General features: G+C 55.7%; 56 protein-coding genes and 1 pseudogene (1 of these 57 running past the window's edge). 22 read left to right on the top strand and 35 right to left on the bottom strand.

All coding sequences use genetic code 11. The features are described 5' to 3' along the window. Positions 1 to 45: 45 nt before the first annotated feature. From ftsI to mgrB, 5 genes and pseudogenes are all read right to left on the bottom strand, one after another. On the bottom strand, positions 46 to 1,749 hold the full coding sequence (gene ftsI, locus ACSVHP_RS05470) for a peptidoglycan glycosyltransferase FtsI (protein ID WP_447551259.1): 1,704 nt from the start codon (positions 1,747 to 1,749) through the stop codon (positions 46 to 48). A gap of 232 nt (positions 1,750 to 1,981) precedes the next feature. Next, a complete protein-coding gene (gene cspE, locus ACSVHP_RS05475) occupies positions 1,982 to 2,191 on the bottom strand; it encodes a transcription antiterminator/RNA stability regulator CspE (RefSeq protein WP_001062678.1) in 210 nt (69 codons plus the stop codon). A 12-nt stretch (positions 2,192 to 2,203) separates the two neighbouring features. Next, a pseudogene (locus tag ACSVHP_RS05480) lies at positions 2,204 to 2,348 on the bottom strand (DUF2627 domain-containing protein). A gap of 721 nt (positions 2,349 to 3,069) precedes the next feature. Beyond that, positions 3,070 to 3,357: a YebO family protein gene (locus ACSVHP_RS05485; protein WP_234674482.1), complete on the bottom strand. Its 288-nt coding sequence runs from the start codon at positions 3,355 to 3,357 to the stop codon at positions 3,070 to 3,072. Positions 3,358 to 3,431: 74 nt separating this feature from the next. Next, positions 3,432 to 3,575, bottom strand: coding sequence for a PhoP/PhoQ regulator MgrB (gene mgrB / locus ACSVHP_RS05490; RefSeq protein ID WP_006175995.1), 144 nt, complete (start codon positions 3,573 to 3,575; stop codon positions 3,432 to 3,434). Positions 3,576 to 3,735: 160 nt separating this feature from the next. On the opposite strand from mgrB, the gene ACSVHP_RS05495 reads away from it, so the two are divergent. After that, complete coding sequence (locus tag ACSVHP_RS05495) at positions 3,736 to 3,975, top strand: YobH family protein (RefSeq protein WP_417315222.1); 240 nt, start codon at positions 3,736 to 3,738, stop codon at positions 3,973 to 3,975. Between the two features lie 58 nt (positions 3,976 to 4,033). Here the strand turns inward: ACSVHP_RS05495 and kdgR are convergent, their stop codons facing one another. After that, the gene (gene kdgR / locus ACSVHP_RS05500; protein ID WP_234674481.1) at positions 4,034 to 4,825 is read right to left on the bottom strand and encodes a DNA-binding transcriptional regulator KdgR; all 792 of its coding nucleotides are present in this window, start codon (positions 4,823 to 4,825) and stop codon (positions 4,034 to 4,036) included. Between the two features lie 177 nt (positions 4,826 to 5,002). On the opposite strand from kdgR, the gene ACSVHP_RS05505 reads away from it, so the two are divergent. Then, the gene (locus ACSVHP_RS05505; protein WP_447551216.1) at positions 5,003 to 6,376 is read left to right on the top strand and encodes an MFS transporter; all 1,374 of its coding nucleotides are present in this window, start codon (positions 5,003 to 5,005) and stop codon (positions 6,374 to 6,376) included. Positions 6,377 to 6,427: 51 nt separating this feature from the next. Here the strand turns inward: ACSVHP_RS05505 and htpX are convergent, their stop codons facing one another. The 4 genes from htpX to ACSVHP_RS05525 form a co-directional block, all read right to left on the bottom strand. After that, on the bottom strand, positions 6,428 to 7,309 hold the full coding sequence (gene htpX / locus ACSVHP_RS05510) for a protease HtpX (RefSeq protein ID WP_234674479.1): 882 nt from the start codon (positions 7,307 to 7,309) through the stop codon (positions 6,428 to 6,430). Between the two features lie 192 nt (positions 7,310 to 7,501). After that, positions 7,502 to 9,550, bottom strand: a complete 2,049-nt coding sequence (prc, locus tag ACSVHP_RS05515) for a carboxy terminal-processing peptidase (protein ID WP_417313113.1) — start codon at positions 9,548 to 9,550, stop codon at positions 7,502 to 7,504. Positions 9,551 to 9,569: 19 nt separating this feature from the next. After that, positions 9,570 to 10,256: an RNA chaperone ProQ gene (proQ, locus tag ACSVHP_RS05520; protein ID WP_447551217.1), complete on the bottom strand. Its 687-nt coding sequence runs from the start codon at positions 10,254 to 10,256 to the stop codon at positions 9,570 to 9,572. A gap of 96 nt (positions 10,257 to 10,352) precedes the next feature. After that, on the bottom strand, positions 10,353 to 10,850 hold the full coding sequence (locus ACSVHP_RS05525) for a GAF domain-containing protein (protein ID WP_447551218.1): 498 nt from the start codon (positions 10,848 to 10,850) through the stop codon (positions 10,353 to 10,355). 133 nt (positions 10,851 to 10,983) lie between these two features. On the opposite strand from ACSVHP_RS05525, the gene yebS reads away from it, so the two are divergent. From yebS to ACSVHP_RS05545, 4 genes are all read left to right on the top strand, one after another. Continuing rightward, the gene (gene yebS / locus ACSVHP_RS05530) at positions 10,984 to 12,267 is read left to right on the top strand and encodes a membrane integrity lipid transport subunit YebS (RefSeq protein ID WP_447551219.1); all 1,284 of its coding nucleotides are present in this window, start codon (positions 10,984 to 10,986) and stop codon (positions 12,265 to 12,267) included. Beyond that, a complete protein-coding gene (locus tag ACSVHP_RS05535) occupies positions 12,236 to 14,869 on the top strand; it encodes an MlaD family protein (protein WP_447551220.1) in 2,634 nt (877 codons plus the stop codon). Before yebS ends, ACSVHP_RS05535 begins: the two co-directional genes overlap by 32 nt. 76 nt (positions 14,870 to 14,945) lie before the next feature. After that, complete coding sequence (gene rsmF / locus ACSVHP_RS05540) at positions 14,946 to 16,388, top strand: 16S rRNA (cytosine(1407)-C(5))-methyltransferase RsmF (protein WP_447551221.1); 1,443 nt, start codon at positions 14,946 to 14,948, stop codon at positions 16,386 to 16,388. Between the two features lie 104 nt (positions 16,389 to 16,492). After that, positions 16,493 to 16,732 carry a YebV family protein gene (locus ACSVHP_RS05545; protein WP_234674472.1) on the top strand — a complete coding sequence of 80 codons (240 nt, stop codon included), beginning with the start codon at positions 16,493 to 16,495 and terminating at the stop codon, positions 16,730 to 16,732. Between the two features lie 36 nt (positions 16,733 to 16,768). Here the strand turns inward: ACSVHP_RS05545 and pphA are convergent, their stop codons facing one another. Further along, entirely contained in the window at positions 16,769 to 17,413 is a 645-nt protein-coding gene (gene pphA / locus ACSVHP_RS05550; protein WP_447551222.1) for a protein-serine/threonine phosphatase, read from the bottom strand. Positions 17,414 to 17,590: 177 nt separating this feature from the next. Here pphA and ACSVHP_RS05555 point away from each other — a divergent pair, with 177 nt between their 5' ends. Together ACSVHP_RS05555 and ACSVHP_RS05560 are read left to right on the top strand one after the other, a co-directional pair. Beyond that, positions 17,591 to 18,532, top strand: coding sequence for a VirK/YbjX family protein (locus tag ACSVHP_RS05555; protein WP_447551223.1), 942 nt, complete (start codon positions 17,591 to 17,593; stop codon positions 18,530 to 18,532). Positions 18,533 to 19,090: 558 nt separating this feature from the next. Further along, entirely contained in the window at positions 19,091 to 20,119 is a 1,029-nt protein-coding gene (locus ACSVHP_RS05560) for a fimbrial protein (protein WP_447551224.1), read from the top strand. Between the two features lie 133 nt (positions 20,120 to 20,252). Here ACSVHP_RS05560 and ACSVHP_RS05565 read toward each other — a convergent pair whose 3' ends face one another. The 4 genes from ACSVHP_RS05565 to yobA all read right to left on the bottom strand — a co-directional run bounded on the left by ACSVHP_RS05565 (position 20,253) and on the right by yobA (position 22,411). Next, positions 20,253 to 20,402, bottom strand: coding sequence for a hypothetical protein (locus tag ACSVHP_RS05565; RefSeq protein WP_447551225.1), 150 nt, complete (start codon positions 20,400 to 20,402; stop codon positions 20,253 to 20,255). 407 nt (positions 20,403 to 20,809) lie between these two features. Continuing rightward, positions 20,810 to 21,148 (bottom strand): YebY family protein, encoded by a 339-nt coding sequence (locus ACSVHP_RS05570; RefSeq protein ID WP_234674463.1) that lies wholly within the window; start codon positions 21,146 to 21,148, stop codon positions 20,810 to 20,812. A 14-nt stretch (positions 21,149 to 21,162) separates the two neighbouring features. Further along, positions 21,163 to 22,035 (bottom strand): copper homeostasis membrane protein CopD, encoded by an 873-nt coding sequence (copD, locus tag ACSVHP_RS05575; RefSeq protein WP_447551226.1) that lies wholly within the window; start codon positions 22,033 to 22,035, stop codon positions 21,163 to 21,165. A 1-nt stretch (position 22,036) separates the two neighbouring features. Next, positions 22,037 to 22,411, bottom strand: coding sequence for a CopC domain-containing protein YobA (gene yobA / locus ACSVHP_RS05580; RefSeq protein WP_447551227.1), 375 nt, complete (start codon positions 22,409 to 22,411; stop codon positions 22,037 to 22,039). 137 nt (positions 22,412 to 22,548) lie between these two features. Between yobA and ACSVHP_RS05585 the strand changes: the two genes are divergently transcribed. From ACSVHP_RS05585 to exoX, 3 genes are all read left to right on the top strand, one after another. Next, positions 22,549 to 22,779, top strand: a complete 231-nt coding sequence (locus ACSVHP_RS05585; protein WP_234674460.1) for a DNA polymerase III subunit theta — start codon at positions 22,549 to 22,551, stop codon at positions 22,777 to 22,779. Between the two features lie 110 nt (positions 22,780 to 22,889). Then, positions 22,890 to 23,540, top strand: coding sequence for a nitrilase-related carbon-nitrogen hydrolase (locus ACSVHP_RS05590; RefSeq protein ID WP_447551228.1), 651 nt, complete (start codon positions 22,890 to 22,892; stop codon positions 23,538 to 23,540). A gap of 24 nt (positions 23,541 to 23,564) precedes the next feature. Next, positions 23,565 to 24,227 (top strand): exodeoxyribonuclease X, encoded by a 663-nt coding sequence (exoX, locus tag ACSVHP_RS05595; RefSeq protein WP_234674458.1) that lies wholly within the window; start codon positions 23,565 to 23,567, stop codon positions 24,225 to 24,227. Here exoX and ptrB read toward each other — a convergent pair. Further along, on the bottom strand, positions 24,213 to 26,279 hold the full coding sequence (ptrB, locus tag ACSVHP_RS05600) for an oligopeptidase B (RefSeq protein ID WP_447551229.1): 2,067 nt from the start codon (positions 26,277 to 26,279) through the stop codon (positions 24,213 to 24,215). The two genes, exoX and ptrB, sit on opposite strands and share 15 nt — an antisense overlap. An 87-nt stretch (positions 26,280 to 26,366) precedes the next feature. After that, positions 26,367 to 27,017, bottom strand: a complete 651-nt coding sequence (locus tag ACSVHP_RS05605) for a tellurite resistance TerB family protein (RefSeq protein ID WP_447551230.1) — start codon at positions 27,015 to 27,017, stop codon at positions 26,367 to 26,369. A gap of 170 nt (positions 27,018 to 27,187) precedes the next feature. Here ACSVHP_RS05605 and purT point away from each other — a divergent pair, with 170 nt between their 5' ends. After that, positions 27,188 to 28,366 (top strand): formate-dependent phosphoribosylglycinamide formyltransferase, encoded by a 1,179-nt coding sequence (gene purT / locus ACSVHP_RS05610; RefSeq protein ID WP_447551231.1) that lies wholly within the window; start codon positions 27,188 to 27,190, stop codon positions 28,364 to 28,366. Between the two features lie 41 nt (positions 28,367 to 28,407). On the opposite strand, the gene kdgA is transcribed toward purT, so the two are convergent. The 3 genes from kdgA to zwf all read right to left on the bottom strand — a co-directional run bounded on the left by kdgA (position 28,408) and on the right by zwf (position 32,607). After that, complete coding sequence (kdgA, locus tag ACSVHP_RS05615) at positions 28,408 to 29,049, bottom strand: bifunctional 4-hydroxy-2-oxoglutarate aldolase/2-dehydro-3-deoxy-phosphogluconate aldolase (RefSeq protein WP_014070680.1); 642 nt, start codon at positions 29,047 to 29,049, stop codon at positions 28,408 to 28,410. A 37-nt stretch (positions 29,050 to 29,086) separates the two neighbouring features. Beyond that, a complete protein-coding gene (gene edd, locus ACSVHP_RS05620) occupies positions 29,087 to 30,898 on the bottom strand; it encodes a phosphogluconate dehydratase (protein WP_234674454.1) in 1,812 nt (603 codons plus the stop codon). Positions 30,899 to 31,131: 233 nt separating this feature from the next. Continuing rightward, a complete protein-coding gene (gene zwf, locus ACSVHP_RS05625; protein WP_234674453.1) occupies positions 31,132 to 32,607 on the bottom strand; it encodes a glucose-6-phosphate dehydrogenase in 1,476 nt (491 codons plus the stop codon). A gap of 355 nt (positions 32,608 to 32,962) precedes the next feature. On the opposite strand from zwf, the gene ACSVHP_RS05630 reads away from it, so the two are divergent. Further along, positions 32,963 to 33,832 carry a MurR/RpiR family transcriptional regulator gene (locus ACSVHP_RS05630; RefSeq protein ID WP_234674452.1) on the top strand — a complete coding sequence of 290 codons (870 nt, stop codon included), beginning with the start codon at positions 32,963 to 32,965 and terminating at the stop codon, positions 33,830 to 33,832. A gap of 120 nt (positions 33,833 to 33,952) precedes the next feature. Beyond that, a complete protein-coding gene (gene pyk / locus ACSVHP_RS05635; RefSeq protein ID WP_234674451.1) occupies positions 33,953 to 35,395 on the top strand; it encodes a pyruvate kinase in 1,443 nt (480 codons plus the stop codon). A gap of 45 nt (positions 35,396 to 35,440) precedes the next feature. Here the strand turns inward: pyk and lpxM are convergent, their stop codons facing one another. From lpxM to znuA, 3 genes are all read right to left on the bottom strand, one after another. After that, positions 35,441 to 36,412: a lauroyl-Kdo(2)-lipid IV(A) myristoyltransferase gene (lpxM, locus tag ACSVHP_RS05640; RefSeq protein ID WP_417314292.1), complete on the bottom strand. Its 972-nt coding sequence runs from the start codon at positions 36,410 to 36,412 to the stop codon at positions 35,441 to 35,443. Positions 36,413 to 36,532: 120 nt separating this feature from the next. Beyond that, positions 36,533 to 37,852, bottom strand: a complete 1,320-nt coding sequence (gene mepM, locus ACSVHP_RS05645) for a murein DD-endopeptidase MepM (protein ID WP_234674449.1) — start codon at positions 37,850 to 37,852, stop codon at positions 36,533 to 36,535. A 15-nt stretch (positions 37,853 to 37,867) separates the two neighbouring features. Next, positions 37,868 to 38,812 carry a zinc ABC transporter substrate-binding protein ZnuA gene (gene znuA / locus ACSVHP_RS05650; RefSeq protein WP_447551260.1) on the bottom strand — a complete coding sequence of 315 codons (945 nt, stop codon included), beginning with the start codon at positions 38,810 to 38,812 and terminating at the stop codon, positions 37,868 to 37,870. A gap of 77 nt (positions 38,813 to 38,889) precedes the next feature. Here znuA and znuC point away from each other — a divergent pair, with 77 nt between their 5' ends. Together znuC and znuB are read left to right on the top strand one after the other, a co-directional pair. Continuing rightward, positions 38,890 to 39,645, top strand: a complete 756-nt coding sequence (znuC, locus tag ACSVHP_RS05655) for a zinc ABC transporter ATP-binding protein ZnuC (protein ID WP_417314294.1) — start codon at positions 38,890 to 38,892, stop codon at positions 39,643 to 39,645. Further along, positions 39,642 to 40,427: a zinc ABC transporter permease subunit ZnuB gene (znuB, locus tag ACSVHP_RS05660; protein WP_417314296.1), complete on the top strand. Its 786-nt coding sequence runs from the start codon at positions 39,642 to 39,644 to the stop codon at positions 40,425 to 40,427. Before znuC ends, znuB begins: the two co-directional genes overlap by 4 nt. A gap of 59 nt (positions 40,428 to 40,486) precedes the next feature. Here the strand turns inward: znuB and ruvB are convergent, their stop codons facing one another. The 6 genes from ruvB to aspS all read right to left on the bottom strand — a co-directional run bounded on the left by ruvB (position 40,487) and on the right by aspS (position 45,740). Beyond that, complete coding sequence (gene ruvB, locus ACSVHP_RS05665) at positions 40,487 to 41,497, bottom strand: Holliday junction branch migration DNA helicase RuvB (RefSeq protein ID WP_234674446.1); 1,011 nt, start codon at positions 41,495 to 41,497, stop codon at positions 40,487 to 40,489. 8 nt (positions 41,498 to 41,505) lie between these two features. Beyond that, a complete protein-coding gene (gene ruvA, locus ACSVHP_RS05670; RefSeq protein ID WP_234674445.1) occupies positions 41,506 to 42,117 on the bottom strand; it encodes a Holliday junction branch migration protein RuvA in 612 nt (203 codons plus the stop codon). Between the two features lie 81 nt (positions 42,118 to 42,198). Then, a complete protein-coding gene (gene ruvC, locus ACSVHP_RS05675) occupies positions 42,199 to 42,720 on the bottom strand; it encodes a crossover junction endodeoxyribonuclease RuvC (protein ID WP_006176048.1) in 522 nt (173 codons plus the stop codon). A 34-nt stretch (positions 42,721 to 42,754) separates the two neighbouring features. Then, positions 42,755 to 43,495 carry a YebC/PmpR family DNA-binding transcriptional regulator gene (locus tag ACSVHP_RS05680; protein WP_234674444.1) on the bottom strand — a complete coding sequence of 247 codons (741 nt, stop codon included), beginning with the start codon at positions 43,493 to 43,495 and terminating at the stop codon, positions 42,755 to 42,757. A 27-nt stretch (positions 43,496 to 43,522) separates the two neighbouring features. Beyond that, entirely contained in the window at positions 43,523 to 43,966 is a 444-nt protein-coding gene (gene nudB / locus ACSVHP_RS05685) for a dihydroneopterin triphosphate diphosphatase (protein WP_234674443.1), read from the bottom strand. Between the two features lies 1 nt (position 43,967). Then, positions 43,968 to 45,740, bottom strand: a complete 1,773-nt coding sequence (gene aspS / locus ACSVHP_RS05690) for an aspartate--tRNA ligase (protein WP_417314299.1) — start codon at positions 45,738 to 45,740, stop codon at positions 43,968 to 43,970. Positions 45,741 to 46,006: 266 nt separating this feature from the next. On the opposite strand from aspS, the gene ACSVHP_RS05695 reads away from it, so the two are divergent. The 5 genes from ACSVHP_RS05695 to cmoB are packed head-to-tail and all read left to right on the top strand — an operon-like array spanning position 46,007 to position 49,587. Then, a complete protein-coding gene (locus ACSVHP_RS05695; RefSeq protein WP_447551232.1) occupies positions 46,007 to 46,573 on the top strand; it encodes a hydrolase in 567 nt (188 codons plus the stop codon). Further along, the gene (locus ACSVHP_RS05700; protein WP_447551233.1) at positions 46,570 to 47,388 is read left to right on the top strand and encodes a DUF72 domain-containing protein; all 819 of its coding nucleotides are present in this window, start codon (positions 46,570 to 46,572) and stop codon (positions 47,386 to 47,388) included. Before ACSVHP_RS05695 ends, ACSVHP_RS05700 begins: the two co-directional genes overlap by 4 nt. 51 nt (positions 47,389 to 47,439) lie before the next feature. Then, entirely contained in the window at positions 47,440 to 47,835 is a 396-nt protein-coding gene (locus ACSVHP_RS05705; RefSeq protein ID WP_234674439.1) for an MAPEG family protein, read from the top strand. Positions 47,836 to 47,875: 40 nt separating this feature from the next. Then, positions 47,876 to 48,619: a carboxy-S-adenosyl-L-methionine synthase CmoA gene (gene cmoA / locus ACSVHP_RS05710; RefSeq protein ID WP_234674438.1), complete on the top strand. Its 744-nt coding sequence runs from the start codon at positions 47,876 to 47,878 to the stop codon at positions 48,617 to 48,619. Further along, positions 48,616 to 49,587, top strand: a complete 972-nt coding sequence (cmoB, locus tag ACSVHP_RS05715) for a tRNA 5-methoxyuridine(34)/uridine 5-oxyacetic acid(34) synthase CmoB (RefSeq protein WP_234674437.1) — start codon at positions 48,616 to 48,618, stop codon at positions 49,585 to 49,587. Before cmoA ends, cmoB begins: the two co-directional genes overlap by 4 nt. A gap of 261 nt (positions 49,588 to 49,848) precedes the next feature. Here the strand turns inward: cmoB and cutC are convergent, their stop codons facing one another. Together cutC and ACSVHP_RS05725 are read right to left on the bottom strand one after the other, a co-directional pair. Beyond that, complete coding sequence (gene cutC, locus ACSVHP_RS05720) at positions 49,849 to 50,592, bottom strand: copper homeostasis protein CutC (protein ID WP_447551234.1); 744 nt, start codon at positions 50,590 to 50,592, stop codon at positions 49,849 to 49,851. Positions 50,593 to 50,660: 68 nt separating this feature from the next. Continuing rightward, positions 50,661 to 51,230, bottom strand: a complete 570-nt coding sequence (locus ACSVHP_RS05725) for a VOC family protein (protein WP_447551235.1) — start codon at positions 51,228 to 51,230, stop codon at positions 50,661 to 50,663. A 239-nt stretch (positions 51,231 to 51,469) separates the two neighbouring features. On the opposite strand from ACSVHP_RS05725, the gene argS reads away from it, so the two are divergent. Continuing rightward, positions 51,470 to 53,203, top strand: coding sequence for an arginine--tRNA ligase (gene argS, locus ACSVHP_RS05730; protein WP_234674434.1), 1,734 nt, complete (start codon positions 51,470 to 51,472; stop codon positions 53,201 to 53,203). Between the two features lie 45 nt (positions 53,204 to 53,248). Here argS and ACSVHP_RS05735 read toward each other — a convergent pair whose 3' ends face one another. The 4 genes from ACSVHP_RS05735 to ACSVHP_RS05750 all read right to left on the bottom strand — a co-directional run. Beyond that, positions 53,249 to 53,686 carry a DUF3421 domain-containing protein gene (locus ACSVHP_RS05735; RefSeq protein WP_447551236.1) on the bottom strand — a complete coding sequence of 146 codons (438 nt, stop codon included), beginning with the start codon at positions 53,684 to 53,686 and terminating at the stop codon, positions 53,249 to 53,251. A 46-nt stretch (positions 53,687 to 53,732) separates the two neighbouring features. After that, the gene (locus ACSVHP_RS05740; RefSeq protein WP_447551237.1) at positions 53,733 to 54,020 is read right to left on the bottom strand and encodes a hypothetical protein; all 288 of its coding nucleotides are present in this window, start codon (positions 54,018 to 54,020) and stop codon (positions 53,733 to 53,735) included. Positions 54,021 to 54,245: 225 nt separating this feature from the next. After that, complete coding sequence (bglB, locus tag ACSVHP_RS05745) at positions 54,246 to 55,385, bottom strand: beta-galactosidase BglB (RefSeq protein WP_234674432.1); 1,140 nt, start codon at positions 55,383 to 55,385, stop codon at positions 54,246 to 54,248. 4 nt (positions 55,386 to 55,389) lie between these two features. Further along, on the bottom strand, positions 55,390 to 56,116 hold the 3' end of the coding sequence (locus ACSVHP_RS05750) for an MFS transporter (protein ID WP_447551238.1). It continues 857 nt past the right edge of the window; 727 of the gene's 1,584 nt are visible here — the last part of the coding sequence; its start codon lies off the right edge, out of view; it ends in the stop codon at positions 55,390 to 55,392.

The raw sequence follows: 56,116 nt of genomic DNA on the forward strand, positions 1-56,116 counted from the left end.
AGGGCGAAAGTGTACCGCTAATCGCCGGGGTTATAAACGCCTGGCTTACCGCATGACGATAAGGTGGTCAGAATCCGCCGCCAGGCCATCGGGTTTAACGTTTTCAAGGCGCAGTACGTTGCCCATGATCTCGCTGAATACCGGGGCTGAAACGGCACCGCCGTAGTAGTCCCCGTTTTGCGGATCGTTGATGACCACCACCAGCGCAAAGCGGGGATTGCTGGCGGGCGCGACCCCCGCGGTGTAGGCCACGTATTTGTCGACATACTTACCGTCGTCGCCGATTTTCTTCGCCGTCCCGGTCTTCACCGCCACCCGGTAATCGCGCACCGCCGCTTTAATCCCGCCGCCCCCCGGCAGCGCAACGCTCTCCATCATATGTTCAACTTCGTGCGCAATGTCTTCGGACATGACTCTGTGCCCCACCACAGGCGGGTCGATGCGCGTGATCGACAGCGGGCGCTCCAGCCCAAAGCTGCCGATGGTGGCGTAAACGTGGGCCAGCTGCAAAGGGGTGACCATCAGCCCGTAACCAAAGGCGAAGGTAGCGCGATCGAGCTGGCTCCAGAACCTACGCTGCGGCAACAGGCCTGCGCTTTCCCCGGTTAAGCCCAGCCCGGTGTTGGTGCCAAAACCGAAGTTTTTGTAGGTGTCGAGCAGGCGCTGGATGGGCATTGCCAGAGAAAGGCGGGAGACCCCCGTATCGCTCGATTTTTGCAATATCCCTGTCATCGTCAGCTCAGGGTAATAGCCCACGTCCCGGATGCGGTGGCCGTCGAGGGTGTAGGGATGGGTGTCGATCACGCTGTCGGGCTGGACGATCCCCTGCTGAAGCGCGGTCATCAGCACCAGCGGCTTGACCGTTGAGCCCGGCTCGAAGGTATCGCTGATGGCGCGATTGCGAAAATCATTCAGCGTGGCGCCTTCACGGTTGTTGGGGTTGAAGTCCGGGAAGCTGGCCATCGAGAGGATCTCCCCCGTCTGCACGTCGATCAGCACCGACGCGCCCGACTCGGCCTTGTTCCAGGCCACGGCATTGTCCAGCGCATCTTCGGTGATGGTTTGCAGCCGTTCATCGATGCTTAACTGGATGTTATGCGCTGGCACCGCGGCTACCTCGGTCAGATTCTCAACCACGCGCCCGTAGCGATCTTCCCTCACCTGCCGCACGCCCGGTTTACCCTGAAGCTGGGTGTTAAAGCTTTTCTCCACCCCTTCAATACCCTGCCCGTCGATATTGGTGAACCCAATCAGATTGGCGGCAACGTGTCCGGCAGGATAAAAGCGCCGCGATTCGTCGCGCAAATTGATGCCCGGAAGGTTCAGCTTGTCGATCCACTGCGCCTGGGAAGGATCGACCTGGCGCGCAAGATAGATAAACCGCCCTTTCGGGTTCGCGTTGATGCGGGCAGCCAGCGTGCCCAGAGAAAGGTGCAATGCGCTGGCGAGAGCCTGCCAGCGATCGTCAAAACCGACGCCGCCCTTCGCCAGCACCGTTTTCGGATCGGCCCAGACGGCTCTGACGGGGACGCTTACCGCAAGCGGACGATTTTCTCTGTCGACAATCATCCCGCGCGGCGCGTCGATCGCCACCTCGCGCAGGGATCGCATATCTTCCTGTTTAACGAGATTGTCAGGTTTGATGATTTGTAGCCAGGCAACGCGCCCCAGCAGGAAGGCAAGACTGCAAAAAATAGCGAGACAAAGCAGAGCAAAACGCGCCGGGGTAAAGTTTCCGGCAGTGGTCATTGTTTTCTTTTTCACCTGAACCCCAGGACCGTTGAACAACGCCCTGATTTAACGAGAAAAGACGGAATGAAGGGGGCAAAACAATGCTAATAACCTCGCAGGTTTGCAACAAGGTGCTAACAAGGCAGGTATTGGTAATATTTTGAAAGATAAGGCAATAAAAAAGCCCCGCGGACGCGAGGCTTTATGTCTGAGATTGAAGCGTATCGCGCTTCAGTCAGCAGTGGTTCGATCAGATAGCAGTAACGTTAACCGCAGCTGGGCCTTTCTGGCCGTCCTGAATTTCGAACTCAACGTTCTGGCCTTCAGCCAGAGTTTTGAAGCCGTTACCCTGGATTGCAGAGAAGTGTACGAACACGTCTTTGCTGCCGTCAGCAGGAGTAATGAAACCAAAACCTTTAGACTCGTTGAACCACTTAACTTGACCTTTAATCTTTGCCATTTGCAAAATTCCTTAGAGTGTTTTCTTAGCCCGCAGGCATTGACTTAGATAAAACTGAGACATTACTGCTTGAGGCACTAATATAAGGTTCGGCAGAGAAGCGGTATTCAACGACAACGTGTTTACTCAGGACTTCTTTACTGAAAATGCCACACATAAACAGAACTGTACCTCGTTTGACCCAAAACGTGTTATCACATACAACGTTAATTATGGCAAGCCATTTTTAAACGTGTCTCGATCCGCCGCACAAATTCTGGCGCAGCCCTGTTACTCTTTGCACAATTATGCTCCGTGATAACAAAACGCTATGCCAGACTATACTGCCCAGGGCAACGTCCGCAGCCCCTGTAATCTAAGACTTTTTTAAGATAGTTCATTCATCTGAATGCGTCCAGAAACGCGCAAAATTTTCCTTTGCGCAATGATTGATATAGAACAATTTGTGAAAAGTTATGCTCAAATCATTGCAACGCGTTGAGCCGTTAACATTGAAAGAAAACATGTTAATAAGTTTCTTCTTACTGTATTAAAATTCGCCATTTAATAAGAACGCCATGCACCAAAATAATGAAATTTTTATGAACCTGCTTCAAAAAGAGGCAAGCAAAACGTTTCGATAGAAATAAAACTCCCGGCACGGCGGTGCCATGCAGAATATATGCAGCGAAGCGACGAGATAGCTAAGCATAAATATTCGCCAGTTTTCAGTACGCTGAATCGATCGTTAACTGGCGCTACATTATTAAGGGTGATGTTTCAAAGGGGCTACAGGATTTTTTGATAATGACTAGGGGGGATGGCAGTACGGGGGATACTTCAGGGAGGGGTCATATTCAGGATAAATCCAGACCACACCACCTCCCGTGAATGACGGTTTAACGTTCTGCCACCAGGCGGATGAAATCGTCGTCTTCTTTCTCTTGTGCAACGGCCTCTTTTGGCGCGTCTTTTACTTCTGGTTCGTTTGCTTCACACAGACGGCGCAGCAGAGCAGTCTGACGTTTCTGCTGATCGAGCAGCGCTTCAAGCAGCTCAATCTGTTCGTTAGTGCGTGAACTGGCGCGGTTGATGAAGAACCACAGGATCAGCCCCACAACCAGTACCACCAACGAAACCACCAGGGACGCCATACTCAGCAGCCCTGAATTCAGTAATTCACCCATTTCACCACCTCAATAAAAACGGCCATTTTACCACTGGCGTGAAGGAAGGAAATCACCTGAAGAAAAAATGCCTCTTACCACGGAATAAACTTGTTTATTGCACAAACGCCACTAAAGAACTGTACATCCTGATCGCACATCACATTGATCGTCTGCGTCCACAACACCACACAGGCAATCAGTACGATTATCAGAATTACCCAGCGTATTTTTTTCACTCCATACTCCGTCTTATGATCCGATGTCCCCAGGTTATCATGACTATCTTAAACAGGGGCTAACTGTAGCGTCATCAACTGGTTTTAGGAATTCTGCACTTGTTTCATATCGTAATCTCATTAGGCTTAATGGTATGACAACTAAGAAAAAGAGGCGATGATGCGAATAATCATCCGGGTAGTTATTGCGCTGGCCATCCTGTGGATTGGTCTTTTATTAACAGGTTATGGCGTGCTTGTGGGAAGCACCGAAAATGCAGCCGGTCTGGGCATCCAGTGTAAGTACCTCACTGCCCAGGGCGTGAGCACCGCTCAGTACATTCACTCGGATAGTGGATTAATCGGGTTAACAAACTGCCCGGTACTGCGTAAGTCCGCCGTCGTCATCGATAATGGCTAACGGGTTCATGTTTCAAAAAAAACGCCGCACTGATGCGGCGTTTTTGCGTTAACGGGCCTTAAAACGGATAGTCGTTATAGCCCATCTGTTCAGAGATTTTACGCGCCGCCGTGTGCAGCATCGCGACGTACTCGTGCAGACGTTCTTCAGAGAAACGCAGGGTCGGGAAGGAGATACTCAGCCCGGCAATGACAACGCCGAAACGGTCAAATACCGGAACGCCGATGCAGCGCAGCCCTTCTTCCTGTTCTTCGTTATCTTCGCCGTAGCCCTGCTCACGCACTTTATCGAGCACCGTTAACAGTTCCTCGGTAGTGGTGATCGTGCGCTCGGTGCTGCGCTTATATTCCACGCCTTCCAGGATCTGCTTCACCTCTTCGCGATCGCGCCACGCCAGCAGCACTTTACCAATCGCGGTACTGTACAGCGGGTTACGACGACCGATGCGCGAATACATGCGCAGGTTGTACATGGAATCGATTTTGTGGATGTACACAATGCTGTCTTCATCCAGCGCGCCCAGGTGGACGGTCTCTTTCGTCAGACGAGACAGTTCGCGCATCTGGATGTCCGCGCTGCGAATAAGATCGACGTTCTGAAGCGCACGCGCGCCCAGCTCAAACAGCTTCAGCGTCAGAGAATATTTCTCTGATTCGCCTTCCTGCGCGACGTAGCCTAAGGACTTCATGGTTTGCAAAAAGCGATAAACGGTGCTTTTCGACATCATCACACGCTGCGATAACTCTGTAATACCAATTTCACGCTCTTCTCCGAGCGCCTGCAAGATGCCAAACACCTTCAGCACGGAAGAAACAGAATCTGGCTGCTTATCCAAATCTGCAATTGCCATTTATCACCTCATGGAGAGTGTTTTATAAAAATCAGAACCGGTTTTTATTATAAATTCCCGCCCTGCTGCCTGCAATCAATCCGCGGTTACTTCGTTACAAATCTGCGACATAAAACGGAATTAACGATGCTAAAATAGTTACTCTGAGAATAATTTCACCCTGAGCTTTTCATTTCCATGGAAAAAAATCCTTCTGATGGGCTGCTCCTGCCACAACGGTACGGGGCGATTGCCACCATTATTATTGGTATTTCAATGGCCGTGCTTGACGGCGCTATTGCAAACGTTGCGCTACCTACCATCGCCAGCGACCTCCACGCGTCCCCCGCCAGCTCTATCTGGATCGTAAACGCGTATCAGATAGCGATTGTCGTTTCTCTGCTTTCGCTCTCGTTTCTGGGCGATATGTTTGGCTACCGCCGGGTCTACCAGTGTGGTCTGGCCGTCTTTACGCTGACCTCGCTTTTTTGCGCCCTCTCCGACTCGCTGCATATGCTGACGATCGCGCGTATCGCCCAGGGCTTCGGGGGTGCGGCGCTGATGAGCGTGAATACCGCGCTGATACGCCTTATCTATCCGCAGCGCCATCTGGGGCGCGGGATGGGGATTAACTCGTTTATCGTCGCGGTCTCTTCCGCCGCCGGGCCAACCATCGCCGCCGCCATACTTTCCGTGGCTTCATGGCAGTGGCTGTTTGCGATTAACGTTCCGCTGGGCATTATTGCCATCGTCTTTGCCCTGCGCTATCTGCCCGCCAACGGCCCGAAAAGCGCCATGCCGAAGTTTGACCTGCCGAGCGCGGTCATGAACGCGCTGACCTTTGGTCTGCTGATCACTGCCCTTAGCGGCTTCGCGCAGGGACAGTCGTTGACTCTGGTCATTGCAGAGGTGGTGGCGATGCTGTTTATCGGCTTCTTCTTCGTGCGCCGTCAGCTGTCGTTACCCGTGCCGTTGCTGCCTGTCGATCTGCTGCGTATCCCGCTGTTTTCGCTCTCTATCTGCACTTCAATTTGTTCCTTCTGCGCCCAGATGCTGGCGCTGGTCGCCCTGCCCTTCTTTTTGCAAAGCGTGATAGGTCGAAGCGAAGTAGAAACGGGCCTGCTGTTAACGCCGTGGCCGCTGGCAACCATGGTGATGGCGCCGCTGGCAGGCTATTTAATTGAGCGGGTTCATGCCGGACTGCTTGGGGCGCTCGGCCTGGTGGTGATGGCAGCCGGTCTTTTCGCCCTGGCGATGCTGCCTTCCTCGCCGTCGGATCTGGATATTATCTGGCGTATGATCCTCTGCGGTGCCGGGTTTGGTCTGTTCCAGTCGCCGAATAACCACACTATTATCACCTCCGCGCCGCGCCACCGCAGCGGCGGTGCCAGCGGCATGCTGGGAACCGCGCGTCTGCTTGGGCAAAGCACCGGGGCCGCACTGGTCGCCCTGATGTTTAACCTTGCCGGGCAAAACGCAACGCACGTCGCGCTGTTTACCGCAGGCACGCTGGCGACCATCGCCGCGATTGTGAGCGGGCTCCGCGTCACCCAGCCCCGCGCGCAGGCATAAAAAAAGCCGGGCGGAGTCTCCTCCAGCCCGGCTCTTTCTGCACCATTCGAATTACTTCAGGTATTCCCCACTGCGCAGCGCTTCGATACGCTTATCCAGCGGCGGGTGAGACATAAACAGCTCGCTCAACGATTTGGATTTACCGTTGATGCAGAACGCCATCATGCTGTTGGCTTCCTGCGGCTCGTAGCTGGTTTTCAGACGCTGCAACGCGGCAATCATCTTCTCACGGCCGACCAGTTTCGCAGAGCCCGCATCCGCGTGGAATTCGCGGTGGCGCGAGAACCACATGGTAATGATGCTTGCCAGAATACCGAACACTAGCTCCAGCACCATCGACACGGCGAAATAGATCAGCGGGTTACCGTTGCTCTCTTCACCTTCATCACGGTTGCCGCCCATAAAGCCAGCGGCGATCTGCGCCAGAATACGGGAAATAAAGATCACGAAGGTGTTCACCACGCCCTGGATCAGGGTCATGGTCACCATGTCACCGTTGGCGATATGGCTGATTTCGTGAGCGATGACCGCTTCGGCTTCGTCACGGCTCATGTTCTGCAACAGGCCGGTGCTCACCGCAACCAGAGAAGCATCACGACGCGCGCCGGTGGCGAACGCGTTGATGTCTGGCGCATGGTAAATAGCCACCTGCGGCATGGCGATGCCCGCCTGCTGAGACTGCTGTGCAACGGTGTTCATCAACCAGCGTTCCATATCGTTACGCGGTTGTTCAATGACTTCACCACCCACGGATTTCAGCGCCATCCACTTCGACATCAGCAGGGACACGAAGGAACCACCGAAACCAAACAGCAGCGCCATAATCAACAGACCCTGAACGCTGCTCGACTGAATTCCTGTCAGGCTTAGCACCAGCCCGAATACCACCATAACCGCCAGGTTGGTGACCAGGAAGAGCGCGATTCGCATCATAATTTTCTTTTAACCTCAGTTTAACAAAACGCACTATGCGATTACCCACATCGTATGGGTATTGCGGCTATTTTCAAGGATTCAGAGGGCGTAAGTCACCAGAAAGACACAACTTTACACAATTAAAATGCTGATTGACGGGAGGATGCAGAACTAAAAAGAACAGGCACAATCTCTTGTGCCTGTTGGGGATTATTTTGCCGGTGCAGGTTGCACGGCAGGCTTGTCTTTTTCCAGATTCGCCAGGTCGAGCGCGATGTGTACGGTCTCGTCGAGATACGGATCCGGCTCCTGGTAATCTTTTGGCAGATCGTCCAGTTTCTTGAGCAGAGGCTTGCCTTCTCGCTTGAAGCGATCGTTGATACGCGCCAGACGCGTTGCATCATCCTCGTTGTTCTCTTTCTCACGCTGGGCGTAGTTCAGAGAAACGATGTTCCGCTTCGCTTTCAGGGCATTGAAACGGGCAATATCCTTCATGATGTACTGGAACTCAGGATCTTTTGCGATGCGCTCGTTATGGTCTTTTAACAGCTCAGGACCAAACTGGGTCATATCACCGGATTTCACGAACGTCGCGGCGTTGATGCTATCCCACGGCAGTGCGTTATCTTCAAACTTCTCGCCGGTTTCAGTCTCTTCCGTGCCGGTTGGCATCATGATGTCTGGCGTTACGCCTTTACGCTGCGTACTGCCGCCGTTCACACGGTAGAACTTCTGAATGGTGTACTGAACGGAACCCAGCGCAGGCCATTCCGGACGCAGCATCTGATCGTAAATACGGTTCAAAGAACGGTATTGCTGAACGGTGCCTTTACCAAACGTAGGTTCACCGACAATCAGCGCACGGCCATAATCCTGCATCGCCGCAGCGAAGATTTCAGAAGCAGAGGCGCTAAAGCGATCGACTAAAACAACCAGCGGGCCTTTGTAGTAGACCACGCCATCGGTATCGGCGTCTTCACGCACTTTACCGTTGTTATCACGCACCTGCACAACCGGACCAGACGGGATAAACAGGCCAGAGAGCGAAACCGCTTCGGTCAATGCCCCGCCGCCGTTGCTGCGCAGATCGATGATGATGCTGCTGACGTTTTGCTTGTCGAGCTTCTGCAACTGCACTTTCACATCGTCGGTCAGACCCACGTAGAAGCCCGGGATATCCAGCACGCCTACCTTCTGTTTACCGACGGTCTTCACCGACATTTTCACCGCGCGATCTTCCAGACGGATACGCTCACGGGTCAGGGTAACGATGCGGGTTTTGGTACCTTTACCGGCAGGGAGAATTTCCAGGCGGACTTTGCTGCCCTTAGGCCCTTTGATCAGCGCGACCACATCATCAAGACGCCAGCCGATCACATCCACCATGTTCTGCCCGGTCTGGCCGACGCCGACAATGCGATCGCCAACGCTGATGGCTTTGCTTTTGGACGCCGGACCACCGGCCACCATGGAGTTGATGACCGTATAGTCATCGTCCATTTGCAGTACCGCACCGATACCCTCCAGAGAAAGGCTCATTTCGGTGTTGAACTGTTCGGTATTGCGCGGGGAGAGATAGTTGGTGTGCGGGTCAATTTCGTGGGCAAACGCGGTCATAGCCAGTGAGAAGACATCTTCACTGTTGGTTTGCGCCAGACGACGAATAGCGAACTTATAACGACGCGTCAGCGTGTCACGGATCTCTTTTTCGTCTTTGCCGGCCAGCTTAAGGCTCAGCTCGTCATATTTGACTTTTCCGTCCCACAGCGCGTTCAGCTCGGCTTCGTCTTTCGGCCAGGGCGCTTTGCTGCGATCCAGATTGAAGGTGTCAGTACCGGTGAAGTCCATTGGACGTTCCAGCACTTTCAGAGCGTATTGATAACGCTCAAAGCGACGCTTCTGCGCCTGGTTATACAGGTCGTAGAACAGATCCAGCTTGCCGGAGCGCAGTTCATCACCCACCTGGGCTTTACGTTTCGCAAACTGCTCTACGTCGCTGGCCAACAGCACGTTATGGCTGTAGTCCAGCAGGTTCAGATAGCGGTCGAAGATTTTGGCCGAAAAGGCCTGATCAAGATCGAACTGACGATAATGCGAACGCGTAAAGCGCGACGTCACGCGCTCGCTCACCGTCGCGTGCTGAGTCTCTTCCTTTAACACCGGAATTTGATCGACACGCGTAATATCGTCCACAGCGAAGGCGTGACCTGTTATGGCAAACAGGCCAGCCAGCGCGGTGAGCTTAAAAAAAGTGTTCATGCCAGGCTTGGCCTCCGTTTCAGAACAACAAGTGTTCTGCGCGTACAATCATTGACATACCAGAAGTCAGCTGTACACGAACGCCATCTTTGGTGATTTCCAGTACGGTGGCGTCCATCGCATTGTTACCCGCTTTGACCTTCAGCGCCTGACCTACGCTCAGCGCGTTGATGTCAGAAACTGGGGTATGGCGCTCTTCACGAGGCGCGCGCGGGGCTTTTGCGGCGGCTGGTTTGTCAGTACGCGGTTTGCGATCGTTGTTCTCGTTACGACGCGGTGCAGGGTGTGGTTTGCGCTCGCGACGCGGCGCATCTTCCTGACCGTTTGCCGCTGCGGCTTCGCGTTTTTTCGCCTGCTGTTCAGCACGCTGTGCCTGAACGCGCGCTTTGGCTTCTTCCAGCTGCTTGCGAGCGTGCTCTACGTGCTGCTCGTCCAGCTCACCACACGGGTTGCCGTCGAGATCGACGCGCGTCGCGCCCGGCTTGATACCGTACAGGTAGCGCCAGCTCGAAGTATAAAGACGTAAGGCAGAACGCAGCTGGGTTTTGCTGAGATTCATCTCGCCTTCAACGCGTGCTACCAAATCCTGAAAAATACCGACTTTCAGGGGACGAGCTTCGCCTTCAGCGCTGAAGCACTGTGGGAAACGCTCGGCCAGAAATGCGATAACTTCTTTACTGCTATTCAACTTAGGTTGATTTTCCATGAAATTTCCTGATTACAACGGACGTTGCCAACAAGCGCAGGCATGAACAGGCGTCATTATAATGACGCTATCAGTAAATGCTACGTTATCCGTTGATTATCCTGCGACGCTCGCAAAGAATTTTTGATAATCGGTGCCTGCCAGCACCATTTCCAGATGAGCAACGAGCTCGCGCAGCCCCTGCTCATCCTCCGCCGTAAAGCGGCTGAAGACCGTACTGTCGATGTCCAGTACGCCAATAATCTGATTTTTCACCACCAGCGGCAGTACGATTTCAGAATTGCTGGCCGCATCGCAGGCAATGTGGCCGTCAAAGGCGTGGACATCTTCAACGCGCTGAACCTCGTTTTGCGCCACGGCAGTGCCGCACACGCCACGACCGACAGGAATACGCACGCAGGCAATTTTGCCCTGAAACGGACCGAGCACCAGCGTGTCGTCTTCAAGAAGATAGAAGCCCGCCCAGTTCACGTCAGAAAGGCGCTCAAACAGTAACGCACTTGTATTTGCCAGAGTGGCTAAGAAGCTGGTTTCACCCGCCATCAACGCCTGAAAGTCGCGGTTCAAATCCGCGTAGAATTCTGTTTTGTTCATTATTCAATCACTTGGTTATCTTACACAATGACCGCAAAGCCTATTAAAATAAGCATTAAATGCGCTCATGCTCAAGGTGAATCCATTCATGAGTTAATATAAGCTTCAACAATACTTATTCTGTGCGCGACTGATGGCCTTAAAAACACACAACCTAACACCGGCAAAGAAGATAACGGTCCATGCGGTCAGCGATGCGCTGCCTCGTGCACATTATCAGCGTTGCCCTCAGTGCGATACGCTTTTTATGTTGCCGAAGATGAAATCGCACCAAAGTGCATTTTGTCCTCGCTGCGACGCAAAAATCCGTAGTGGACGCGACTGGTCGTTAACCCGGCTGGCCGCAATGGCGGTAACAATGTTGCTGCTGATGCCCTTCGCCTGGAGCGAGCCGCTGCTCAAACTGTATCTGCTTGGGACGCGTATCGATGCGAACGTGCTCCAGGGCATCTGGCAGATGACCCGCCAGGGCGACCCGCTCACCGCCGCGATGGTGCTGTTCTGCACCATTGGCGCGCCGCTGATTCTGGTTGCCGCCATCGCCTATCTCTGGTTTGGCAACATACTGGGCATGAATCTTCGCCCGGTGCTGCTGATGCTGGAGAAGCTCAAAGAGTGGGTGATGCTGGATATCTATCTTGTCGGCATCGGCGTGGCGTCTATCAAGGTTAAGGACTACGCTTTTTTGCAGCCGGGTATTGGCCTGGTGGCCTTTATCGCGCTGGTAATACTCAGTATTTTGACCCTTATCCATCTGAACGTGGAGCAGCTCTGGGAGCGATTTTATCCCCAGCGCCCCGCCACGCGACCGGATAACAACCTACGGGTTTGTCTCGGCTGCCACTACACGGGGCTGCCGGACGCGCGTGGACGGTGCAAGCGCTGCCACATCCCGTTACGGTATCGGCGCAACAACAGCCTGCAAAAATGCTGGGCGGCGCTGATTGCCTCGGTCATGTTCCTCTTACCTGCGAACATGCTTCCAATTTCAGTGATCTACGTTAACGGGGGCAGGCAAGAAGATACTATTCTGTCGGGCATTATTTCGCTCGCGGACAGCAACGTTGGCGTGGCGGCTATCGTTTTCATCGCCAGTATTCTGGTGCCGTTCACCAAAGTGGTGGTGATGTTTACGCTGCTTATCAGTATTCACTTTAAATGCGAGCAAGGGCTGCGCACGCGTATTCTCCTCCTGCGGTTCGTCACCTGGATTGGCCGCTGGTCGATGTTGGATCTGTTCGTGATTTCGTTGACGATGTCGCTCATCAATCGCGATCAGTTGCTTGCTTTTACAATGGGACCCGCGGCTTTTTATTTCGGCTCTGCGGTGATATTGACTATTCTTGCAGTGGAATGGCTGGACAGCCGCTTACTTTGGGACGCACATGAGTCAGGAAACGCCCGCTTCGCCGACTGAAGCGAGAATTAAAACGAAACGCCGCATTTCTCCCTTCTGGTTGCTGCCGGTCATCGCGCTGATGATTGCCGGCTGGCTCGTCTGGACGAGCTATCAGGATCGCGGTAACACCATCACTATCGACTTCCAGTCCGCCGACGGTATCGTCGCCGGGCGTACCCCCGTTCGCTTCCAGGGGGTCGAAGTGGGTACGGTTCAGGACGTCACGCTGGGCAAAGGGCTGAATAAAATTCAGGTCCGCGCCAGCATTAAATCCGACATGAAAGATGCCTTGCGCAATGAAACGCAGTTCTGGCTGGTCACGCCTAAAGCCTCTCTGGCGGGCGTGTCGGGGCTGGACGCGCTGGTCGGCGGCAACTATATCGGCATGATGCCGGGCAAAGGCGAGCCGCAGGACCATTTCGTCGCGCTGGATACCCAGCCCAAATATCGTCTTAACAACGGCGATCTGATGATCCATCTTCAGGCGCCAGATCTCGGCTCCCTGAACAGCGGCTCGCTGGTCTATTTCCGCAAGATCCCCGTCGGGCGCGTCTACGATTACGCCATCAACCCGAACAAACAGGGTGTGACGATTGACGTGCTGATCGAGCGACGCTTCACCAACCTGGTCAAAAAAGGCAGCCGCTTCTGGAATGTCTCCGGGGTGGATGCCGACGTGAGCCTGAGCGGTGCCAAAGTGAAGCTCGAAAGCCTGGCGGCGCTGGTCAACGGCGCCATCGCCTTCGATTCCCCGGAGGGCTCTAACCCGGCGGACGCGGATGACACCTTCGGGCTGTATGCCGACCTGGCCCACAGCCAGCGCGGCGTGATCGTTAAACTCGCCCTGCCCGGCGCGCAGGGTCTCAAGGCCGGTTCAACCCCGCTGATGTATCAGGGACTTGAAGTTGGGCAGCTCACTAAAATGACGCTCAATCCGGGCGGCTCCGTCACCGGGGAGATGACCGTCGACCCGAGCGTGGTGGATCTGCTGCGCGAGAAAACGCGCATTGAGATGCGCAGCCCTAAACTCTCTCTTAGCGACGCCAACATCAGCAGCCTGCTGACCGGCAACACCTTCGAGCTGATACCGGGCGAAGGACAGCCGAGCAATAATTTTGTTATCGCTCCGGCGGACAAGGCGCTGCTGCAAAAACCGGGGGTGCTGACGGTCACCCTCACGGCTCCGGAAAGCTACGGGATTGACGCCGGACAGCCGCTGATCCTGCACGGCGTGCAGGTCGGACAGGTGCTCGAACGCAAGCTCACGGAGAAAGGGGTCACCTTCTCTGCCGCTATCGACCCGCAATACAGCGATCTGGTTCGCGGCGACAGCAAATTCGTGGTGAACAGCCGCGTGGACGTGAAGGTTGGGCTGGACGGCGTCGAGTTTCTGGGCGCCAGCGCCAGCGAGTGGATCAACGGCGGCGTGCGCATTTTGCCGGGCAACAAAGGACAGCTTCGCGAAAGCTATCCGCTGTATGCCAACCTGGATAAGGCTATTGAAAACAGCCTGAGCGATCTGCCGACCACCACGCTCACGTTAAGCGCCGAGACCCTGCCGGACGTTCAGGCCGGTTCCGTAGTGCTGTACCGCAAGTTTGAGGTGGGTGAAGTGATCACCGTGCGTCCGCGTGCGGATGCCTTTGATATTGAACTGCATATCAAACCCGAGTACCGCAAGCTGCTCACGCCAAACAGCGTCTTCTGGGCGGAGGGCGGTGCGAAGGTACAGCTTAACGGCAGCGGATTGACCGTTCAGGCGTCACCGCTTTCCCGCGCCCTGCGCGGTGCCATCAGCTTCGACAACCTGAACGGCGCGGGCGGGAACATGCGCAAAGGCGACAAGCGTATTCTGTTCCCGTCAGAAACCGCCGCGCGCGCCGTGGGTGGTCAGATTACCCTGCACGCCTTCGATGCGGGCAAGCTGGCAGAGGGTATGCCGATTCGCTATCTGGGCATTGATATCGGGCAGATCCAGAAGCTGACCCTCATCACCGCGCGTAACGAAGTGCAGGCCACCGCCGTGCTGTATCCGGAGTACGTGCAGACGTTCGCCCGCTCCGGCAGCCGTTTCTCCGTGGTCACGCCGCAGATCTCCGCCGCAGGGGTTGAGCATCTGGATACCATCCTCCAGCCTTACATCAACGTCGAACCGGGTCGCGGCAACGCGCGCCGTGAGTTCGAGCTTCAGGAGGCGACGATCACCGACTCGCGCTATCTCGATGGCCTGAGCATCGTGGTTGAAGTCCCGGAAGCGGGCTCGCTGGCTATCGGCACCCCGGTGCTGTTCCGCGGCATCGAAGTGGGCACCGTCACCGGGCTGACGCTTGGGACCCTGTCCGACCGCGTGATGGTAGGACTGCGGATCAGCGAGCGTTATCAGCATCTGGTGCGCAACAACTCGGTGTTCTGGCTGGCGTCAGGCTATTCGCTTGACTTTGGCCTGACCGGTGGCGTGGTGAAAACCGGGACATTCAACCAGTTCATTCGCGGAGGTATCGCCTTCGCCACGCCGCCAGGCACGCCGCTGGCGCCGAAAGCGCAGCCGGGTAAACATTTCCTGCTGCTGGAGAGTGAACCGAAAGAGTGGCGTGAATGGGGCACCGCCCTGCCGCGTTAATCTCACGGCTCCGGTGTCAACGCACCGGAGCCTTTATGTTACACTGCGCGCCTGAATGATTCCCTGTGGTGTGCCCGTGGCTCAAAACTCCGTTTTTCTTCCTGAACAATTCCTGGCGCAGATGCGCGAGGCTCTCCCTTCTCACCTGTCGATGGATGATTTTATCGCCGCCTGCCAGCGTCCTTTGCGCCGCAGCATTCGCGTGAACACCCTGAAAATCAGCGTGGCCGATTTTCTGACGCTGGTGTCGCCCTATCGCTGGCAGCTGACGCCCGTTCCCTGGTGCGAAGAGGGGTTCTGGATCGAACGTGACGATGAAGAGGCCCTGCCGCTGGGCAGCACCGCCGAGCACCTGAGCGGGCTGTTCTATATTCAGGAAGCCAGCTCAATGCTGCCGGTTGCCGCGCTGTTTGCCGACGGCAACGCCCCAGACCGCGTGATGGACGTGGCCGCGGCCCCCGGTTCAAAAACCACACAAATCGCTGCCCGCATGGGCAACCAGGGCGCCATTCTCGCCAACGAGTTCTCCGCCAGCCGGGTAAAAGTGTTACATGCCAACATCAGCCGCTGCGGTATTCATAACGTTGCCCTGACCCACTTTGATGGCCGGGTGTTTGGCGCGGCGCTGCCGGAAGCCTTCGACGCCATCCTGCTGGATGCCCCCTGCTCCGGCGAGGGCGTGGTGCGTAAAGATCCGGACGCGCTGAAAAACTGGTCGGTTGAAAGCAATCTGGACATTGCCGCTACCCAGCGCGAGCTTATCGACAGCGCCTTTCACGCCCTGCGTCCCGGCGGCACGCTCGTCTACTCCACCTGCACCTTAAACCGCGACGAAAACGAAGACGTTTGCCTGTGGCTTAAGGCGCAGTACCCCGACGCCGTTGAGTTTCTGCCCCTCGACGCGCTGTTTGATTCAGCAAAAGAGGCGCTGACGCCGGAAGGCTTCCTGCACGTCTTCCCGCAAATTTTCGACTGTGAAGGCTTCTTCGTGGCCCGTCTGCGCAAAACCGCCGCCGTCGAACCGCTCCCGGCCCCCAAATTTAAAGTGGGCAATTTTCCCTTCACGCCGGTTAAAGGTCGCGAAGCAGCACAGTTGGAAGAAGCCGCCCGTAAGGTGGGGCTGTGCTGGGGTGAAAACCAGCGTCTGTGGGTGCGTGACAAAGAGATCTGGCTGTTTCCGACGGAGATAGAGCCGCTAATCGGCAAAGTACGTTTCTCCCGCATTGGGATCCGCCTTGCCGAAGTGCATAACAAAGGCTATCGCTGGCAGCACGAGGCGGTGATTGCGCTGGCAGGCGATAACAACACTTTTGCCCTGACGCATCAGGAAGCGGAAGAGTGGTATCGCGGTCGCGACGTTTATCCGCAGGAAACCCCATCGAACGATGAGGTGGTGGTGACCTATCAGGGCTACCCGCTGGGGCTGGCGAAGAAGGTCGGCTCGCGGCTGAAAAACAGCTACCCGCGCGAGCTGGTCCGCGACGGTCGTCTTTTTACCGGTAACGATCTCAGCGCCTGAAAAAAACGCACTTTTTTACTGGCGATTTCGCTCTCCTTGACTAGGCTAAAAATTGGGTGACTTTACTGGTCATACCAGATTCTTAGCGCAAACCGGAGAGCTCTATGACGAAAACCAGCGTGCGTATTGGCGCTTTTGAAATCGACGACGCAGAGTTGCGCGGCGAAACACAAGGCGATCGAACGTTAATTATTCCCTGCAAATCCGACCCGGATTTATGTATGCAACTCGATGCCTGGGACGCCGACACCAGCGTCCCGGCACTCCTTGATGGAGAACATTCCGTCCTTTACCGCGAACATTACGATAGCAAAACCGATGCCTGGGTCATGCGCCTTGCCTGATCTAAAAAGAACCCGCCCGAAGGCGGGTTATTTATTTCACTGTAGCTGCGCCAGCGTGAAATAGCCGTCAAACACCGCCCCGGTATCGATATAGTGCAGATTGTCAAAATCATAGCGCTTATCCAGCGGCGTATGGCCAAACCAGAAATGATCCGCGCCCGCAATCCCCTGCCCTTTCCCCACCATAAACCCCATCAGCCTGTTGCGATCCCACAGCACCCGGTGCGCATTGACGGGTTTGTTCCAGCAATATTCCTCAGCGGGATAATCCGCATGGGCGATAACGTTGACGCCGTTTTGACAGGTTATGTCGATAATAAGCGGCAGGTCGCGGCACGCGTTTAATAAGCGTTCTGCTTCTTTCTGTTTCGCACTCTCAAGCCTGGCAAACCAGCTGCCGCCGTTCATTGTCCAGATCGCAAAATCATTGCTGTCCAGGCTATCTAGCGCCATTTGTTCGTGATTTCCCCGTACCGCACGAAACCATTTTTCGTGGATCAGCGCGAGGCACTTCTGGCTGTCAGGGCCACGATCGATAAGATCTCCAACGGAGATCAGTAAATCCTCACGGGGATCAAAATGACGACGTTTGAGCTCATCCAATAGCCACTGATAACAGCCATGAATATCGCTCACAACCCAGACGTGACGCCAATGCGAGCCATCGATTCGTTGATACATAGCCCCTCCTTTCTGGAGTATAGCGTTCACCGCGGAGTGAGGGACAAATAGTCGCGTAAGAGTGCTGTTAACAAATCTAAACAAACAGTAAACTAATGACGAATAAACATTTCATCCGTATTCATCGCTTTTGCATGCCCCCTAAAATATGCAATGCATAAAATCTGAGGTTATTACGTGTCAAATTCGCGCCTGCAAAACGATGCCGCTCATTCGCATCGCACAACCATTATTTCCGATCTGGTGAAAGGTAAACTCGTCCCCGGCCCTATCTGGCAAAAGCGCGAGTATCGACTGAAGTTTCTGTTACGCTCTCTGCTCTTCTGGTCTTCGACCCACCGGATGCTGGAAACGCTCTCCCGCCGACGCGATTTTGATCAACTGCTGGCCTCACAGATTACCCTGCCCAGCAAAACGCACCGCCAGTATCTCATGCGTGGGATGAATGCTAACGATCGCGCCGAGGCCATCGTCAGCCATTACGAGTGGATTGATTCGCTGAAGGACGCCGGACTGGTAAGCGCGCTAACCAGCCCGCAGGAGCAATCCATCGTGCAGTTTCATGCCAAAGACGGCGTCTGTTACTCGGTCAACGCCACCAACGCCAGCAAGGCAGAGCGTGAGGGCGAAAGCACCCTATGGCTGCGCGATAACGAAAACACCCTGCTCGCCAGCCTGACCTTCAGCGTGACCCGCGAGAACGGCCAGTTCGCGCTGGTGATTGGCGGTCTGCAAGGCCCGCGCCGCAGCGTGTCGCGCGACGTCATCAAGCAGGCCACCCGCGCCTGCCACGGGCTGTTCCCCAAACGCGTACTAATGGAAGTGCTGTTCAAGCTCGCGACACTGTCGGGCGTTAAGGCCATTTATGCGGTGAGCGATGAGGGCCACGTGTTCCGCGCGCTACGCTATCGCCTGAGCAAAGGCCGTCACTTCCACGCCAGCTACGATGAGTTCTGGGAGTCTATCGACGGCAAAAAGCTGTCGTCGTTCCGCTGGCAGCTGCCGCTGCACATGGAGCGTAAATCGCTGGAAGAGATCGCCAGTAAAAAGCGCGCGGAGTATCGCCGCCGGTTTGAACTGCTTGATGAGATTGAAGCAGCCATGAAATCGCGCTTTTAATCTTTATCGGGAAAAAGATAGTTGATAAACCACTCAACATATCGTTAAAAAATGACCGAAAAGTGCTTGGATGTCAGGGCGAAAGTGTTTACATTGTTGTAACAGGCACGCACAACCTGATATGAAATTTCGAGGGTTTTTCGTGTCGAGCCTTGTAAGCCCCTGAATTATAAGGCAGATAAAAAGAGACCGAATACGATTCCTGTTTCTGCCAGCCCTTATCTGTTTTTATTAAATATCAAGTAGTTAAGGGCAAATGCGAGCAAAAATCCATCTAAAATAGTTGCAAATACGTACACTAAATTACAAACACTTATCACTTTTTTCGTGTGCATTCGTGGTTTTATCGTGGATGCGCACGCAAGATTCTTGTGTTATCAAATTATTAAATCATATAGAATAATATTCTGCACTATACCACACACCTACCTTTTCAACCTGCTAACTCATTGTTTTTGTTATATAAAAACAATAGGATTCTTCGCTGGTGATTAATTACCATAAAAATGACAAAATAATATTAGTCTTACGGACACGCCAAAATATACGAAGCAAGCAATGAAAGCCGGATTGGAAATGAAAATAATGAAAAGCATATTTTTTATTTTGTTAGCAATACCTTTTTATGCATCAGCAATTGCCACAGGCACATGCGGTACAACTACAGGTGGCGCAGGGAGTGGAATACTAACGAGTAATATAGTGCTGTCGCCCCTTGCTCCTATTGGGTCAATAATTGGAACCGAATTTACTTCAGCAACATATACTAATTCTAATCCCGGAGCAACATTGCAACCATCCAGCACTAATAAACCCCCGTACTATGTTATATTCACTATTACTAAACCAATTGTCAGCGGCGTTACATATAATGGTGCGACTGTTTATTCAACTAACACGTCAGGTGTAGGTTTCGCTATGTGGGGAGATACATACACAAGCGGCCCAAAATTTTTATTATCAAACACTACAACTGCTGGAACTTACAGCGCCGTAATACATTATGCGTATATTAAAACCGGAAATATTGACTCGATAACCGCGGCTGGCCTTTCTGTACATCCTTTTTCTACCAGAAGTCTTCAATGTCTAAATGGTTCTGGCGCAGTAATTACCTCCCCTGTTGAGGATGCTACAGGTACAGGAGTATTATTAATAGGCTCAGTAACTATACCCGCATGTGCTGTCACCAGCACTAATATTTCAGTCCCAATGGGTGATGTTAAGCGTACTACTTTTACAGGGATAGGTAGTACTTCAACAGCCCAAGGCTTCTCAATCCCCCTGTCTTGTTCTAAATCCGCCAAAGTCAGTATTTCTGTAGCCCCGGGAGCAAGCGGTGCTTTTAATGCCAGCACGGGTATTATAAACGTTGACCCTGCAACCAGTGGCGTGAAATCCACGGGGATTGGTATTCAATTGCTATATAACAATGCAGCATTGCCTCTGAATGTAGCAACAAGTGTCGGATCGGCAACTGCAGGTACATTTAATGTGCCATTATCAGCACGGTATTATCAGACTTCAAATACCGTAACCGCTGGGAGCGCAAATGGTACAGCTACTTTCGTCATGACTTATAACTAATACTTTATTCAAGGTAAAATATTTTTTCCAACTACCATCAAGGCTTAAACACAGTTAATAATGTCTGTATTCTGCATGGAATGAACATCATCAGACACCGTAACTGCCCTTTCGTGTAGTTACGGTCACCAAATTACATCACCGGATTATCGTCAAACTCCATTGTTCGCATGTCATTCATCGCGTGCAAAATCACGCCGAAAATCCCGTCGTCATCATCTGTATTTACCCGGTCCTCACGACCGTCACCGCCGAGGCTCTCCATATGTTTATGCGGGGACATCCTGAACCGCCGAAGTTCGCTCATCTATCCAAAAAATGACCGAAAAGTGCTTGGCTGTGAGGGCGAAAGTGTTTACATTGTTGTAACAGGCACGCAGAACTGATTCTGACATTTCGGGTGTTTTTCGTGTCGAGCCTTGTAAGCCCCTGAATTATAAGGCAGATAAAAAGAGACCGAATACGATTCCTGTATTCGGTCCAGGGAAATGGCTCTTGGGAGAGAGCCGTGCGCTAAAAGTTGGCATTAATGCAGGCTAAAATCGCCTGGCACTTTAAGAATAGATGACCGCGCCAGGTTTTCCAGTCCACAGCAAAAGTGGGCTGAAAAAAAGCGTAAGAGCATCATATAAACTGAAAAACCGCAGTGCTTTCACAAGCAACTGCGGTTTTTTATTGGAAACCCGATAGCTAGCAGAGCTTCCCGGCGCGCTCAATAAAGGGTGCCAGACTCATCTTATGGCCTGGGTTTGCCGGATCGTCAATCTGGATCACGCTAATGGACGTGCCGCTGCTTTTACCGCTGTCGACCTGCTGCTGCGCGGCATCGTTGAGCGGATACTGCACCAGCGTGCTCGGGTTAATGGCATACAGCGCGTGGCCAGGACGGCAGGTCAGCATCACCTCTTCACGATTAAACGCCCATTTCTCTTTACCCACCTCAAACCGACTAACCGTAATCACCTGTGGCGCAGCCAGCGCGCTTCCCGTACAGGTCAGCAGTAAAAGCGAAAGCAGTGTCTTTTTCATATGTTTTAACCTTGTCAGAAGGGTTCCCAGGTCGCGAACAGACTGACCGTTGCCAGTACCAGCGCGCCCAGCACAACCTCTGCCTGTGTCATCCTGATAAATATGTGTTGTTCTCGCCCGGCGTTTGCGCCAAAGCGTGGCACCAGAAAATACCGATTCGTCAGCGCAATTGCTACCATCATCGCCACCAGCGCACATTTGAACAACAGTAGCTGGCCGTATCCGGTCCGCCAGGGGGCGTTTAGCCCAACGATAAAGAGCCCGTTGATAATACCGGTGAGGATCACGCCCGCCACCGCATAGTGCCCCACGCGGGAGAAACGCATCATGGTGTAGATAGCCGCCGCCTGCCAGCGCCCTTTTGCGAGCGTCATGCAGTAGAGCAGTGGCAACAGCCCGCCGATCCAGGTCGCCGCACACAGCAGATGAACCGCATGGCTGGTGCGCTGCAACGCGCCCGCTACACCTTCGTTCATCGCCGCGTGACCAACGCCTGCCAGCAGCAGAAATTGCCCCATCGCCAGCAGCAGGAGCCGACGTGCGCCTCTTTGCGGGGCGATCCACGCGGCGGCGGCGGTGATAAAGGCCAGGATTATCTGCCACAGCCATACGCTACCAAACTGCGTGCCCGCGACAATCTTCCAGATATCCGGGCGCACAGCATCGCCCCAGCCGTTTCCCATTAATCCGCCCTGAAGCGCAAACATCATCAGCGCCGAAAACAGGCTGACCAGCGCGGCTATTTTTTGCTGCTGCTGAAAGCGCCGCGTCATAAGCCGTTGCAGCGCGGTGGGCGCAAGCCAGGCGCTGTAAAACGCGTTGCCGAAGATCAGCATCAGCGCGGCAAAATGCACAAATCGCAGGGCGACGTAGCTTAACGCCAGCATGTTATTTCACGCTGAAACGGTAGCTGCCCTTGGTTTTGTGGCCGTCAACAGACACCACGAGCCACTCCACGAGATACGTGCCCGCGCTAAGCGGCTGGGCCAGCGGAACGGTGACCCGCGTTTTGTCCTGCTCATCGAGCGCGATGGCGCCCGTTTTCACGGTCTGCTGCTGCCCGTCGGTCACGGTGACGCCGCTGAACGCCGGTTCGATGCCTTCGGAGAATTTCAGCGTTAACGTCTTAGGCGCCGCGGCGACCTGCGAATCAGCGGCGGGCGTTTGCTGTTTAAGATGCGCATGGGCCAGTACGGAAGGTGCCACTAGCGTTGAAACGACAAAAGCCAGCGCGCAGGCGGTACGAGTTGAGGAAAAAGCCATCACAATCATTCCTTTTTGTTATGTCTATAGGACAGAGGATAACCTTGTATAATATCCGAGTCGAGGATCATCCTGCGTCTGCTTGTCAGCGTCGTATAATCGCGGTAACGTTGCCGCCGCAAAAAAAGGAGAAGGAAATGAAGACAAATCTGGCCGCCCTTCCTCAGGACGAGATGGACAAAGTGAATGTCGATCTTGCCGCTGCGGGCGTGGCGTTTAAAGAGCGCTACAACATGCCTGTAATTGCCGAAGTGGTAGAGCGCGAACAGCCTGCCCATCTGCGCGACTGGTTTCGCGAGCGGTTAATCGCCCACCGCCTGGCCTCGGTGAATCTGTCGCGTTTACCCTGGGAACCGAAAGTTAAGTAACCTTAATCGAGTGTTACATTTCCTTACGTGCAGTGTGGCAATATAGGAATACCCTTATAAAATTAGGTGTATTCTTAACTCCCTGCGACTCTGTGTATAAGGATGTCACAATGTCTCGATGGAATATTGCTGCTGCCCAGTACGTCCGCCAGGATAGCTGTGTGGACGCGCACGTTGCGCACCATTTGCGGTTTATCGTTGAGGCCGCCCGACAGCGGTGCGATCTCCTGGTCTTTCCTGAACTCTCCCTGACCGGCCCCGGCGAGGCGAATTTGCCCGAACCGCCGAGCGATCGGCAACTCGACCCCATTCTCAACGCTACCCATCTGCACAAAATTACGGTCATTGCCGGCATCACCCTCGACGATGGCGGCGTACGGCAGAAGGGGTTAGCGCTTTTCAGCCCCTGCTCCGACACGGTGCTGCGCTATCCGCAGGGAGGTGGCGCCAGCCTTATTCCCGGCGATAAACAGCTCACCATCGTGGATACCCACGCCGACACGCCGATCCTCGACCCGATGGCTGCGCTGTTCACCAGCAGCCAGGACGTGGGCGAGCATCGCTGGCGGCAGTCTATCGGCGCGCTCCAGCGCTTTGCCCATAAATATGCCATTGCGGTGCTGATGGCGAACGCGCGCAGCGGAAGCGCGCTGTGGGATGAGAAAGGTCAGCTTATCGTTCGCGCCGATAAGGGCGAGCTGCTGCTGACCGGCTCGCGGGACCGACGGGGTTGGCAAGGCGATATCATTCCATTAGGCTAAGCGTTTTATGGTCAGGAGCGATTAATGCTGCGCGTCATCGATACCGAAACTTGCGATCTTCAGGGCGGAATAGTGGAAGTGGCCTCTGTGGACGTGGTTGACGGAAAAATAGTCAACCCCATGAGCCATCTCGTGCGCCCGGATCGCCCTATCAGCCCGCAGGCGATGGCGATCCACCGCATTACGGAATCAATGGTGGCGGATAAGCCGTGGATTGAAGAGGTGATCCCGCACTATTACGGCAGCACCTGGTACGTGGCCCATAACGCCAGCTTTGACCGCCGCGTGTTGCCTGAAATGCCCGGCGAGTGGATCTGCACCATGAAGCTGGCCCGCCGCCTGTGGCCGGGGATTAAATACAGCAACATGGCGCTGTACAAATCCCGCAAGCTCAGCGTTAAAACCCCGGAAGGGCTGCATCATCACCGCGCCCTGTACGACTGCTACATCACAGCGGCGCTGCTGATCGATATCATGAATACGTCGGGCTGGACGCCGGATGACATGGCGACGATTACCGGCCGCCCTGCGCTGATGACGACCTTCACCTTCGGCAAATATCGCGGCAAGGCGGTGTCAGAAATTGCGGATAAAGATCCGGGCTATCTGCGCTGGCTGTATAACAACCTTGACAGAATGAGCCCGGAGCTGCGGCTAACGCTTAAGCACTATTTAGGCGACGCCTGAGGATGTGCCTGGCAGCGTACCCTGCGCCAGGCCAATCAAAAAGGCATACTCCAGCGCCACCCCTTCGTAGGATTTAAAACGCCCGGATTTCCCGCCGTGCCCGGAATCCATATCAGTGCAAAGCAGCAGCAGATTATCGTCGGTTTTCAGCTCGCGCAGTTTGGCCACCCATTTAGCCGGCTCCCAGTACTGCACCTGGGAATCATGCAGCCCGGTCGTCACCAGCAGGTGCGGATAGGCTTTCGCTTCGACGTTATCGTACGGGCTGTACTCCTTCATATAGCGATAATAAGTTTCGTCCTGCGGATTCCCCCACTCTTCAAACTCACCCGTGGTGAGCGGAATGGACTCATCGAGCATGGTGGTCAGCACGTCAACAAAGGGCACCTGCGCGACGATCCCTTTAAAGAGCTCAGGACGCTGGTTGATGACCGTACCCATCAGCATCCCCCCCGCGCTGCCGCCCATGCCGAAGCAGAGCTGCGGGTCGCCGTAGCCCTGGGCAATCAGCGCATCGCAGACGTCGATGTAGTCATTAAAGGTGTTTTTCTTCTTGAGGAATTTCCCCTCTTCGTACCAGTGATGGCCTAGTTCGCCGCCGCCGCGAATATGGGCGATCGCAAAGACGAAACCGCGATCGAGAAGGCTCAGCCTGCTGCTGCTGAAGTCCGCATCCATGCTGGAGCCGTACGAGCCATAGCCGTACACCAGCAGCGGATTTTTGCCCTTGCGGAAATGCTCCTTACGGTAAACCAGCGATACCGGCACCTCCACACCGTCGCGCGCCTTAATCCACAGATGCTCGCTGCGGTAATTCTCCGAATCAAAACCGCTCACCTCCGCCTGTTTGATCACCTGCCGCTGTCCGGTGTCCATATCCAGTTCAAACAGCGTGTCCGGGGTGGTCATAGAGGAGTAGCCGTAGCGCAGGCGCGACGACTCCGGCTCAGGGTTGAAGCCTATCCACGTCACGTAGGCCGGATCGTCAAAGGCGATTCCCGTGACTTCGCGGGTTTTACGGTTGATTTGCCGCAGGCTGGTCAGCCCGCGCTGGCGCTCCTCCACCACCAGCCAGTCGGTGAAGAGGGTAAAGCCTTCGAGCATCACCTGGTCGCGGGCGGGAATGAGCACTTCCCATTTCCGCTCGTCGCGCACCTTGGTTTTATACAGCCCGAAGTTTTTCCCCTCGCGGTTAGAGCGCAGGTAAAAGCTGTGCTGGAAGTGGTCCAGGCTGTATTCGTGATCTTTTCGGCGCGGCAGGAAGCAGAGCGGCTGCGCGTCGGGAAGCTCCGCGTCCAGCAGCAGCACTTCAGAGGTGGTCGCGCTGGCGAGAAAGATAATCACGTAGTGGCGCGAGGTGGTTTTATGCAGGCTGACGTAGAAGGTTTCGTCTTTCTCTTCGTACACCAGCTCGTCCTGTTCGGACGAAGTGCCGACGGTATGTCGCCAGACCTGATAGGGCAGCAGCGTCGAGGCGTGCTTTTTGACGTAATAGACCGTTTCGGAATCATTTCCCCAGACGAAGTCCGGGGAGACGTTTACCAGGGTTTCCGGATACCAGTTGCCGCTTTCCAGATTACGGAACCGCAGGCCGTACTGACGGCGTGAGAGATAATCTTCCGCCAGCGCCATAATCGCGTTATCCGGGGAGATCGACATGCCGCCAAGCGTGTAGAACTCGCTGTGGGCCGCGCGCTGGTTCGCATCCAGCAGAATGTCCCAGTCGTCCCATTCGGCGCTCAGAACGGACTGGCGCTGATAAACGGGGTATTCGTTTCCCGGCTCGTAAATATGCCGGTAGCGATAGCCGTTTTTAGTCCACGGGGCAGAGATATCGCGCTGGGGGATGCGGCTCACCATCTCCGATAACAGGCGATCCTGAAGCGCCTGCTGGCTGGCCATGACCTTTCGGCCATAGTCATTTTCCTGATGGAGATAATCCAGCACCTCTGGCCGGGAACGCGAGTCGTCCCGCAGCCAGTAGTAGTTGTCTATGCGCGTATCGCCATGGGTAGTAATGGCGTACGGTTTTCGTTCCGCTTTTGGTGACATGTTCGTTATTCGTTTTGGTTTTACACCTTATAAGGTTGGCAAAACACGCGCATGATGCAAGCGAAACATCGTCACTCTCTGTGCAATCTACCCTTTTAATGCCTGTTTTTGCTGCTTAATGTCCTGTTCGATACCCTCGCGCACCTCTTGCGGAATTTTCAGCGCATCGCCTAAGGCATTCAGATAGCTACGCTCCATAAAGTGATCGATATCGACCGCCGCACAGCTCAGGAAGTACAGCTCCAGCGCCTCCTCCTCGTTTTTTACGCTCTCGGCCAGACGCTGTGGATCGAGCGGCTGCTCGATGGCCTGCGCCACCAGCGCTCTGCCCTGCTCCTCTACGCCTGCCTCACTAAGCTGCTGCTCGATGGCGGAACGTTCTTTATCGTCGATATGACCATCGCTTTTCGCGGCAAAGACCAGGGCAAGGATCAGCCGCTCCGTACGCAGATCCATCGGGGAAACCTGCTGTCCGTACTGCGGCTCATCCTGATGGGCGGAGCGGATCTTGTCCTTGTATTTGTTCCACAGCACCGTTCCGGCAACGGCCCCGCCGCCCGCCAGCAGCGCGCCGGTGCCATATTTCGCGAGCAGCTTGCGCGAGGATTTATTCGCCACCAGCAGGCCCGCCAGCCCGCCTAACGCCCCCGGCACCAGCAGTTTGCTCAGCCCCTGCTCGCCGGATGATGCGCTTTTTTGGCTCAACATGGATTGCAATTGATTTAACCAGCCTGACATGATTTTCCTCACTTAACGGTGGACACTTTCCCAAGCCTAAGCGAGCGGGCGTCAGGAAACGTCTGGCTGCGCTAAAGAAGCGCAAATTCCGCCTCGCCTCTTTCAGCCTGAGTGAAGACAGACGCAAACGTTTTCGTTTATACTGCGCGCAACTTTTTCAGGGGGATGTTATGACTCGTTTAGGAACCGCGCTGCGTCCGGCAGCCACTCGCGTAATGCTGCTTGGCTCGGGGGAGCTGGGCAAAGAGGTAGCCATTGAATGTCAGCGTTTAGGCGTTGAGGTGATCGCTGTGGATCGTTATCCCGACGCGCCCGCCATGCATGTAGCCCATCGCGCGCACGTCATTAATATGCTGGACGGCGATGCCCTGCGCGCGCTGATTGCCGAGGAAAAGCCCGATTTCGTGGTCCCCGAGATCGAAGCCATCGCTACCGACACCCTGATTGCCCTTGAGCAGGAAGGCCAGCGCGTGGTGCCGTGCGCCAACGCCGCGAAGCTCACCATGAACCGCGAAGGCATTCGTCGCCTGGCAGCGGAAGAGCTCTCCCTTCCAACCTCCAGCTACCGGTTTGCCGACAGCAAAGCGACGTTTCTTCAGGCCGTGGAAGAGATTGGCTACCCGTGCATCATTAAGCCGGTTATGAGCTCTTCCGGTAAGGGTCAGAGCTTTATCCGCGACGGCGCCACCCTCGACAGGGCCTGGGATTACGCCCAACAGGGCGGTCGTGCAGGCGCGGGTCGCGTGATTGTAGAAGGCGTGGTGAAGTTTGATTTCGAAATTACCCTGCTGACGGTCAGCGCCGTCGACGGCGTGCATTTCTGCGACGCCATCGGCCATCGACAGGAAGACGGCGACTACCGTGAATCCTGGCAGCCGCAGCAGATGAGCGCGCTGGCGCTGGAACGCGCGCAGGCGATCGCCCGTAAGGTGGTGCTGGCGCTGGGCGGTTATGGCCTGTTCGGCGTGGAGCTGTTTGTGTGCGGTGACGAGGTGATTTTCAGCGAAGTCTCCCCTCGCCCGCACGATACCGGCATGGTGACGCTGATTTCTCAGGATCTCTCCGAGTTCGCCCTGCACGTGCGCGCCTTCCTCGGCCTGCCGGTTGGCGGCATTCGCCAGCATGGCCCGGCGGCATCGGCGGTGATCCTGCCGCAGCTAACTAGCCAGAACGTCACTTTCGATAATGTCGAAGGGGCGGTGGGCGCAGGGTTACAGGTGCGTCTGTTCGGTAAACCGGAGATCGACGGCACGCGTCGTCTGGGCGTGGCGTTAGCCACCGGGGATAACGTGGATGATGCGGTAGCGAGAGCGAAAGCCGCCGCCGCGAACGTGAAGGTTTCAGGATAAAAAAAGCGGGCCAGATGGCCCGCTTCTCATTCTGCTAAGACTTACTGCTTCGCGCCTTCAACCGCTTCGCGAGCCAGTTTAGTGATGCGATCCCAGTCGCCCGCTTCCAGCGCATCCGCCGGAACCAGCCAGGAGCCGCCGATGCACAGCACGCTTTTCAGCGCCAGGTAATCGCGGTAGTTCGCTGGAGAGATGCCGCCGGTCGGGCAGAAACGAACCTGAGAGAATGGACCCGCAATCGCCTGCAACGCTTTGGTACCGCCGTTCGCTTCAGCCGGGAAGAATTTGAACTCTTTCAGGCCGTAGTCCATACCCAGCATCAGTTCAGACACGGTGCTGATGCCCGGGATCAGAGGAATAGTCCCTTCGGTTGCCGCTTTCAGCAGAGGCTCGGTCAGGCCCGGGCTGATGGCGAACTGCGCGCCCGCTTCGGTCACGTCGGCCAGCTGCTGAGGATTCAGAACCGTACCCGCACCGATAATCGCTTCCGGCACTTCTTTGGCGATGGCGCGGATCGCGTCCATTGCACACGCGGTACGCAGGGTCACTTCCAGAACGCGAACGCCGCCGGCAACCAGCGCTTTTGCCATCGGCACAGCGTGTTCCAGTTTGTTCACTACGATAACCGGCACGACAGGGCCAGTTTTCAGGATTGCTTCTGCACTTGTTTTCCAGTTTTTCATCAGAGTTTCTCTCGCCAGATCGATAATTCAAGTCGTCTTAAAACGTAATACAGGTCGCGCCCTGTTCCGCACCGGAAAGATTCTCGCGCAGCGCGCTGAACATTTCACGCCCCGTACCGACCCGCGACGCGCGCAGGTCAGGAATATGTGGCTGACGGGCAGCCAGTTCGGCCTCATCCACCAGCAGGGTCAGTTCACCTGTCTGGCCGTTGACGCGGATCGTATCGCCATCGCGTACTTTTGCCAGCAGTCCGCCGTCGTAGGCTTCCGGGGTGACGTGGATTGCTGATGGCACTTTACCTGATGCACCGGAGAGTCGTCCATCGGTCACCAGCGCAATTTTGAAACGGCGGTCCAATAATACACCAAGCGGTGGCATAAGTTTATGTAATTCTGGCATGCCGTTCGCTTTTGGCCCCTGATGACGGACCACGACCACGCAATCTTTGTCGAGAAGACCCGCGTCGAAGGCGGGCAGAACGTCGTGCTGGCTCTCGAAGACCACGGCTGGCGCTTCAATCACCTGGTTCTCTTCCGGCACGGCGGAGGTCTTCATCACCGCGCGTCCCAGGTTGCCGCTCAGCACCTTGGTGCCGCCGTGCGGGGAGAACGGCTTATCGATCGTGGCGATAACCTGCGCATCCAGAGACTCGCTCGCCCCTTCACGCCAGTCCAGCTCGCCGTTGTTCAGCCACGGCTCCAGGGTGTAACGCTTCAGGCCGAAGCCCGCCACGGTGTTGACATCTTCATGCAGCAGACCGCCCTTCAGCAGCTCGCGCATCAGCACCGGCACGCCGCCCGCCGCCTGGAAGTGGTTGATATCTGCCGGGCCGTTCGGGTACAGACGCGCCATCAGCGGCACCACGGAGGAGATATCGGAGAAGTCATCCCAGTTAATCAGAATGCCCGCCGCGCGCGCCATCGCCACCATATGCATGGTGTGGTTGGTCGAGCCGCCGGTCGCCAGCAGCGCGACGATACCGTTGACGATCACCTTCTCGTCAACCATCTTGCCCATCGGCATCCACTCGTTGCCGTTGCCGGTGAGGCGCGTCACCTGACGAGCCGCCGCTTCGGTCAGCGCCTGACGCAGCGGGGCATCCGGCTGAATAAAGGACGAGCCAGGAAGCTGCATCCCCATAAATTCCACCACCATCTGGTTGGTGTTCGCCGTCCCGTAGAAGGTACAGGTGCCCGGCGCATGGTAAGAGGCCGCTTCCGCTTCCAGCAGCGCCTGGCGATCGGCCTTGCCTTCCGCATACAGCTGGCGAATACGCACTTTCTCTTTGTTCGGCAGACCGCTTGCCATCGGGCCTGACGGCACGAAGATGGCAGGAAGATGGCCAAACGAGAGCGCCGCCATCACCAGGCCCGGGACAATTTTGTCGCACACGCCGAGATAGAGCGCGCCGTCGAACATGTTATGTGAGAGGCCCACCGCCGCAGACATGGCAATCACTTCGCGGCTCAGCAGGGAGAGCTCCATGCCGTCCTGGCCCTGAGTCACCCCGTCGCACATTGCCGGCACGCCGCCCGCAACCTGCCCGACGGCATTCACGCTGTGCAGCGCGTTACGGATGATATTTGGGTAGACCTCATACGGCTGGTGCGCGGAAAGCATGTCGTTATAGGCGGTAATGATGGCGATATTGTTACGCAGCATGCTTTTCAGCGCGTCTTTATCACCCGGCTGGCAGGCGGCAAAGCCGTGCGCCAGGTTACCGCAGGCCAGCTGGGAGCGGTGAACGGTTTCAGTTTTGGCCTGTTCGATGCGGGCGAGGTAGGCAGAACGGGTCTCTTTTGAGCGCTCAGCAATGCGCTGTGTTACGCGTAACAATGTCGGATTCATAAAAGCTCCTCAAATTTATCTGTCCGTGCTCGGGAGTTTACAAAGTGTATTGCAGTCGTTAACAACGCTGAAACGCTTGCTGTCCGGAGCTCAGGGGCAAAATCACTTCCGGCAGTGTAATAAAAAAAGCTCCGTGGGTGAATCCACACGGAGCTTAAAAGAAGAAAAAAGTGTCGCTGGCTGTGCCAGATCATGTTACCGGTAAAATAACACCTCCGGATTAGAGGGAAATCTTACTCAAACTCGTTCCAGGAGCGGCCATCGCGGGTGATCATCGCCACAGACGCGACAGGTCCCCACGTTCCCGCCTGATACGGTTTCGGTGCATCCTGATCCGCAGCCCAGGCTTCGGTAATGGAGTCAACCCATTTCCACGCCTCTTCCACTTCATCACGACGCACGAACAGCGCCTGAATGCCACGCATTGTTTCAAGCAGCAGACGCTCGTAAGCATCGGCCAGGTGCGTTTCGTTGAAGGTTTCGGAGTAGCTCAGATCGAGCTTGGTGGTTTGCAGGTTGTGCTTATGATCAAGCCCTGGCACCTTGTTGAGGATCTGGATATCCACGCCTTCGTCCGGTTGCAGACGAATGGTCAGCTTGTTCTGCGGCAGCTCCTGCCAGGACTCTTTGAACAGGTTCAGTTCCGGGTTTTTGAAGTACACCACCACTTCAGAACACTTGGTTGGCAGACGTTTACCGGTACGCAGGTAAAACGGCACGCCGGACCAGCGCCAGTTATCGATATCCACGCGGATAGCGACAAAGGTTTCGGTGCTGCTGGTTTTGTTCGCGCCCTCTTCTTCCAGATAGCCAGGCACTTTTTTGCCCTGAGCAAAGCCGGAGGTGTACTGACCGCGCACGGTTTTTTCGCGCACGTTTGAGCGATCGATGCGGCGCAGGGATTTCAGCACCTTCACTTTTTCGTCGCGGATGCTGTCAGCAGAGAGATCGGACGGCGGAGACATGGCGATCATGCAGAGAATTTGCAGCAGGTGGTTCTGGATCATGTCGCGCATCTGACCAGCCTGGTCGAAGTAACCCCAGCGGCCCTCAATGCCCACCTCTTCGGCCACGGTAATTTCCACGTGATCGATAGTGCGGTTGTCCCAGTTGTTTACGAACAGGGAGTTAGCAAAGCGCAGCGCCAGCAGGTTCAGTACGGTCTCTTTACCGAGGTAGTGGTCGATACGGTACACCTGGCACTCTTCGAAATACTCGCCCACCTGGTCGTTGATTTCGCGGGAGGTAGCAAGAGAGGTGCCCAATGGTTTTTCCATCACCACGCGCGCCGGTTTGGCGTTCAGCTTCGCTTCACCGAGCCCTTTGCAGATGGCGCCGAAGGTGCTTGGCGGCATGGCGAAATAGTTGATGGTGACGCGTTTTTCCTGGTCCAGCATTGCGCTCAGACGGCTAAATGCGCTCACGTCGTTCACGTCCAGGTTGCAGAAATCGAGGCGTCCGCTCAGCGTGTCCCACAACGCTTCATCGATTTTCTCTTTCATGAAGGTTTCGAGCGCTTCACGCACGACTTTGGTATATGCGTCCTTGTCCCAGTCAGCGCGGCCGACGCCCAGGATACGGGTGTCCGGATGAAGCTGGCCCGCTTTTTCCAGTTGATACAGGGAAGGCAGCAATTTACGGCGTGCAAGATCGCCTTTCGCGCCGAAAATGACCAGGTCACATGCCTGGGCTGTTTGCGTTACCGCCATGTCATTCTCCTCAGTTAGATAACCTGGTACTTCTGCCAGGCATCGTTGTAATTTTATTACAATGCACTGTACTGCTTTTACGTCATTCCCGAAACCATTAGCGCTTAACGTCACGTGCGATACCGTGATTTTTCACACCTTTAGGGCGTAATAATCGGAAACGTCGTGGGATCCGTTGAATCTTTGTACTCGCGAGCCATTGCAAAACCCGACAGCGATCAAGTTATGAAAAAAAACAACAACATTTCTTGTCGTACATTACCCTTTATAGAGATCGCAGGGGTAATATCGGCTAAATCGAATCAGGATTTCATCGATTAATAAAATCGTTTTCACCCATGAGCGCTTGTTACTAATGAACATGCTGGAAAAAATCCAGTTTCAACTGGAACACCTTAGCAAATCCGAGCGAAAAGTGGCTGAAGTTATTCTCGCCTCGCCCGCTCAGGCCATTCATTCAAGCATCGCCGCTCTGGCGCAGGAGTCGGGCGTCAGCGAGCCGACGGTTAACCGATTCTGCCGCAGCCTCGAAACCCGAGGCTTCCCCGATTTTAAACTGCATCTGGCGCAAAGTCTGGCAAACGGTACGCCCTATGTTAATCGCAATGTCGATGAAGACGACAGCGTTGATGCCTACACTGCCAAAATTTTCGAATCCGCGATGGCCACGCTCGACCATGTGCGCCAGTCGCTGGATATGGCCTCGGTAAACCGGGCGGTGGATCTGCTGACGCAGGCCAAAAAAATCGCCTTCTTCGGCCTGGGTTCGTCGGCGGCGGTGGCGCACGACGCCATGAATAAATTCTTCCGCTTCAATGTCCCGGTGATTTATTCCGATGACATTGTCCTGCAACGCATGAGCTGTATGAACTGTAGCGAAGATGACGTTGTGGTGCTTATCTCACATACCGGGCGCACCAAGAGCCAGGTCGAGCTGGCGCAGCTGGCGCGGGAAAACGACGCGATGGTCATTGCGCTCACCACGGCAGGCACGCCGCTGGCGCGAGAAGCCACGCTCGCCATTACTCTTGATGTGCCGGAAGACACGGATATGTATATGCCGATGGTGTCGCGTCTGGCGCAGCTGACGGTGATTGACGTGCTGGCGACCGGCTTTACCCTGCGTCGCGGGGCAAAATTCAGAGATAACTTGAAGCGTGTCAAGGAAGCGCTCAAGGAATCGCGTTTTGATAAAGAATTGCTTATAAAGAGCGATGTTCCCTAAAAGTTAAAACTACGTTATACGATTCACGGCATTCGGTCCGTTCACGGCTGCCTTGCAGCGCGCAGAACCCCGATTTCATGTTCACGCAACACCAAGATGTTTCAGTCAACGGAGTATTACATGTCCAGAAGGCTTCGCAGAACCAAGATCGTTACCACCTTAGGCCCGGCTACCGATCGCGATAATAACCTCGAAAAAATTATCGCCGCAGGCGCCAACGTGGTGCGTATGAACTTCTCTCACGGTACGCCAGAAGACCATAAATTACGCGCAGATAAGGTACGTGAGATCGCGGCAAAACTGGGTCGCCATGTGGCTATCCTCGGTGACCTGCAAGGGCCGAAAATCCGCGTATCGACTTTTAAAGAGGGCAAAGTGTTCCTCAACGTCGGAGACAAATTCCTGCTGGATGCCAACCTGAGCAAAGGCGAAGGCGACAAAGAGAAAGTGGGTATCGACTATAAAGGTCTGCCTGCCGACGTGGTCACGGGCGATATCCTGCTGCTCGACGACGGTCGCGTTCAGCTGAAAGTGCTGGAAGTTCAGGGGATGAAGGTGTTCACCGAAGTCACCGTCGGCGGCCCGCTCTCCAACAACAAAGGCATCAACAAGCTCGGCGGCGGCCTCTCTGCGGAAGCGCTGACCGAGAAAGACAAGGCCGACATCGTGACGGCGGCCCAGATTGGCGTGGACTACCTGGCCGTTTCCTTCCCGCGCTGCGGTGAAGACCTGAACTACGCTCGCCGCCTGGCGCGTGACGCAGGCTGCGATGCGAAAATCGTTGCCAAAGTTGAGCGTGCGGAAGCGGTGTGCGATCAGGATGCGATGGACGATGTGATCCTGGCCTCTGACGTGGTGATGGTCGCCCGTGGCGATCTGGGCGTTGAAATTGGCGATCCTGAGCTGGTCGGGATCCAGAAAGCGCTGATCCGCCGCGCGCGTCAGCTGAACCGTGCGGTGATCACCGCCACCCAGATGATGGAATCCATGATCACCAACCCTATGCCCACCCGCGCAGAAGTCATGGACGTGGCAAACGCCGTGCTGGACGGGACCGATGCGGTGATGCTGTCTGCGGAAACCGCAGCAGGCCAGTATCCGGCTGAAACCGTGGCGGCGATGGCGCGCGTCTGTCTGGGCGCGGAGAAGATCCCAAGCATCAACGTGTCTAAACACCGTTTGGACATTCAGTTCGACAACGTGGAAGAAGCCATTGCGATGTCGGCGATGTACGCGGCTAACCACCTGAAAGGGGTTACTGCCATCATCACCATGACCGAATCAGGCCGTACCGCGCTGATGACCTCGCGTATCAGCTCCGGTCTGCCGATCTTCGCCATGTCCCGTCACGAGCGCACGCTGAACCTGACCGCTCTGTATCGCGGCGTGACCCCGGTCTACTTCGACAGCAACAACGATGGCGTGGCCGCTGCCAACGATGCGGTTAACCTGCTGCGCGACAAAGGCTATCTGGTGTCCGGTGATATCGTTATCGTGACCCAGGGTGACGTGATGAGCACCATCGGCTCCACCAACACCACCCGCGTGATGACCGTCGAGTAATCGGCCCTGAGTTAAAAAGCCCTCTCCGTTAAGAGAGGGCTTTTTTTATTTCTTCGGGAAAAGCTCTTTGCGTTTGTAAGGCTCTTTTTCGCCCGGCCTGCGCGTTTTCAGCAGCTTTAATATCCACGTGTACTGTTCGGTATGCGGCCCCACCAGAAGCTCCACCTCTTCGTTCATGCGACGGGCGATGGTGTTATCGTCGGCGGTCAGCAGATCGTCCATCGGCGGGCGTACTTCGATGGTCAGGCGGTGAGTTTTACCGTCATAAATCGGGAAGAGTGGGATAACGCGGGCGCGGCACACCTTCATCAGTCTGCCAATCGCGGGCAGCGTCGCTTTGTAGGTGGCAAAGAAATCCACAAACTCGCTGTGCTCCGGCCCGTGATCCTGATCCGGCAGGTAGTAGCCCCAGTAGCCCTGACGCACGGACTGAATAAAGGGTTTAATGCCGTCATTACGCGCGTGAAGGCGACCGCCAAAGCGACGACGAACGGTATTCCAGACGAAATCGAAAATCTTGTTGCCCTGATTGTGGAACATCGCCGCCATTTTCTGGCCCTGTGAGGCCATCAGCATCGCCGGGATATCCACGCCCCAGCCGTGCGGCACCAGGAAAATCACCTTCTCGTCGTTGCGACGCATCTCATCGATAATCTCCTGCCCTTTCCAGTCAACGCGGCTAATCAGCTTCTCGGGCCCGCGCAGCGCCAGCTCGGCCATCATCGCCATCGCCTGCGGCGCGGTGGTGTACATGGCATCGATAATCGCTTCGCGCTCGGCATCGCTTTTTTCAGGGAAACAGTAATAGAGGTTGATCTGCGCGCGACGACGGGCGCTTTTACCCATGCGCCCCGCCAGACGGCCTATTTTCCCGAGAATGGGATCGCGCACGGAGGCAGGCAGCAGCGCCATACCGGCAAACGCATACACCCCCAGCCAGGCGCCCCAGTTGCGGGGATGGCGAAACGACGGCTCAAACTCAGGAATGTACTCACTGTTATTTTTTTTAGTTTCCATGCTGATTCCAGGAAAGTGACGCGAAAAAAAGAATAATGCGGATAGTGTAGCGAGGCTGGCGCTCTGGCACAAAAGAAAAAGCCGGCGCGCGCGGGCACCGGCTTGTTGATTAACGCGACCTTAGTCGAAGCGCAGCTGTGGCATCACTTCTTTAACCTGCGCCAGGTAATCCGTACGATCTTTACCGGTCAGCCCTTCGGTGCGCGGCAGTTTCGCCGTTAACGGGTTCACCGCCTGCTGGTTGATCCACACTTCATAGTGCAGGTGCGGCCCGGTAGAACGCCCGGTATTCCCGGACAACGCGATACGGTCACCGCGCTTCACTTTCTGTCCAGGCTTAACCAGCAGCTTGCGCAGGTGCATGTAACGGGTGGTGTAGGTACGACCGTGACGCACGGCAACGTAATAGCCTGCTGCCCCGCTGCGTTTCGCCATGACCACTTCACCGTCACCCACCGCCAGCACCGGCGTACCCTGCGGCATCGCGAAGTCAACGCCGCGGTGCGGCGCAACGCGCCCGGTAACCGGGTTCAGACGACGCGGATTAAAGTTGGAGGAAACGCGGAACTGCTTCGCGGTCGGGAAGCGCAGGAAGCCCTTCGCCAGGCCCGTACCGTTGCGATCGTAGAACTTGCCGTCTTCGGCGCGGATGGCGTAGTAATCTTTACCGTCTGAACGCAGACGAACGCCCAGCAGCTGGCTCTGTTCACGTTTGCCGTCGAGCATTTCGCGGGACATCAGCACCGAGAACTCGTCGCCTTTTTTCAGCTTACGGAAGTCCATCTGCCACTGCATCGCTTTGATGACCGAGCTGATTTCCGCGCTGGTGAGGCCCGCGTCGCGTGCTGCGCTGACAAAGCTCGCGCCCACGGTGCCTTTCAGCACGCTGTTCACCCAGTCGCCCTGCTGCATTTCGCTGGTCATTTTGAAACCGTTTGCCGTGCGGTCGTAGGTGCGGGTTTCACGGCGGGACATTTCCCACGTCAGGCGCTGTAAATCGCCGTCTGCGGTTAAGGTCCAGGAGAGCTGCTGGCCAATCTTGAGGTTACGCAGATCTTTGTCGGACGCGGCGAGCTGGCTGATATCCCCCATGTCGATACCGTACTGGTTGAGCACGCTGCTCAGGGTATCGCCGGTGGAGACAACATATTCATGGATGCCGGCTTCGTTCTGGATTTTGTCATCCAGCTCATCCTGAGGAATGGCTTCATCTTCCTGGGCTGCCTGGTCGATAGGCTCGCTGGCTTCAGGCAGTAAAGAACGGATCTCGCTCTTTTCAAGCTCGATGGTTTTGATGATAGGGGCAGAACTCGGGTGGTAAACATAGGGCCGCCAGACGGCGACCGCTAAGGTGAGAACTGTAAGAGACCCCAGCATAACGCGATGGGGTCGAGGCAGATTGTTAAATGCCAGAGCGACAGAGCGGGCTATCTGTTGCACGTATTCACTTCCTCGTTAATCTCCTTTCAGGCAGCTCGCATACTGGTTCGCCAGTTGGCTGAGGAACTGCGAGTAGCTCGCTTTGCTCAACTGGATATTCGTTCCTAGCGGGTCAAGGGTACCCATGCGCACGGATGTTCCCCTGGCCACGGCTTCTACGACCGCTGGCCTGAACTGTGGCTCAGCAAAAACGCATGTCGCTTTCTGCTCAACCAACTGTGTTCTGATTTCATGTAAACGCTGCGCACCAGGCTGAATTTCCGGGTTAACGGTGAAGTGACCCAGCGGGGTCAAACCGTAGTGTTTTTCGTAGTAGCCATAGGCGTCATGAAAAACGAAATACCCTTTTCCTTTCAGCGGTGCCAGCTCGGTACCTACCTGCTTGTCGGTTGCGGCTAAAGAAGCCTCAAAATCCTTCAGGTTGGCGTCAAGTTTGGCTCGACTTTGCGGCATAAGTTCCACTAATTTGTCGTGGATTGCAACCGCCGAAAGCCGCGCTATCTCTGGGGACAACCAAAGATGCATGTTGTACTCGCCGTGATGGTGATGGTCGTCACCTTTTTCATCGCCAGCATGGTCGTGGTCATGTTCGTCACCGTCGTCATCAGCCCCTTTCATGAGCAACGGTTTCACGCCAGACAGTTCGGCAATAGCGACCTGTTTATTCGCGGCCACCTGTTTAGCCGACTTTTGCATAAACGCTTCCATCTCTGGACCAATCCAGACCACTAAGTCTGCGTTTTGTAAGCGTTTTACATCAGACGGGCGCAGGGAATAATCGTGCTCAGAGGCCCCATCAGGCAGTAAAACCAGGGTCTCTGTAACGCCGTCTGCGATAGCAGAAGCGATAAATCCAAGCGGTTTAAGCGAAGCGACAACGGCAGCGTTAACATCTTGTGCTGTTGTACCCCAAAGGGCAGCGGATAATGCTGCGAAAAGAAGCGTATTTTTATGTAACATAATGCGACTAATCATCGTAATAAGTTCGGTGAATGTGATATTATAACATTCGATGACTTCTGCAAGCTTAAATTGACATGACGACTTTGGTTACTCTCGAAAATATTTCTGTCTCATTCGGCCAGCGCCGCGTCCTCTCTGACGTGTCGCTGGATTTGAAGCCCGGTAAAATTCTGACGCTGCTCGGGCCAAACGGTGCGGGGAAATCTACCCTGGTGCGCGTGGTGCTCGGTCTGGTAGCACCTGATACAGGCGTGATCAAACGCGATAACGGCCTGCGTATTGGCTATGTGCCGCAGAAATTACATCTCGACGCCACGCTGCCGCTGACGGTAAGCCGCTTTCTGCGCCTGCGTCCGGGCACGCGTAAAGCCGATATTTTGCCTGCGCTTAAACGCGTGCAGGCCGGTCATCTGGTTGACGCGCCGATGCAAAAACTTTCCGGCGGTGAAACCCAGCGCGTACTGTTGGCGCGCGCGCTGCTGAGCAGCCCGCAATTGCTGGTGCTCGACGAACCGACCCAGGGCGTCGACGTCAACGGTCAGGTTGCGCTGTACGATTTAATCGATCAGCTGCGCCGTGAACTTAACTGCGCGGTGCTGATGGTGTCCCACGACCTGCATCTGGTGATGGCGAAAACCGACGAGGTGCTGTGCCTTAATCACCACATCTGCTGTTCAGGCACGCCGGAAGTGGTGTCGATGCACCCTGAATTTATCTCTATGTTTGGCCCGCGCGGCGCCGAACAGCTTGGCATTTATCGCCACCAACATAATCACCGCCATGATTTGCAGGGACGAATTGTCCTGCGCCGGGGAAATGGACACTCATGATTGAACTGCTTTTGCCCGGCTGGCTGGCCGGGATTATGCTCGCCTGCGCCGCAGGTCCGCTTGGCTCGTTTGTGGTGTGGCGCAGAATGTCCTATTTCGGCGACACCCTGGCACACGCCTCTCTGCTCGGCGTTGCGTTTGGCCTGCTGCTGAACGTGAACCCGTTCTACGCGGTGATCGTCGTCACCCTGTTACTGGCCGCTGGCCTGGTCTGGCTGGAAAAGCGCCCTCACCTCGCTATCGATACCCTGCTCGGCATTATGGCGCACAGCGCGCTGTCGCTGGGGCTGGTGGTGGTGAGTTTGATGTCCAACATCCGCGTTGACCTGATGGCCTACCTGTTCGGGGATTTACTGGCGGTGACGCCGGAAGATCTGATCTCTATCGCGATTGGCGTGGTGGTGGTGCTGGCTATCCTGCTCTGGCAGTGGCGAAACCTGCTCGCCATGACCGTCAGCCCGGATCTGGCGTTTGTTGACGGCGTGAAGCTCCAGCGCGTGAAGCTGCTGCTGATGCTGGTGACGGCGTTAACCATCGGCGTGGCGATGAAGTTTGTCGGCGCACTGATTATCACCTCCCTGCTGATCATTCCAGCCGCGACGGCGCGTCGGTTTGCGCGCACGCCGGAGCAGATGGCGGGCATCGCGGTAATTATCGGAATGATTGCGGTAACGGGCGGGTTAACCTTCTCGGCGTTTTACGATACGCCTGCCGGGCCGTCGGTGGTGCTGTGTGCGGCGGTGCTGTTTATTTTCAGCATGATGAAGAAGACCGCAAGTTGACATCGAGGGCGCTGATGCCCTCACCCTAACCCTCTCCCACAGGGAGAGGGGATTAAACATTAAGGCATTGCTGGTGGGGTGATCCCGAAATGAGTCCACGCCCGCACCGTTGCCATACGCCCGCGCGGCGTGCGTTGCAGGAAGCCCTGCTGGATCAGATACGGCTCCAGCACGTCCTCGATGGTTTCGCGCTCTTCCCCGATAGCCGCCGCCAGGTTATCCAGCCCAACGGGCCCGCCGAAGAATTTATCAAGCACCGCCAGCAGCAGCTTGCGGTCCATATAGTCGAAACCTTCGGCGTCCACGTTCAGCATGTCCAGCGCCTGTGCGGCGATTTCGGCGGAAATGGTGCCGTCGTGCTTCACCTCTGCAAAGTCACGCACGCGGCGCAGCAGGCGGTTGGCGATACGCGGCGTACCGCGCGAGCGCTTCGCCACCTCAAACGCCCCTTCTTCGCTCATCTCCAGCCCCATATAGCGCGCGCTGCGGCCAACGATATGCTGGAGATCGGGCACCTGATAAAACTCCAGGCGCTGCACAATGCCGAAGCGGTCGCGCAGCGGCGAGGTCAGTGACCCGGCGCGAGTGGTTGCGCCAATCAGGGTAAACGGCGGGAGATCGATTTTGATGGAGCGCGCCGCGGGACCTTCGCCAATCATGATATCCAGCTGATAGTCTTCCATCGCCGGATAGAGCACCTCTTCCACCACCGGAGAGAGGCGGTGAATTTCATCGATAAAGAGGACGTCGTGAGGTTCAAGATTGGTCAGCATCGCCGCCAGATCGCCCGCTTTTTCCAGCACTGGCCCGGAGGTGGTGCGCAGGTTGACGCCCATTTCGTTAGCGACAATGTTTGCCAGGGTAGTTTTACCCAGCCCCGGCGGGCCAAAAATCAGCAGGTGATCGAGCGCATCGCCGCGCAGCTTTGCCGCCTGGATGAAGATTTCCATCTGGGAACGGACCTGCGGCTGCCCAATATACTCATCAAGCAGCTTCGGGCGGATCGCACGATCCACCACGTCTTCTGCCTGAAGGGTGCCTGCCGATACCAGGCGGTCTGCTTCAATCATCCTTTACCTCACAATGCAGCGCGGAGCGCTTCACGAATCAGGGTTTCACTGCTGGCGTCCGGTTTGGCAATTTTGCTCACCATACGGCTGGCTTCCTGAGGTTTATAGCCCAGCGCCACCAGCGCGGCAACCGCTTCCTGCTCGGCGTCATCCGTCGCTGGCGCGCCCGGCGAAGTGAGCACCAGGTCAGCGGCAGGCGTAAACAGATCGCCGTGCAGGCCCTTAAAGCGGTCTTTCATTTCGACGATCAGGCGCTCAGCGGTTTTCTTGCCGATACCCGGAAGCTTAACCAGCGCGGCAGGATCTTCACGCTCAACGGCGTTTACGAACTGCTGGGCGTTCATGCCGGACAGGATAGCCAGCGCCAGCTTCGGACCGACGCCGTTGGTCTTGATCAGCTCGCGGAACAGGGTGCGTTCCTGCTTATCGTTAAAGCCGTAAAGCAGTTGGGCATCTTCACGTACCACAAACTGCGTAAAGACGATCGCCTCTTTGCCAGCGTCCGGCAGCTCGTAGAAGCAGGTCATCGGCATATGGACTTCATAGCCCACGCCACCCACTTCCAGCAGCACTAACGGGGGTTGTTTTTCAAGGATGATGCCTCTGAGTCTGCCTATCACGTGACGCTCCTGCGTTCTGTAAGAAGTTTTGCTGCGGGTATAATAAAAAAAGGCTGGATAAACATCCAGCCTGATTTGTCATTATCGTAACCTGCCTCGCGCCAGATTGAGCCGCGACTCGCTCATTTGCATCGCGTTCTGGCTGACATGACAGTGGGTAATGGCGATGGCCAGCGCATCGGCGGCATCGGCCTGGGGATTCGCGGGGAGCTTCAGCAGCGTGCGCACCATGTGCTGCACCTGGCTTTTCTCGGCGCTACCAATCCCAACCACCGTCTGTTTAACCTGCCTTGCGGCGTATTCGAACACCGGCAGATCCTGATTCACCGCAGCCACAATCGCCACGCCGCGCGCCTGACCGAGCTTTAACGCGGAGTCCGCATTTTTCGCCATAAAGACCTGCTCGATGGCGAAATAGTCCGGCTGGAACTGGGTGATGATCTCCGACACGCCTGCGTAGATAAGCTTCAGGCGCGACGGCAGATCGTCCACTTTAGTGCGGATACAGCCGCTGCCGAGGTAGGTTAACTGGCGTCCAACCTGACGGATGACGCCATAACCGGTAATGCGTGAGCCGGGGTCAATCCCGAGGATAATCGACATCACGCTTCTCCCGCAAAGGGTTCAGGCTGGCGCATTACAGCGTCGCAGCCACCTCATCAGAGATTTCACCGTTGTGGTAAACTTCCTGCACGTCGTCGCAATCTTCGAGCATGTCGATCAGACGCAGCAGTTTCGGTGCCGTTTCCGCATCCATATCCGCTTTGGTAGACGGGATCATCGACACTTCCGCGTTGTCCGCTTTCAGGCCAGCCGCTTCCAGCGCGTCACGCACCGCGCCCAACTCTTCCCACGCGGTGTACACGTCGATAGCACCGTCATCGAAGGTGACAACGTCTTCCGCACCCGCTTCCAGCGCCGCTTCCATGATCGCGTCTTCGTCGCCTTTCTCGAAGGAGATAACGCCTTTTTTGCTGAACAGGTAAGCAACGGAACCGTCTGTGCCCAGGTTGCCACCGGTTTTGGTGAACGCGTGGCGCACTTCGGCAACGGTACGGTTACGGTTGTCAGACAGACATTCAACCATCACCGCGGTACCGCCAGGGCCGTAACCTTCATAAATGATGGTTTCCATGTTCGCGTCTTCATCACCGCCCACGCCGCGCGCGATTGCACGGTTCAGGGTGTCACGCGTCATGTTATTAGACAGGGCTTTATCAATCGCCGCGCGCAGACGTGGGTTAGAGCCCGCATCGCCGCCGCCCAGACGTGCTGCTGTCACCAGTTCACGAATGATTTTGGTAAAGATTTTACCGCGCTTGGCATCCTGTGCCGCTTTGCGGTGTTTAGTGTTGGCCCACTTACTATGACCTGCCATAAAAATATCCTCAAAGAGCGCGCCTTTTCAGGCAGCGTTAATTACAAATTCTTCAATCGCCTGCCGGTTGCTCCACGACTTGGTCAGTGCAGCGGCATCCGCCGCATCAACCCAACGGTAGGTCAGATGCTCAGTGAACACCACCTCCCGCTCGTGGGGAAGCGCAAGACAGAACCAGGATTCCGTGTTGCGCTCAATGCCCGGCGCATAGCGATGACGTAAATGGCTAAAAATTTCAAACTCCACCGTGCGCTGACAGTCCTTCAGGGTCAGTTGCTCGCAGGCAACGTCAATGGTGACCTCTTCCTTTACTTCACGCGCGGCGGCCTGCGACGCGGTTTCTCCCTCTTCCAGACTGCCGGTAACCGACTGCCAGAAATCAGGATCGTCGCGCCGCTGCAACATCAGCACCCGCTTCGTGTCCTGGGCGTAAATCACTACTAAGACAGAAACGGGACGCTTATATGCCATATCAGTTTTTCTCTTCCTTCTTCACCACTTCAATGCCCAGCTCGGCCAGAGAGGCCGGGTTAGCAAAGCTTGGCGCTTCGGTCATCAGACACGCGGCGGCGGTGGTTTTCGGGAAGGCGATAACATCACGAATGTTGTCGGTGCCGGTCAGCAGCATGGTCAGACGGTCAAGACCGAATGCCAGACCCGCGTGCGGAGGCGTACCGTATTTCAGCGCGTCCAGCAGGAAGCCAAACTTCTCGCGCTGCTCTTGTTCGTTGATGCCCAGAATGCCGAACACGGTCTGCTGCATTTCACCGCTGTGAATACGCACGGAACCGCCGCCCACTTCGTAGCCGTTGATGACCATGTCGTAGGCGTTCGCCACCGCGTCTTCCGGTGCCGCTTTCAGCTCTGCCGCGCTCATGTCTTTCGGCGAGGTGAACGGGTGGTGCATCGCGGTCAGGCCGCCTTCTCCGTCGTCTTCAAACATTGGGAAGTCGATAACCCACAGCGGCGCCCATTTGTTTTCGTCGGTGATGTTCAGGTCTTTGCCGAGCTTCAGACGCAGCGCGCCCATCGCGTCGGCAACCACTTTCTTGTTGTCTGCGCCGAAGAAGATCATGTCGCCGTCCTGTGCGCCCACGCGCTCAAGGATGGCTTCAACGATCTCTGCGTTCAGGAATTTCGCGACCGGGCTGGTGATACCTTCCAGACCCTTCGCACGCTCGGTCACCTTAATATAGGCCAGACCTTTAGCGCCGTAGATCTTGATGAAGTTGCCGTAGTCGTCAATCTGCTTACGGCTCAGCGCCGCACCGCCCGGTACGCGCAGCGCCGCAACGCGACCTTTAGGATCGTTAGCCGGGCCAGCAAATACCGCGAACTCTACGGATTTCAGCAGGTCAGCCACGTCCACCAGCTCCATCGGGTTACGCAGGTCCGGCTTATCGGAGCCGTAGCGACGCTCTGCTTCCGCGAAGGTCATAATTGGGAAATCGCCCAGCTCAACGCCTTTCACGTCGTTCCACAGGCCGCGCACCAGCGCTTCCATCACTTCACGCACCTGCTCGGCGGTCATGAAGGAGGTTTCAACGTCGATCTGGGTAAATTCTGGCTGACGGTCAGCACGCAGGTCTTCGTCACGGAAGCACTTAACAATCTGATAGTAACGGTCGAAGCCGGACATCATCAGCAGCTGTTTGAACAGCTGAGGAGACTGCGGCAGCGCGTAGAATTTGCCTTTATGAACGCGGGATGGCACCAGGTAGTCGCGCGCGCCTTCCGGCGTGGCTTTGGTCAGCATCGGGGTTTCGATATCAAGGAAACCGTGGTCGTCCATGAAGCGGCGCACCAGGCTGGTGATTTTCGCACGGGTTTTCAGGCGCTGAGCCATTTCCGGGCGACGCAGATCCAGATAGCGGTACTTCAGACGCGCTTCTTCGGTGTTGACGTGGTTGGAGTCCAGCGGCAGCGCTTCTGCGCGGTTGATGATAACCAGGTCAGACGCCAGCACTTCAACAGCACCGGTCGCCATGTCTGCGTTGACGTTTTTTTCGTCACGGGCACGAACGGTGCCGGTGACCTGAATGCAGAACTCATTACGCAGCTCAGAAGCCAGCTTCAACGCGTCCGCGCGATCCGGATCGAAGAACACCTGCACGATACCTTCGCGGTCGCGCATATCGATAAAGATAAGGCTACCAAGATCACGACGACGATTGACCCAACCACACAGGGTGACCTGCTGCCCGACGTGGGACTGACGCAGCTGCCCGCAATATTCTGTACGCATGAGATATCCCTTAATTAGCCGCAGGCTGATTGTCGCCTCTGTTTCAGGCTACTTTGTCGCAGCTTTAACTGTATGTCACAACTGGATGAAAAAAGGCGGCTATTATACTGGAAATTCCGCCTGACGATAAGTGCGAAGCGCGGCCTGACGCACGTTTGCTGCACTCTTATTGCGCATTCTCACAAAAATTAACAAAATTGTCCGTCTGATAACAGCCATGAACAGCGTAAGGTGTAGCCCAGGCCTTTCATTTAACTGGAGTTACTATGTTTTCACTCGATACCACCAAAACCGCCCTCGTGGTGATTGATTTACAGGAAGGGATCCTGCCTTTTGCCGGTGGCCCGCACGCCGCTGACGACGTGGTCAGCCGTGCCGCGCGTCTGGCGGAAAAATGCCGCGCCGCGGGCGCACCTGTAATTATGGTGCGTGTCGGCTGGTCTGCCGATTTCGCCGAAGCGCTAAAACAGCCCGTCGACGCGCAGGCCGGGGCGCACGCGCTGCCGGAAAACTGGTGGACGTATCCGGCGTCGCTTGGCAAACGCGACAGCGATATCGAAGTCACCAAACGCCAGTGGGGCGCCTTTTACGGCACCGATCTGGAGCTGCAACTGCGCCGTCGCGGCATCGACACCATTATCCTGTGCGGAATTTCCACCAACATCGGCGTGGAATCGACCGCCCGCAACGCCTGGGAGCTGGGCTTCAACCTGGTCGTTGCCGAAGACGCGTGCAGCGCCGCTTCTGCCGATCAGCATCAGGGCAGCATGACCAACATCTTCCCGCGCATTGGCCGCGTGCGCAGCACCGACGAGATTTTGAACGCCCTATGATGTACGTAGGTCTGCCCCAATGGTCGCACCCGAAATGGGTGCGTCTTGGCATCACCAGCCTTGAAGAGTATGCCCGCCACTTTAACTGCGTGGAGGGTAACACTACGCTGTATGCCCTGCCCCGGGCAGAGATCGTCGAGCGCTGGCGGGAGCAGACCGATGATAACTTCCGCTTCTGCTTTAAGTTTCCGGCGACCATTTCCCATACCGCGGCGCTGCGAAACTGCGGGGATCTTACCGAAGAGTTTTTCACCCGGATGTCGCCGCTGGCCGACCGCATTGGTCAATACTGGCTTCAGCTTCCCGCCGCGTTCGCGCCGCGCGATCTGCCCGCCCTGTGGCAGTTTCTCGACGCCCTTCCCCGTGAATTTACCTACGGCGTGGAAGTGCGTCACCCGGAGTTTTTTGCCAAAGGCGAGGCTGAAAAAGCGCTGAATCGCGGTCTGCATGAGCGCGCCGTAAACCGCACGATCCTCGACAGCCGTCCAGTACACAGCGCCATTCCCCACAATGAGGCGATTATCGACGCGCAGCGCAAGAAGCCAAAGGTGCCCGTACACGCCGTCGTGACCGCAAAAAACCCAATGGTGCGGTTTATCGGCAGCGACAATATGCAGCAAAACATCGAGATGTTCTCCGTCTGGCTGCAAACGTTGCCGAAATGGGAGCAAAGCACCACGCCGTATCTGTTTTTGCATACGCCGGATATCGCCCAGGCGCCTGAACTGGTCGATGCTCTCTGGCAGGCCTTGCAGCGCGCGGTTCCGTCGGTCGGCGACGCGCCCGCCATCCCACAACAATCTTCTCTTTTCTGATATCACCCCCTATCATATAGGCGTGCCATCTGCCAAAAACAGGGAGTTAGTATGGTCAGCGCGCTTTATGCGGTGTTAGGTGCATTACTGCTGATTAAGTTTTCGTTTGACGTTGTGCGCCTGAGGATGCAATACCGCGTTGCCTACGGTGACGGCGGGTTTTCCGAATTGCAGGTCGCGATCCGCGTGCACGGTAATGCGGTTGAGTACATCCCTGTTGCCTTGATCCTGCTGCTGTTTATGGAAATGAACGGCGCGGAAACCTGGATGGTTCACCTCTGCGGTCTGCTGCTGATTGCCGGTCGGGTTATGCACTATTACGGCTTTCACCATCGTTTATTCCGCTGGCGTCGTTCCGGTATGAGCGCGACCTGGTGTTCGCTTTTGCTGATGGTGCTGGCTAACCTTTGGTATATGCCGTGGGAGTTGGTTTTCTCCTTCCGTTAGCGCACAATATGCCCCTTTATTTTTCCCGGATTTTTACGTTATGTCTGATCGCGACACGCTTTTTTCCGCGCCTATCGCCAGCCTGGGCGACTGGACCTTTGATGAACGGGTAGCCGAAGTCTTCCCCGACATGATCCAGCGCTCTGTTCCAGGTTATTCCAATATTGTCTCTATGATCGGGATGCTGGCTGAGCGCTTCGTGCAGCCCGGCACGCAGGTCTATGACCTTGGCTGCTCGCTGGGTGCCGCAACGCTGTCGGTGCGTCGTAACGTTCATCAGGAAGGCTGTAAAATCATTGCCGTTGATAACTCGCCGGCGATGGTTGAACGCTGCCGTCGCCACATCGACGCCTATAAAGCCCCGACGCCGGTCGAGGTGGTTGAAGGCGATATCCGCGATATCGAGATCAAAAACGCCTCGATGGTGGTGCTGAACTTCACCCTGCAATTTCTGGTGCCGGAAGACCGCCAGCTGCTGCTGGATAAGATCTATAAAGGGCTGAACCCCGGCGGCGCGCTGGTGCTGTCTGAGAAGTTCAGCTTTGAAGACGCCGACGTGGGCGAGCTGCTGTTCAACATGCACCACGACTTTAAGCGGGCGAACGGCTACAGCGAGCTGGAGATCAGCCAGAAGCGCAGCATGCTCGAAAACGTGATGCTGACCGACTCCGTCGAAACCCATAAAGCCCGCCTGCGCAAGGCCGGTTTTGAGCACAGCGAGCTGTGGTTCCAGTGCTTTAACTTTGGCTCACTTGTGGCGCTGAAGGCCGGGGACGCGGCATGATCGAGTTCGGTAATTTCTATCAGCTAATCGCTAAAAATCATCTGTCTCACTGGCTGGAAACCCTCCCTGCGCAAATCGCTACCTGGCAGCGCGACCAGCAGCACGGCCTGTTAAAACAGTGGTCAAACGCCGTGGAGTATTTGCCGGAGCTGACGCCGCATCGTCTGGATCTGCTGCACAGCGTGACCGCCGAGAGCGAAGAACCGCTTTCCGCCGGGCAGACTAACCGTATCGAAACGCTGATGCGCAACCTGATGCCGTGGCGCAAAGGGCCGTTTTCTCTGTACGGCGTGAATATCAATACGGAATGGCGCTCAGACTGGAAGTGGGACCGCGTGCTGCCGCATCTGTCCGATCTTAGCGGGCGTACCATTCTGGACGTGGGCTGCGGTAGCGGCTATCACATGTGGCGAATGATTGGTGCCGGGGCGCATCTGGCCGTCGGCATCGATCCGATGCAGCTGTTCCTGTGCCAGTTTGAAGCGGTGCGCAAGCTGCTGGGCAACGATCAGCGCGCGCACCTGCTGCCGCTGGGGATTGAACAGCTTCCGGCGCTCAAAGCCTTTGACACCGTGTTCTCAATGGGCGTGCTGTATCACCGTCGTTCTCCGCTGGAGCATCTCTGGCAGCTGAAAGATCAGCTGGTCAGCGGCGGCGAGCTGGTGCTGGAAACGCTGGTGGTGGAAGGCGATGAAAATACCGTTCTGGTGCCGGGCGATCGCTACGCGCAGATGCGTAACGTGTACTTTATCCCCTCCGCGCTGGCGCTGAAAAACTGGCTGGAGAAGTGCGGGTTTGTGGATGTGCGGATCGCAGACGTGAGCGTGACCTCCATCGAGGAGCAGCGCCGCACCGACTGGATGGTGACCGAATCGCTGGAGCAGTTCCTCGACCCGGACGATCGCAGCAAAACCATCGAAGGTTATCCGGCACCGATGCGTGCGGTGCTGATAGCGACGAAGCCGTAGTATTTTAGCCGGGTGGCGGCTGCGCCTTACCCGGCCTACTCAAGTAGGTTTTCTCCAAAATAGTTCATGTTGCAGCAAGGCGGCAACGCAGCGAATCCCCGGGAGCTTACATCAGTAAGTGACCGGGGTGAGCGAGGCGGCCAACGCCGCTGCGGCGTGAAATATGAAGGAGAAAAAAAGGCCCCTGTTGAAATTGCAGGGGCCTGGTACTAGCAAGCATCATATTGGGCGACATGATGCGCGGTAAAAATCGCTACGTTGCTACACGTGATAACGTTCAATCATCGATTTCATTACCGCAACCGACTCTCCATCTACACCGTAGCGTGAATACTCATCCGCTTCGGCATCCGTCGACATTGACAACCCTGTATTGCGATAACGCATGGGTGAAGGCGTCCATTTCCCTGCTGAGCTATGCAGCTCCTTGACCCCTGCGTTTAAAAACAGTTCGAGATTGCTGGCGCGAACTCCAGCGCCCGCCATTATTATTGGAACACCGGAATGTGCTTTTAGTTCCGTAATTAATTTCAAACCTTTTTCGGCGGACGACTGCTGACCCGACGTCAGCACGCGCGCCACGCCCAGCTCGGCCAGATTATCAAAGGCTTGCAGCGGATTTTTACACATATCAAACGCGCGATGAAAAGTGACCGCAAGGCCATTTGCCGCCGCCATTACCTGACGCATTGCGGGCATATCGACGTTACCCTCTTCATCAAGCAGGCCGATCACCAGCCCCGGGAAACCGAGATCGCGAATAAGCGCGATATCCTCAAGCATGGCACTGAACTCACCTGCGGTGTAACAAAAATCACCGCCGCGCGGGCGCACGATCGGGTGAACCGGAATCGACACCTGCTGACGTGCGGATTTCAGCACGCCGTATGAAGGCGTTAGCCCCCCCTCTTTCGGTGCCGCACACAGTTCAATGCGGTCGGCTCCCCGTTGTTGCGCCGTTACGGCACACTCCACGCTGTAACAACAAATCTCCAGCAGCGCCATTCACTCCTCCTTCAGTCAACCCAACGCACTATCATGACACGCCCGTGGCGTCCGTTCCCGGCGGGAACTCACATCTGCTCCGCTTCGCTGGCAACAATCTGCTCGATGGTCCAGGGGTGGAATTTCACCGTCACCTGTCCGTCCGTCACCGCCAGGGTCGGATTCGGCAACCGCTCGCGTTCGCCTTTTGGCGAGCTGGTTTTGACGAAAATCCCCGGCTGGCTTAATCCTTCGTCAGCCAGCAGCGCCAGCGCGCGGGCGCTGAGCGTTTCCGGCTCGCCGGGCAGGACGATTTCAATGTGCTCCCAGCCTTCGTGCGGATAACGCTTTTCCCCCGGCCACGGCAGCTCGACCACGCTGAACTGCCAGTGGGCGACGCAAACCGGTTCATGCAGCTTAAACAGGCAGATAGGACGGCCGTTGATGATGTTTTCAGAGAGCAGCTCGCCACACTGTTCGAACCCGCGACGCCAGCGTTCAGCGGTCGCGTTCTGGTGGCAGCGCAGCGAAATGTGATCCGCTTCAAGAGGTGCGATATCCAGACCGAGGCGGGTGGCAAGTTCTGTGAACGCCTGGGTGAAACGCGGGAGATCTGCGGAAATATCATGCAGATCGTCAATAGATTGCCAGTTCGCCATAAAAGAGTCTCTCAACGTGTCGCAAAGCCGCTAATTTACTCTGTTGCCACGCGACTACCAACCGTGGAATGACGCTTTTTGCGACTGCATGATTATGCACGCTGACTTAGCCTGGATTCTGAGCGATCTTCGCCCCCCGCAGTGCTGACGGCAGAGGGCATTTGCAGTATACTCCCGGCCTCAATTCTTAAACGGGTGCGGGTGCTAGTGAACGCGCATCAAAAAGGTAAGGTATCCAGGTGAATATTCAGGCTCTTCTCTCCGAAAAAGTCAGTCAGGCACTGATTGCCGCAGGCGCTCCTGCGGATTGCGAACCCCAGGTTCGTCAGTCAGCAAAAGTTCAGTTTGGCGACTATCAGGCTAATGGCGTGATGGCAGTGGCTAAAAAACTGGGAATGCCGCCACGACAACTCGCTGAGCTGGTGCTGACTCATCTGGATCTGAACGGGATCGCCAGCAAAACTGAAATTGCGGGCCCGGGCTTTATCAACATCTTCCTTGACCCGGCGTTCCTGGCAAGCCACGTTGACGCGGCGCTGAAGTCCGACCGTCTGGGCGTGACAAAACCAGACGCGCAAACCGTCGTCGTTGACTACTCTGCGCCAAACGTGGCGAAAGAGATGCACGTGGGCCACCTGCGCTCCACCATCATCGGCGATGCGTCCGTGCGTACCCTTGAGTTCCTCGGCCATAAGGTCATCCGCGCGAACCACGTAGGCGACTGGGGCACCCAGTTCGGGATGCTGATTGCTTATTTAGAAAAGCAGCAGCAGGAAAACGCGGGCGAAATGGCGCTGGCTGACCTCGAAGGCTTCTACCGTGAAGCGAAAAAACACTACGACGAAGACGAAGCGTTCGCCGAGCGCGCGCGTAGCTACGTGGTGAAATTGCAGGGCGGCGATACCTACTTCCTGGAAATGTGGCGCAAGCTGGTAGACATCACCATGTCCCAGAACCAGCTGACCTACAACCGTCTTAACGTGACCCTTACCCGCGACGATGTAATGGGCGAAAGCCTGTACAACCCAATGCTGCCGGGCATTGTGGCCGATCTGAAAGCAAAAGGTCTGGCGGTGGAGAGCGAAGGCGCAACGGTGGTATTCCTTGATGAGTATAAAAACAAGGAAGGCGAACCGATGGGCGTGATCATCCAGAAAAAGGATGGCGGCTATCTCTACACCACGACCGATATCGCCTGTGCGAAATACCGCTACGAAACCCTTCACGCCGACCGTGTGCTCTATTACATCGACTCCCGTCAGCACCAGCACCTGATGCAGGCGTGGACCATCGTGCGTAAAGCCGGTTACGTGCCGGATTCCGTTCCGCTGGAGCACCACATGTTCGGCATGATGCTGGGTAAAGACGGTAAGCCGTTCAAAACCCGCGCGGGCGGTACGGTGAAGCTGGCCGATCTGCTGGACGAGGCGCTGGAGCGCGCACGTCGTCTGGTTGCCGAGAAAAACCCGGATATGCCTGCCGACGAGCTGGAAAAACTGGCGAACGCCGTGGGTATCGGTGCGGTGAAATACGCGGATCTGTCCAAGAACCGTACCACCGACTACGTGTTCGACTGGGACAACATGCTGGCGTTTGAAGGTAACACCGCGCCGTACATGCAGTACGCCTACACCCGCGTGCTCTCGGTGTTCCGTAAAGCGAATATCGACGAAAGCGCGCTGGCAAATGCCGCCGTTGTGATTAGCGAAGATCGCGAAGCGCAGCTGGCCGCGCGTCTGTTGCAGTTTGAAGAGACCCTGGGCGTGGTTGCGCGTGACGGTACGCCGCACGTGATGTGTTCTTACCTGTACGACCTGGCCGGCCTGTTCTCTGGCTTCTACGAACACTGCCCTATTCTCTCCGCAGAGAATGAGGACGTGCGTAACAGCCGCCTGAAGCTGGCGCAGCTGACGGCGAAGACCCTGAAGCTGGGTCTGGATACCCTGGGTATCGAAACCGTAGAACGTATGTAATAAAAACGTCCGCCTCACTGGGGCGGACGTTTTTTTTGTCGTTAATTATCCAGCAACAAGCACTTCGTAATCATCTACATCCCACTCTTTACCCTGATAGCTAATGCTGCCGCCTTTCAGCAGATGTGCTCCCGCTTTACCTACAAACAGGCCGTTTTGGAATTTCGCACGCGCGACATAAAGCGGTTTACCGTCAGCTTCATTTCCTGCCTGAATAGCCGCAGGTGGAATCGAATGACCTCTTACATGAACCCATTTCACCGGGCCAACATAGACTTCGAATTCGTGGCAAACATGTTCTTTACCACCCCAGGGAATATGCGCACCAAATCCGTACACTAATTTTCCAGGATGAACACCACCGTTAAATTTCGCGCGAATAATAAAAAGAGGAATAGGCTTATTTGTGCCAGGTGCATTATTTTCATATCCTGCCACCGGCGAATCCATTGCAATACAATTATCAGTAGATAATTTCCACATAATGACATTCCTTATTTAATTGCGTTAATTCTAAGTGCAACGATGATTAAATATCTTCGACGGACTGAAGAGAAACCTTATTGTTGAGATCCTTTAGAATCACTACCTTGCCCAGCGTGGTTTCAGGTTGAGGGTGAATGGGGCGTTTCGACGCAATATAGGTATAGAGCATACCCGCAACCACTTGAGACCCGACATAAAGCAATGGCGTAAACTCCACACCGATAATATCTTTAACGCCGCGCTGGAAAATATCCACCTGCTCATCTGACATCTTTTCTACATTCATATTCACCGCAGGGTTGATGATAATACCACCATCTCTATTAGTCATATTACTTCTCCATGTATTTGCATCAGATTTTTCTCCAAAGACAAATTTAAAATACGGTAGAAAAGCGACTCAATATGTGTTTGATATCACATTTTAGTGGATAAGGTTAAATTAATTACCAGACTCATTATATATAATTATTTATTTAACAATTCGCATTCATAAAGCAAATGATTTAGTTAATTAAAAAGCCTCTTATTAAAAGAGGCTTTTATTTATTCGCGTTTAGAAATACTTCCGCAAATATTCCGTCAGACAGAGTATCGCCATCGCCTGGCCGTAAGGCATAGAGGTCAGCGGGATCTGGCGATAAAACTCCAGGTCGCTGCCCATTCCCGTGCCAAACGACGTTTGCAGCAGCTCCCCTTCCGGCGAAATGTTTTTCACGATGCCGCGAATCGCTTTTTCAGCCACCTCCGCGTATTCCGGCGCGACGTAGCGCTTACGCACCGCTTTCAGAATGCCGTAGGCAAAGCCCGCCGTGGCGGAGGCCTCAAGATAGGAGTTTGGATCGTCGAGCAGCGTATGCCACAGCCCGGAGTCGTCCTGGCATTGCGCCAGGGCCGCAACCTGCGCGTTCAGCACCTGCACCAGGTAACGGCGCACCGCGTTGTTTTCAGGCAGATCCACCAGCTCGAGGAAATCCGGGATCACGATGGTCAGCCAGCTGTTGCCGCGCGCCCAGCGGGCATGGGCAAAATTGTGCTGGCCGTCGTAATTCCAGCCGTGGAACCACAATCCGGTTTCCCGGTCCATCAGGTTTTGCACGTGCAGCAGGAACTGATAAATCGCCTCTTCGACGTACTCCGGCTTGTTGAGCAATTTGCCGATCTTCGCCAGCGGAAGCACCGTCATCATCAGCGTGTCGTCCCACATCTGCTGATGGTTCTCTTCGGCGAGGGTTATGTGCTGCATTCCGCCGTGCTCGGTGCGCGGCATCTCGTACATTGCCCATTCTGCCCAGCTTTCCAGCCACGGCAGCCAGGCGGGGTTTTTGCACTCTTCATAGCGATACGCGAGCGTCAGGAATGGGGACATGGTGTTGACGTTTTTGGTGGTCGCGCCTTCGGCAAAACGGTCGGTGAACCAGCGGTCAATGGTGTCGCGCATCTGCTCGTCGCCGGTCTGGCAGTAATACTGCCAGATGCCGTAAAGCCCCACGCCGTGCGTCCACTCCCATCCCGCCCAGCCTTTGGTGTCGATCACGCGCCCGTCGTCCAGCCGCAGCAGGAATTCACCCGTTTTATCGTGAATGTTCACCAGATTATGCGTCACTTTCTGAATCAGTGATTTCAGTTCATCCCTGGCAATAAAGCGCTCAGGCTGACGCAGTAACGGACTCTGTTTGACAGGCCACACTTTCATCATCTTAACCTCTGTTGTATGTCGAATTCAGTACCGCACGTTCTTTCAGCGAAGGAGCCGCCGGTTTATTACGATTCAGATAACCAATATTGTTGTTGCCCCACAGGGACTCGTAAGGCATTCCCGCCAGCATTTCGACCGTCGCCCGCGCCTGCGGCGTCGCCATCTCCGGGATCGCTCTGTCTGACTGGCGCATTTTTGCCGTTTCTTCGCGCAGCGTGCTGTGGGTCTGTAGGTTGAGCTTGAAGCGCAGGGAGACCAGGAAACCGCAGAACAGCACGAGCACGGTGCCCACGCTCAGGATCATCAGAATGGTGTGGCTCACTTCGGCAGGCTGCGTTTTCTGCCCGCTCACGAAGCCGGAGAGCTGCATCACGATGCCCACCAGCATCACCGCCCCCGCCTGAGAAGCTTTACGCGTCAGGGTCATGATGCCCGCGAAGATCCCTTCACGGCGCTGGCCGGTGATCACCTCGTCCACGTCCGCAATATAGGTGTAGGTATTCCACGGCACGTAGTTGATACCGCCGCGTCCCAGACCGGCGATCGCAGAGACCAGCAGCAGCAGGGAGTAAACGTCGCTCAGCCCGGCGTAATAGAGAACGGCATACGAGACAGAAGCCAGACCGAACAGCACCACCACCATGCGGTAGGACGGCGCAGGCCCGAAGCGGATGCACAGCGGGATCATGGCGATCACGGCGATAAACTGGAAGGTCGCCATGGTCCCG

It is taken from the genome of Enterobacter sp. 186315 (assembly GCF_053290175.1).

Excerpts from the sequence above, each read along its gene's own strand:
- pyk (WP_234674451.1), top strand. The coding sequence starts at position 33,953 with ATGTCCAGAAGGCTTCGCAGAACCAAGATCGTTACCACCTTAGGCCCG.
- ACSVHP_RS05680 (WP_234674444.1), bottom strand. The coding sequence starts at position 43,495 with ATGGCAGGTCATAGTAAGTGGGCCAACACTAAACACCGCAAAGCGGCA.
- ACSVHP_RS05740 (WP_447551237.1), bottom strand. The coding sequence starts at position 54,020 with ATGACTAATAGAGATGGTGGTATTATCATCAACCCTGCGGTGAATATG.
- ACSVHP_RS05565 (WP_447551225.1), bottom strand. The coding sequence starts at position 20,402 with ATGTCCCCGCATAAACATATGGAGAGCCTCGGCGGTGACGGTCGTGAG.
- ACSVHP_RS05485 (WP_234674482.1), bottom strand. The coding sequence starts at position 3,357 with ATGGGTGAATTACTGAATTCAGGGCTGCTGAGTATGGCGTCCCTGGTG.
- ACSVHP_RS05630 (WP_234674452.1), top strand. The coding sequence starts at position 32,963 with ATGAACATGCTGGAAAAAATCCAGTTTCAACTGGAACACCTTAGCAAA.
- ACSVHP_RS05560 (WP_447551224.1), top strand. The coding sequence starts at position 19,091 with ATGAAAGCCGGATTGGAAATGAAAATAATGAAAAGCATATTTTTTATT.
- cmoA (WP_234674438.1), top strand. The coding sequence starts at position 47,876 with ATGTCTGATCGCGACACGCTTTTTTCCGCGCCTATCGCCAGCCTGGGC.
- ACSVHP_RS05570 (WP_234674463.1), bottom strand. The coding sequence starts at position 21,148 with ATGAAAAAGACACTGCTTTCGCTTTTACTGCTGACCTGTACGGGAAGC.
- lpxM (WP_417314292.1), bottom strand. The coding sequence starts at position 36,412 with ATGGAAACTAAAAAAAATAACAGTGAGTACATTCCTGAGTTTGAGCCG.
- pphA (WP_447551222.1), bottom strand. The coding sequence starts at position 17,413 with ATGTATCAACGAATCGATGGCTCGCATTGGCGTCACGTCTGGGTTGTG.
- ruvB (WP_234674446.1), bottom strand. The coding sequence starts at position 41,497 with ATGATTGAAGCAGACCGCCTGGTATCGGCAGGCACCCTTCAGGCAGAA.
- ACSVHP_RS05605 (WP_447551230.1), bottom strand. The coding sequence starts at position 27,017 with ATGTCAGGCTGGTTAAATCAATTGCAATCCATGTTGAGCCAAAAAAGC.
- ACSVHP_RS05585 (WP_234674460.1), top strand. The coding sequence starts at position 22,549 with ATGAAGACAAATCTGGCCGCCCTTCCTCAGGACGAGATGGACAAAGTG.
- ACSVHP_RS05545 (WP_234674472.1), top strand. The coding sequence starts at position 16,493 with ATGACGAAAACCAGCGTGCGTATTGGCGCTTTTGAAATCGACGACGCA.
- znuA (WP_447551260.1), bottom strand. The coding sequence starts at position 38,812 with ATGTTACATAAAAATACGCTTCTTTTCGCAGCATTATCCGCTGCCCTT.
- edd (WP_234674454.1), bottom strand. The coding sequence starts at position 30,898 with ATGAATCCGACATTGTTACGCGTAACACAGCGCATTGCTGAGCGCTCA.
- znuC (WP_417314294.1), top strand. The coding sequence starts at position 38,890 with ATGACGACTTTGGTTACTCTCGAAAATATTTCTGTCTCATTCGGCCAG.
- cspE (WP_001062678.1), bottom strand. The coding sequence starts at position 2,191 with ATGGCAAAGATTAAAGGTCAAGTTAAGTGGTTCAACGAGTCTAAAGGT.
- cmoB (WP_234674437.1), top strand. The coding sequence starts at position 48,616 with ATGATCGAGTTCGGTAATTTCTATCAGCTAATCGCTAAAAATCATCTG.
- ACSVHP_RS05505 (WP_447551216.1), top strand. The coding sequence starts at position 5,003 with ATGGAAAAAAATCCTTCTGATGGGCTGCTCCTGCCACAACGGTACGGG.
- ACSVHP_RS05590 (WP_447551228.1), top strand. The coding sequence starts at position 22,890 with ATGTCTCGATGGAATATTGCTGCTGCCCAGTACGTCCGCCAGGATAGC.
- prc (WP_417313113.1), bottom strand. The coding sequence starts at position 9,550 with ATGAACACTTTTTTTAAGCTCACCGCGCTGGCTGGCCTGTTTGCCATA.
- ptrB (WP_447551229.1), bottom strand. The coding sequence starts at position 26,279 with ATGTCACCAAAAGCGGAACGAAAACCGTACGCCATTACTACCCATGGC.
- yobA (WP_447551227.1), bottom strand. The coding sequence starts at position 22,411 with ATGGCTTTTTCCTCAACTCGTACCGCCTGCGCGCTGGCTTTTGTCGTT.
- ruvC (WP_006176048.1), bottom strand. The coding sequence starts at position 42,720 with ATGTCGATTATCCTCGGGATTGACCCCGGCTCACGCATTACCGGTTAT.
- ACSVHP_RS05535 (WP_447551220.1), top strand. The coding sequence starts at position 12,236 with ATGAGTCAGGAAACGCCCGCTTCGCCGACTGAAGCGAGAATTAAAACG.
- ACSVHP_RS05735 (WP_447551236.1), bottom strand. The coding sequence starts at position 53,686 with ATGTGGAAATTATCTACTGATAATTGTATTGCAATGGATTCGCCGGTG.
- ACSVHP_RS05705 (WP_234674439.1), top strand. The coding sequence starts at position 47,440 with ATGGTCAGCGCGCTTTATGCGGTGTTAGGTGCATTACTGCTGATTAAG.
- ACSVHP_RS05495 (WP_417315222.1), top strand. The coding sequence starts at position 3,736 with ATGCGAATAATCATCCGGGTAGTTATTGCGCTGGCCATCCTGTGGATT.
- kdgR (WP_234674481.1), bottom strand. The coding sequence starts at position 4,825 with ATGGCAATTGCAGATTTGGATAAGCAGCCAGATTCTGTTTCTTCCGTG.
- ftsI (WP_447551259.1), bottom strand. The coding sequence starts at position 1,749 with ATGACCACTGCCGGAAACTTTACCCCGGCGCGTTTTGCTCTGCTTTGT.
- ACSVHP_RS05725 (WP_447551235.1), bottom strand. The coding sequence starts at position 51,230 with ATGGCGAACTGGCAATCTATTGACGATCTGCATGATATTTCCGCAGAT.
- ACSVHP_RS05695 (WP_447551232.1), top strand. The coding sequence starts at position 46,007 with ATGTTTTCACTCGATACCACCAAAACCGCCCTCGTGGTGATTGATTTA.
- cutC (WP_447551234.1), bottom strand. The coding sequence starts at position 50,592 with ATGGCGCTGCTGGAGATTTGTTGTTACAGCGTGGAGTGTGCCGTAACG.
- aspS (WP_417314299.1), bottom strand. The coding sequence starts at position 45,740 with ATGCGTACAGAATATTGCGGGCAGCTGCGTCAGTCCCACGTCGGGCAG.
- bglB (WP_234674432.1), bottom strand. The coding sequence starts at position 55,385 with ATGAAAGTGTGGCCTGTCAAACAGAGTCCGTTACTGCGTCAGCCTGAG.
- exoX (WP_234674458.1), top strand. The coding sequence starts at position 23,565 with ATGCTGCGCGTCATCGATACCGAAACTTGCGATCTTCAGGGCGGAATA.
- yebS (WP_447551219.1), top strand. The coding sequence starts at position 10,984 with ATGGCCTTAAAAACACACAACCTAACACCGGCAAAGAAGATAACGGTC.
- htpX (WP_234674479.1), bottom strand. The coding sequence starts at position 7,309 with ATGATGCGAATCGCGCTCTTCCTGGTCACCAACCTGGCGGTTATGGTG.
- proQ (WP_447551217.1), bottom strand. The coding sequence starts at position 10,256 with ATGGAAAATCAACCTAAGTTGAATAGCAGTAAAGAAGTTATCGCATTT.
- nudB (WP_234674443.1), bottom strand. The coding sequence starts at position 43,966 with ATGGCATATAAGCGTCCCGTTTCTGTCTTAGTAGTGATTTACGCCCAG.
- zwf (WP_234674453.1), bottom strand. The coding sequence starts at position 32,607 with ATGGCGGTAACGCAAACAGCCCAGGCATGTGACCTGGTCATTTTCGGC.
- purT (WP_447551231.1), top strand. The coding sequence starts at position 27,188 with ATGACTCGTTTAGGAACCGCGCTGCGTCCGGCAGCCACTCGCGTAATG.
- ACSVHP_RS05700 (WP_447551233.1), top strand. The coding sequence starts at position 46,570 with ATGATGTACGTAGGTCTGCCCCAATGGTCGCACCCGAAATGGGTGCGT.
- kdgA (WP_014070680.1), bottom strand. The coding sequence starts at position 29,049 with ATGAAAAACTGGAAAACAAGTGCAGAAGCAATCCTGAAAACTGGCCCT.
- copD (WP_447551226.1), bottom strand. The coding sequence starts at position 22,035 with ATGCTGGCGTTAAGCTACGTCGCCCTGCGATTTGTGCATTTTGCCGCG.
- znuB (WP_417314296.1), top strand. The coding sequence starts at position 39,642 with ATGATTGAACTGCTTTTGCCCGGCTGGCTGGCCGGGATTATGCTCGCC.
- ACSVHP_RS05525 (WP_447551218.1), bottom strand. The coding sequence starts at position 10,850 with ATGAACAAAACAGAATTCTACGCGGATTTGAACCGCGACTTTCAGGCG.